Source organism: Pseudomonas sp. NFPP07 (assembly GCF_900115645.1).
Lineage (GTDB): Bacteria > Pseudomonadota > Gammaproteobacteria > Pseudomonadales > Pseudomonadaceae > Aquipseudomonas > Aquipseudomonas chlororaphis.
Genome location: NZ_FOXG01000010.1, coordinates 1 through 57,671, shown reverse-complemented (window position 1 = coordinate 57,671; position 57,671 = coordinate 1). Strand labels below are relative to the sequence as shown.

Here is a 57,671-nt window from a genome sequence, read left to right as displayed (position 1 = left end):
ATATGGTCGCGGGGTTGATCGAGGTGCTGCGCGCCCGTGCCAGCCTCAAGGGGGAGTTCCGCATGGCCCAGACCATGATCCGGCCGGTGGAGAACAACCCCCTCAAATTCGCCCCCAATGTCGATGAGGCGCTGCTGTTATTGCTGCGTTCCGGCAACCAGGCCTTCATGCCGGCCGACCAGGCGATCAAGGAAAGCTTCGACGACCTGAAAGCGCATCAACTGGCCGTCATGGCGGGCGTGCAAGCCTCGATCAAACACCTGCTCGAGCGTTTTCAGCCAGCGGTACTGGAAGCGCGTTTAACTCAACCTTCGGCTATTGGCGCTTTGCTGCCCGGGAGACGTCAAGCGCAATACTGGGAGTTGTTCACGGAACTCTATGCGAGCATTTCCAGGGAGGCTGAAGATGATTTCGAGGATTTGTTCGGGCGCGAATTCAGTCGTGCCTATGAAGAACAAAATACCAAGTTGCGAAAAGGCTGAGCGCCCTCGGTTAGTTGGATAAAGGCTAATGGCTATTAAATAGTGAGTTGATCTTGTTCGGCGATCGGTAGTTTCGATTTGGAATAACAAACGTCATGGAGGACGACATGCCAAAGTTCTTGTTGTTCGCAACAGTACTACTGCTGACTGCCTGTGCTTCGAGTCCGCCGCCGCCCGCTGCTCCTACTGTCGTTGTCATGCATATCCAGGCTGCTGCCGATCTGAATCTTTCGGCGGGCGGCCAGGCGACGCCGGTGCGGGTGCGTTTGTATGAGTTGAAGAGCGGTGGAGCTTTCAGTCGCGCCGACTATTTCTCCCTGGTGAATGCCAGCGGCGCGACCTTGTCCGCGGACCTGGTGACGCAGGACGAATTACTGATCCAGCCGGGTCAACAGCTGACCCTGGAGCGCACGCTCGACGAGCAGAGCCGTTTGCTCGGCCTGGTGGTGTCCTACCGTGAACTGGACAGCGCCGTGTGGCGCCAGATGGTCAATATCCCGAGCCATGAAACCACGCCATTGACGGTTTCCCTGAAGGCCAGGGCGATCAGCGCGGCAGCCACGAAACCTGCGAATTAGTCCTGTCGAGGAAGCCAGTCCATGTCCTGGAATAACCGTGTGGTGTGGTCCGAAGGAATGTTTCTGCGGCCGCAGCATCTCCAGCAACATGATCGCTACATGGAAGCCCTGATCGATGGCCGTTGCCGCCCGTTGAGCGCCGGGGGCTGGGGGTTCTCCGAGCTGCGCATCGACGAATCCCTGCTCGGCCAGGGCAAGGTGGCGATTGTCAGCGCGCGCGGGGTGCTACCCGATGGCACGCCTTTCGACATTCCCGGCGACGATCTGCCGCCGCCGCCACTGAACGTCAACGACAATTTGCGCGATGCGCAGGTCTTCCTGGGTTTGCCGCTCAAGCGGGCCGGCAGCCGCGACACCGTGGGGGAGGGCGAAGCTCCGGGTGGTGCGCGCTACATCAGCCAGGTGCGGGAAGTGCGCGATGACAACGCCGCCTTCGAGAGCCGGGCGTCGCTGGCGATCGGCGGCAAAGCCCTGCGCCTGCTGACCGAGCGCGACGGCCTCGGCGAATATGCCTGCCTCGGTTTGCTGCGGGTGCTGGAAATACGCGCGGACAATGCCGTGCAACTGGACGACGACTATATTGCGCCGCTGCTCGATGTGGCCGCCTCCAGCGTGCTGGCGGCCTTTCGCAGCGAGCTGCAAGGGTTGTTGCACCAGCGCGGCGAGGCCCTGGCCGGTCGGGTGGTGGCCTCGGGGGCCGGCGGCGCCTCGGAGATCGCCGACTTTCTGCTACTGCAACTGGTCAATCGCGCCGAGCCCCTGCTCAGCCACCTGGCCCGGTTGAGCCCCTTGCACCCGCAGGACTTCTATCGCGAGGCGGTCTGCCTGGCGGGAGAGTTCGCCACCTTTTCCGCTGCCGGGCGTCGCCCCAGCGACTACCCGGCCTATGCCCACGACGACCTGGCGAGCAGCTTCGCCCCGGTGATGCACGATCTGCGGCAAGCGTTGTCGATGGTCATCGATACCCGCGCCACGCCGATTCCGATCATCGAGAAATCCTACGGCGTGCATGTGGCGATGCTGGCCGACAAGAGCTTGCTGGAGATGGCCAGCTTCGTCCTGGTGGTGCGGGCCGAGGTGCCGGCCGAAACCCTGCGCACGCATTTCCCCCAGCAGGCCAAGATCGGCTCGGTGGAGCACATCCGCGACCTGGTCAATCTGCAGTTGCCGGGCATCGCCTTGCTGTCCATGCCCGTGGCGCCGCGGCAGATTCCCTATCACGCCGGTTCGAGCTATTTCGAACTGGACCGTGGCAGCGAACACTGGAAACAGTTGACCCACTCAGGGGGCTTCGCCTTTCACATTGCCGGCCAGTTCCCGGGCCTGAACCTGGCCTTCTGGGCCATCCGAGGATAGTTCGTCATGCACCCGATCGATGATCCCTTCGGCAACTCTGGCGCAGGTGGCACTTCAGGCGGCGTCTCGACGGGCGGCAACGACCGTACCCTGATCATGCCGCGGCCCGGCGGGCGCTCCGTCGATGCCTCTGCCCCCAGGACGGACGCGGCCAGCGCCGCCGATCCGCACATTGCGATGCCGGGCGCGCCGGTGGCGAGCAGCCTGGCCCAGGGCCTCAACCCGCTGGAGCGGGCGGCCGGCCCGATACTGGCGTTGCTGACCCGCTTGCGCAGCACCCTCGCTCACCCGCAACCGGCCAGCCTGCGCGCCCAGTTGCTGGCCTACCTGCGCCAGTTCGAGGAGCAGGCGCGCGCCGCCGGCGTCGCCCAGGATGAGGTGATGCTCAGCCGTTATGTGCTCTGTACCGCGCTGGACGAAGCGGTACTCAGCACCCCCTGGGGCAGTACCAGCGACTGGGGCAAGCAGAGCCTGCTGATCACCCTGCACAACGAAGCCTGGGGCGGCGAAAAAGTCTTCCAGCTGCTCGAACACTGTCTGCAGAACCCACAGCAGCGCCTGCACATTCTGGAGCTGCTGTACCTCTGTATCTGCCTGGGCTTCGAGGGCCGTTACCGGGTCATGAATGACGGCCGCAGCCAGCTGGAGGCCTTGCGCGAACGCACCAGCGCGACCATTCGCAGCGTGCGCGGCGAATTCGAGCGCGAGCTGTCGCCGCATTGGCGGGGCCTCAGCGTGGTACGCGATCGCTTGTCGCAGTTTCTGCCGCCCTGGGTTGGCGTAGCCATTTGCCTGGCCGTGCTGTTGTTGCTGCTGTTCGGCTTGCGCCTGAAGCTGGCGGCCGACGCCGAGCCGGTGTTTCGCAATATCCACGCCCTGGGCGAGATCCCGGTGCAAGCCATCGACCGTCCACCGCAGCAGCCCAGGTTGATCGAGCGCCCGCGCCTGGCGCGCTTCCTCGCCGAGGACATCAAGGCCCAGCGCGTTGCCGTGGAGGATGCGTTGGATCGCTCGGTGGTGACCATCCGTGGCGACGAGTTGTTCGCCTCGGGCAGCGCGAGCATTTCCGAACAGTTGCAGCCCTTGCTGCTGCGGGTCGCCGATGCCCTGCGCCAGATCAAGGGCACGGTGCAGGTCACCGGGCACAGCGACAACCGACCGATCGCCACCTTGCGCTACCCCTCGAACTGGAAGCTGTCGCAGGATCGGGCGCAGCAAGTGATGGAGATCCTCGCCGCCCGCAGCGGGCAACCCGAGCGCTTCACCGCCGAAGGGCGCAGCGACGCGGAACCGGTCGCCTCCAATGACAGCGCCGCCGGACGCGCCAGGAACAGGCGCGTGGAGATCACCGTGCTAGCGGAGGGCAACCAGTGAAGGCCTTTATCAATTTCCTGGTGCGCTGGGTAGTGCCGCTGCTCGGCCTGCTCGCCCTGAGCCTGGTGATCTGGTTCCTCGGTCCGCTGATCATCGTCGCGGCCTATGAACCCTTGGCCCCGGCGGCCGTACGCTGGGCCCTGATCGGCCTGTTGTTCCTGGCCTGGATCGGGGTGCGCGTATTGCGCATCGTCCAGGCCCGGCGCAACGCCGCCAAGGTCATGCAGGGCCTGGCGGCGGTAGCGCCGGATGCGGCCAGCGTCGCCACCGCCGAAGAGCTGGCGGCCCTGAAGCAACGCATGGACGAAGCACTGCTATTGCTCAAGCGCAGCAAGCTCGGCGGTAACGAGCGGCGCAACCTTTACGAGCTGCCCTGGTACGTGATCATCGGCCCGCCGGGCTCGGGCAAGACCACCGCGCTGGTCAATTCCGGGATGCACTTTCCGCTGGCCGAACAGATGGGCAGTGGGGCGATCCGCGGAGTCGGCGGTACGCGCAACTGCGACTGGTGGTTCACCGACGAAGCGGTGCTGCTGGACACCGCCGGGCGCTACACCACCCAGGACAGCCATGCGGCGGTGGACAAGGCGGCCTGGCTGGGCTTTCTCGACCTGTTGAAGAACCAGCGCAAGCGCCGGCCGATCGATGGCGTCTTCGTCGCCATCAGCCTGTCCGACCTGCTATTGGGCAGCGAGGCCGAGCGCAGCGCCCATGCCCGGGCCATCCGCACGCGGGTGCAGGAGTTGTATGGCCAGCTGGGTGTGCGCTTCCCGATCTACGTGATGCTCACCAAGTTCGACCTGGTGCCGGGGTTCATGGAGTTCTTCGACGCGCTGAGCAAGGAGGAGCGCGCCCAGGTCTGGGGCGTCACCTTTGCCCTGGACGATGGCAAGAGTCCCCAAGGCCCGCTGGCCCGTTTCGACGAGGAATTCACCGCCCTCGAGGCGCGTCTTACCGAGCGCTTGGTCGAGCGCCTGCAACAGGAGCGCGACCCCAACCGACGCGATCTGATCTACGCCTTCATCCAGCAGTTCGCGGCGTTGCGTCACAACCTGTCGTCCTTCCTCGAGGGGGTATTCAAGCCCAATCCCTATGAAGAGCGGGCGCTGTTGCGCGGGCTGTACTTCACCAGCGGCACCCAGGAAGGCAGCCCCATCGACCGTCTGATCGGTAGCATGGCGCAAAGCATGAACCTGGATCGCCAGCACCTGGCGCGCCAGACCGGCACGGGCCGCAGTTACTTCATCACCCGCTTGTTCCGCGATGTCGCCTTCGGCGAGCGCGGCCTGGTCGGCAGCAACCCCAAGGTCGAGCGCCGGCATCGCTGGATCAATCGTGGCGTACTCGCCGCCAGTGCCTTGGTCTTGCTGACGGTGACGGCCATCTGGGTCGCCAGCTACCGTGCCAACCAGGCCTATATCGCCGAGGTGGACGCACGCCTGGCGCCGCTCAAGGGGCAGGTCGAAGCGCTCAGCCCGGCGCAGCGCGAGGTCTTGGCCGTGCTGCCGATGCTCAACGCCGTTCGCCATGTCGCCGACAATTCGCTGTCCTGGGCCGAAGGCTATGGCCTGTTCCAGGGCGACATGCTCGGCGCCGAAGCCGCCAGCGTGTACCGCAAGCTGCTGATCGCGGTGCTCGCACCGCGTCTGCTGACCCGCATCGAGGAACAGTTGCGCAGCGGCGGCAACACCGAGTTTCTCTACGAAGGCCTCAAGGTCTACCTGATGCTGGCCAGCGCCGAGCACTATGACGCCGATGCCATCAAGACCTGGATCAACCTCGACTGGGACCACAGCCTGCCGCGCGACCTGGCCCCGGAACAGCGCCTGGCCCTGGCCGAGCATCTCAATGCGCTGTTCGCCCACAAGCCACCGCCGGCGAGGCTGGATGAAGCGCTGCTGGCCGACCTGCGTCGGCAGTTGCAACAGATGTCCGTGGCGCAGCGGGTCTACAGCCGGGTGAAACGCCAGAAACTGCCCGAGGGCGTAGCGGATTTTCGCCTCAGCGAAGCGGCCGGGCGCGACGCCGCCCTGGTGTTCACGCGCAAGAGCGGCAAGCCGCTGAGCGATCCGTTGTCCGGTTTCTATACCTACCGTGGCTACCGCCAGGCGTTCATGGTCGCCAGCCTCAGCCAGTCCGGCGCCCTGGCCGAGGAACAATGGGTACTCGGCCGGCCATTGAACGACAACCAGGATGTCGCCAGCCTGGCCCTGGAGGTGCGTGCCCTGTACTTCCAGGATTTCCTCAACCAATGGGAAACACTGCTCGGCGATCTCGACTTCGTCGCGATCAACGGCATCGCCCAGGCCGCCGATGTGCTGCGGGTGCTCTCCGGGCCAAACTCGCCACTGAAGAAACTGCTCGCTGCGGTGGCCAGGGAAACCAACCTGCAACAAGAGGATCGCCTGCTGGCCGAGAAGCTCAAGGCCGCCGACGGCACCGTGGACAAACTCAAGCAGCAACTCGGCTCGCTGGTCGGCCAAGCGGCCCAGGAAGATTCGTCGGCAACCTCGCAGGTCGATCCCATCAGCGCGCGCTTCGCCGAGCTCAATAGCCTGGTGACCCCCCATGGGGATGGGCCCGCGCCGATCGACGACCTGCTGGCCCAGCTCAATGAGCTTTATGTGCAGGTCAGCGCCATGAGCGGCGCCAGCGGCGAGGCCCTGCTGGGCGAGGCGAAGAACCAGGCGGTGGCCACGGCATCGCGGGTCAAGCTCGGCGCCGAGCGTCAGCCGCCACTGGTGCAGAAGCTGGTCAACTCGGTGGTCAGCGCCACCACCAGCAGCATGATGGGCAGCATCCGCACCCAGCTGAACGCGGCCTGGATCAGTGAGGTGGTGAATGTCTACCGCCAGTCCCTGGCTGGCCGTTATCCCATGGTCAACTCCAGTTCGCGGGAAGCCACCCTGGAGGACTTCGGCAATTTCTTCGGCGTGGGCGGGGTGATGGACAACTACTTTCGCAAGTACCTGCAAGCCTACGTCAACACCTCGACCAGCAACTGGCGCTGGCAGCCGGGCGCCGCGGAAAAACTCGGCATCGGCCCGGGCGTGCTGCAAACCTTCCAACGCGCCGCGGCCATTCGCGATGCCTACTTCCGGGCCGGAGGCACCCAGCCGGCGGTACGCTTCGAGCTCAAGCCCGTGGCCATGGACGCCTCCATCAGCCAGTTCCTGCTCGACCTGGACGGCCAGCAGCTCAGCTACGACCATGGCCCCAGCCGGCCGATGGCGATGCAATGGCCCAGCCCCAACAGCCTGGGGGTGGTGCGCCTGTCCGTCACGCCGCCCACCAGCGCTGGTCGTTCGGGATTGACCCTGGAGGGGCCTTGGGCCTGGTTTCGCTTGCTGGAACAGTCCGACCTGACCCAGGGCAACGCCCCGGACCGCTTCACCCTGCGCATGCGCGTCGACAGCGCCAGCATCTCCTGCGAGCTGCGCGCCAGCAGCGCGTTCAACCCGTTCAAGGGCCGGCTGTTGTCCGGCTTCAGCCTGCCGGAGCGCTTGTGAGCAGCCCGGGTTTCTACGGCAAGCTGGCCGGCCGCGGGGATTTCATCCACCGCGGCCTGTCGCCGACCTTTATCGAGCGTTGGGATGCCTGGCTCTCCGCCGGCATGGCCGCGAGCCAGGCGGCGCTGGGGGCGGCCTGGCTGGATGCCTACCTGGTCAGCCCGCTGTGGCGCTTTGCCGTGGCGCCGGGCCTGCTCGGCAGCGAGGCGGCGGTGGGGGTGATGATGCCCAGCGTCGACCGGGTCGGGCGCTACTTCCCGCTGACCATAGCGCTGCAGCTGGAGGCCGAGACCGATTTGGGCGCGCTGGTGGCCGGCCCGGATGACTGGTTCGAGGCCGCCGAGGCCCTGTTGCTCTCGACCCTGGAGCCCGAGGCCGCTGTCGAGGCCTTCGAGGCCGCGGTGCCGGCCCTCGGTCGCCCGGTCTGTAGCACGCAGGTGCCGGGAATGCCGGGGCTGGAGGGGCAGATGCGTTTCGCCGCCACGACTGCGGCGGCACGCGGGGCGGTGCTGATGCAGCACGCCTGCGAGGGCGCGAGCCTCTGGTGGGGCAAGGGCTCCGGACGGGTCGCCGCTGGCCTGCTGCGCTGCCAGGGGTTGCCGGCGGCGCAGGATTTCAGCGGTTTTCTGCTGGGCGAGGGCGGCTATGCGGCGCTTGCGCAAACCGCGCAGTTCGATTTCGGGAGCTAATTTCAGGAGCTGATTTTGGGAACTAATTTCAGGAGCTAGGGGCATGTCGTCAGCCGTAACGCATTACGAATCCGCCAGCCACAGCCATGTCGGCATGGTGCGTCAGGTCAACGAGGACGCCTGCCTGGATGCGGTGCAAGCCGGCCTCTGGGTGGTGGCCGACGGCATGGGCGGGTATACGGCGGGCGATTTCGTCAGCAGCCTGATCGTCGATACGCTGCGCGCCATCCCGCCCGAGCCCTCCTTGGCGGCCTATGTCCAGGCGTTGCGGGCGGGGCTGGAGCAGGCCAACGCGGCGGTTCGCCAGGAAACCGCGCAGCGCGGGGTCGGCATCATGGGCAGCACCCTGGTGCTGCTGGCCGCCCGAGGCGACAGCGCCACCTGCCTGTGGGCCGGCGACAGCCGCCTGTATCGCCTGCGCGAGGGCCAGCTGGAGGTCATCAGCCACGACCACAGTTATGTCCAGGAGTTGCTGGACAGCAGGCTGCTCAGCGAGGACGAGGCGCGGGAGCACCCCATGGCCAACATCGTCACCCGCGCCGTGGGCACCCAGGACCGGCTGGAACTCTCGGCCGTGGACCTGGAGGTGCGTCCCGGCGACAGCTTCCTGCTGTGCAGCGACGGGCTGACCAAGACCGTCGAGGACCCTGAACTGCGCGAGGTGCTGGGCAACGCGAGCCCCTATGAGGTGGTCCGCAGCCTGGTGCACCTGGGGCTGACCCGGGGCGCTCCCGACAACATCACGGCGGTAGTCGTCAATGCCCACTGAAAACGCATCAGCCGAAGAACGCTCGAGCATGGACATGGACATTCCCGGCTATGGGATCGAGCGCGAGCAGGGCGAGGGCGCCATGGCCACGGTCTACCTGGCGACCCAGCGCTCGCTGGAGCGCAAGGTGGCGCTCAAGGTCATGGCCGCCGCGCTGGCCGCCGACCGCAGCTTCTGCGAGCGCTTCCTGCGCGAGGGCAAGACCCTGGCGCGGCTTTCCCACCCGCACACCGTGACCATTTACGACATCGGCAATGTCGGCCACTTCTACTACATGGCCATGGAGTACCTGCCGAACGGGACGCTGAAGGAGCGGATTGCCGAGGGGCTCAGCCCGCAGCAGGGCCTGGTCTACCTGCGCCAGATCGCCCTGGCCCTGGGGTATGCCCATGCCCAGGGCTTGGTACACCGGGACGTCAAGCCGGCCAATATCCTGTTCCGCGCCAACGGTTCGGCGGTGCTCTCGGACTTCGGCATCGCCAAGTCCCTGGAGGACAGCACCCAGTTCACCCAGGCCGGTTTCGCCGTGGGCACGCCCAGCTACATGAGTCCCGAACAGGCCCGCGGCCAGCAGATCGACGGGCGCACCGACCTCTACGCCCTGGGGGTGGTGCTCTACGAGATACTCACCGGCAAGCTGCCCTATACCGGCAGCGACTCGCTGTCCACGGCCCTGGCCCACTTGACCGAGCCGCTGCCCGAACTGCCCATGACCCACGGCCGTTACCAGGGGATTCTGCGCAAGCTGCTGGCCAAGGATCCGGCCGAGCGTTTTGCCGATGCCGATGCCCTGATCGCCGCGCTGGACAACCTGCCGCCCGCCGGGCCGGCCGATGCCGAGGCGACGCAGTTGCGCCCATTGCCATTGCCCGCCGCGGCGGCCGCCGGCCAATCCGCGACGACCGGCCTGGGCGGGCTGACGCCGGTTTCCCTGGACATGCCGCCGCTCGCTGCGCCAGAGCCCGAGCCGGCCGCCACGGACAGACCCGAACGGGCCGCAAGTCTCGGCGCACAGCCGCCGGCCGGGTCGCGCGGGCCGTTGCTGGCGCTGCTCGGTGTGACCGTGGTCGGGGTACTGGCCCTGGCTGGCGGGGGCTACTGGTGGCTGCGCTCGGCGCCGCCGACGGAGCCGCAAAACGGCCAGGTCGAGGCCAAAAAAACGCCGGCTGGCGATGAGCAGGGCTCGTCCGCCAAGACGGCCAGCGCAGCGCAACCGCCGCTGGCGACGAACGCCGACGGCGGCGACCGGCCGCTGCTGATGCCGGGCAAGAAAACCCTGTTCCAGCGCGTGCTGAGCAAGCCCGGCGCGCAGGTGTCCGGCCAGCCCGGGGCGGCGCCCAGCGGTGCCGCGCTGCCGGCGTTCTCGGTGCTGTATGTCTATCAGCGCCAGGCGGTGGCGGGGGGCACCTGGCTGGAGGTTGGCGCCGCCAGCGATGGCCAGCGCGATGGCTGGTTGCCGGCCGAGCAGGTCAGCGACTGGAAGCAGAGCCTGGTGCTGAAATTCACCGAGCGCTCCGGTCGTTCGCCGGTCATGTTCCTGCGTGAAGCAAGCACCCTCGAACGGTTCCTGGCTGACACGGCGCAGGCCCGCGCGGCCCTGCACAAGGCGCAGAACGAAGGCAGCGTGGACCCGCAGATCGTCGCGCTGGAGCCTGTGGCCAGCGCCATCCCCCAGGACCAGTTCTACCTGCTGCCGATTTTCGAGGCCCGCGAGAGTTTCGATGCCGACGGTCAGCCGGTGCAACTGCTCAATGTGGCCTCCATCGACCCTGGCAATACGCCCCTGGGCAAGGCCGGGGGAGCGGCCAAGGTCGGCAGCGATGCCTTCCGCACGGCGATCGTGCTGGTGGTCGACACCTCGGTGTCGATGCAGCCCTACATCGACCGGGTGCGCCAGGTGGTGCAGGCGTTGCACCGGCAGATCGCCAGCCGTGGCGACCTGGACAGCGTCAGCTTCGGCCTGGTGGGGTTTCGCAGCAATGTCGAGAAAACCCCGGGCCTGGAATATGTGGCGCAAACCCTGGTGAGCCTGGAGGAGGGCCGCGATCCACAGCGCTTCCTCGAGCTGGCTGGCCAGGTCAAGGCTGCCCAGGTGTCCAGCCACGCCTTCAATGAGGATGCCTTCGCCGGTGTGATGGCGGCGGTCGAGGGTACGGACTGGAGTCCCTATGCCGGGCGGCTGATCCTGCTGGTCACCGATGCTGGCGCCCTGCGCAAGAACGATCCGCTGGGGCGCACCCAGATGAACGAAGCCGAGGTGCGCGAAGCCGCCCTCAGTAAACAGGTCAAGATCTATGCGCTGCACTTGCGCACCGAGGCGGGTCGGAAAAACCATGACTTCGCCGAGCAGCAGTACCGTAGCCTGACGGCCGACGCCAACCCGCAGATCGGCGACCTGTACATTCCGGTGGCGGGCGGCGATGTCGGTCGCTTCGGCGATACGGTCGCCGAGATCGGCTCGGTATTCGCCGAACAGGTGCATCAGGCGCGCAACAACCAGGCGCCGAGCCTGCCGCCGCCACAGGGGGCACCAAGCGTCGCGAGCAAGGCCACGGCCATCGGCTACGCCATGCAAATGGACTTTCTCGGTCGCCAGTCGGCGGTCCGTGCACCGCAGCTGATCACCGCCTGGACCTCCGACCACGACCTGACCAACCCCTCGCTGCCGGCGTTCCAGGTCTGCGTGCTGCTGACCAAGCTGCAGCTCAACGACCTGCAGCAGTCGCTGAAACTGATTGTCGATGCGGCCCGCCGTACCCAGACCTCGCCCAAGGATTTCTTCCAGGAAATCGCCAGCGCCAGCGCCCACATGAGCCGCGACCCGACGCGGTTGAAGCAGGGCGGCAACCTGGTCGAAGGCGGCATTCTCGGCGAGTACCTGGACGGCCTGCCGTATCGCAGCAAATCGCTGACCATGACCCAGGACCTCTGGCTGTCCCTGAGCGTGGCCGAGCAGCAGGACTTCATCGACGAACTGGAGTCGAAAATCCGCCTGTACGAGACCTTCCACAACGACAGCGCCAACTGGGTCCGCTTCGGCGAGGCCCAGCCGGGCGATGCACTGTATCGCGTGCCCCTGGCGACGCTGCCCTGATGCTCAAGCTCAGAGATATTCGCAAGACCCGTGGCGAGGGACCACAGCGCTACAGCCTGGTGGTGCCCCGGCTCGACCTGCGGCCGGGCCAGCGCCTGGCGCTGGTAGGCCCCAGCGGCAGCGGCAAGAGCACCCTGCTGGACCTGCTGGCCCTGGTGCTGTCCCCGGACCCGGGCGGCGTTTTCGAATGTCGCGCCGACGACCGTACGCTGGATGTCGCCGGGCTCTGGCGCAGCGGCCGCCAGGATGTGCTGGCCGGGCTGCGCAGCCGGGTCATGGGCTATGTGCTGCAGACGGGCGGGTTGCTGGGTTTTCTCGACGTGCAGCGCAATATCGGCTTGTCGCGGGCGCTGCTCGGCCTGCCGGCCGATGCCACGGTCAGGCGCCTGGCCGAGCAGCTGGAAATCGCCGACCAGTTGCACAAGCTGCCGGCGGCACTGTCCGTGGGCCAGCGCCAGCGGGTGAGCATCGCCCGGGCCCTGGCCCATGGGCCGAGCATCGTGCTGGCGGACGAGCCCACCGCCTCGCTGGACCCGCTGAACGCCGAACGGGTCATGCAGCTGCTGGTGGCCCAGGCCGAGGAGCGCGGCGTGTGCATCCTGGTCGCCACCCATGACGAGGCGCTGGCCCGGCGTGCCGGGCTGCAGCTGCATCCCTTGCAGGTGCAGCGCGGCGCGGATGGCGGGGTCACCGCGACCCTGGCGGGAGGTGGCTGATGCGGCTTGCCCTGATGGCCCTGCTGGCCTGGCACGACTACCGCGCCGAGGTGCGCCTGTCGGCTTGCGCGGTCCTGGCCCTGGTCGCCGTGCTCGCGCCTTTGCTGGTGCTGTTCGGCCTCAAGTTCGGCCTGGTCACCACCCTGACCGAACGCCTGGAGCGCGACCCCGCCGTGCGCGAAGTGGTGCCCATGGGCGGCGGGCGCTTCAGCGCCCAGGCCATCGCCGAGCTGGCCGATCGTCCCGAAGTGGCCTTCGTTGTGCCGCGTACCCGACAGATCGCCGCGACCGCCGACCTCTACCCGGACGCGGCCGGCCAGGCGCTGACGGTCGAGATGATCCCCACCGCCGCGGGCGACCCGTTGGTGGCGCCCGCGCTGCTGCCCCATGCGCCGGACCAGGTCCTGCTCAGCCAGCGGGCGGCGGAGAAACTCGGGGTCCAGGGCGGCGACGTGCTGAGCGCCGCGTTCGGCCGTCAGGTCGGCGGGCGCCAGGAATATCAGCGCACCCGCCTGCGGGTGCAGGGGGTCTTGCCACTCGCGGCCTTCCAGCGCGATGCGCTGTTCGCGCCCCTGGCCCTGCTGGAAGCCGCCGAAGACTACCGCGATGGTCTGGCCTGGCCTGGGTACCAGCCACAAACGAACACGGCGCGGGTGTATCCGGGGTTCCGTCTCTACGCCGCGGACCTGGACGGCGTGGAGCGCCTGCGTCTTTATTTCGCCAAGCGCGGGCTTGAGGTCGCGACCCAGGCCGACGTCATCGCCCAGGTGCGCTCCCTCAGCCACAACCTGACCCTGGTGTTCTGGATCATCGCCAGCCTGGCCCTGGCCGGGGCCTTCGCGGCCATGACCGCCAGCGCCCTGGCCGCCGTCGAGCGCAAGCGCAGGGCCTTGTCGGTGTTGCGCCTGCTGGGTTTTTCGACAGGCGCCCTGATCGCTTTCGTCGTGCTACAGGCGCTGTACACCGGGGTGTTCGGCCTGCTGCTGGCCTGGGGCTTGTACGGCATGGCCGAAACCGGGCTGAACCGGCTGTTCGCACCGGCGACGGGGGAATTCGCCTGCCGGCTGCTGCCGACTCACTACCTGCTGGCCCTGCTGCTGACGCTGCTCTGCTGTCTGCTGGCGGCTGCCTCCGGTGGCTGGCGCGCGGCGCGGATCGAAGCCTCGGAAGGACTGCGCGATGTGTAACTGGCCGAGGGTTCTGGTCTGGCTGAAGGCTCTGGTCATGCTGGCGCTGGCCGGCGCGGCGCAGGCGCAGGCGCAGGACGCCCCGGCGGATAATCCGAAACCGCTGCCCGATGACCTCAGCCTGCCGCTGCCCTGCGAAGGCGAATTGGTGTTCCGCTACGTCTATGTCCTCGCCAAGGGCACCCTGGACGACCGTGAGGTCAATCTCGGCTATCCCTTCAGCGATGACGATCCGGGCTACCGGCAATCCTTCATCTCCGGTTATCGGCGCGACTACATCAACGGTCAGTTCGTCCTCGATGATCTGCCGGCCGACTGGCAAGCCCGAATCGCCCCGACCCTGCCCAAGAGCGAGGCCGACAGCCTGCTCAAGCCGATGTTCTATTTCGTCGGCAAATACGAGGTCACCGAGCGCCAATACGCCCTGGTCATGGCCCAGGAGGCGGCCTTGGCGGGGCAGGGCGAGGCACCGGCCTGCGCCCCCATGAGCGACATGTCCGCGCGCTTGCCCAAGGTCAAGCTGTCGCGCCTCGAGGCCGAGCGCTTTGCCGCGGTGTACAGCGCCTGGTTGCTCAAGTACCACCGCGACCGGTTGCCGGTCAGCGGCCGCGGCAAAGCGGCCGAGGACGGCGGGATGGGCTTCGTCCGCCTGCCGACCGAAGTGGAGTGGGAATTCGCCGCCCGCGGTGGCCATGCGGTCAGCCGCCAGGCGTTGGAGGCGCGCTTGTTTCCGCGCAAGGTGCAAGGCAGCGACAGCGATGGCCCGCTAGGGGACTGGGCGGTGTTCAGCCAGGTCGCCGGGGGCACGGGGCAGGGCGCGCGGCTGTTGCCGGTCGGGCTGAAAAAGCCCAATCCGTTGGGACTGTTCGACGTGATCGGCAACGCCGCGGAGATGGTCCAGGAGTCCTTCCAACTGGTCCACGCCGGTCGCCGCCAGGGCAGTTACGGCGGCTTCGTGGTCAAGGGCGGCAACTACCTGGAAGGCGAGCTGACGCTGTTCACCGGCATGCGCCGGGAATACCCGCTGTTCGCCGCCGACGGCAGCGAACAGCGCAACGCCACCACCGGTTTCCGGGTGGCCCTGGGCGCGTTGTCGGCACCGCGCTCACGCTATGAGGAACTGTTCGAGCAGTGGCAGAAGGAGGGCCGTCTGGCGGGCCTGACCGATGAAATCGAGGCTGCCGAAGACCCGACCCAGTTACTGGACAGTCTCATCGCCAGCAGCACCGACCCGAACCTGCAGGCCCGCCTGGCGCGGGTGAACGAAGAGCTCAAGCGCAATGTGTCGCTGATCGCCCGGCAGCGCGAGGAGGCCGCGGGCAACCTGATCCAGTCGGCGGCCCTGGTGGCCGAGACGGTCAACAACTACAACATTCGCCTGACCAACCTGAAGAAGGATCGCGATCAGGCGCGGGCCGCCCAGGACGAAGCCACCGCCAAGCTCTATGAAACGGCCATCGCCAATGGGCGCAGTGCGCTCGAGGGCGCCCTGGCGATCTACATCGACAACCTCGCGACCGGAACGCGCTACACCGACGAGGTGATCCAGACGCAGTTCCAGCGGACCCGGGAGGAGCTCAATCACAAACCGGTGCTGGGAAAAAGCCTCATGGCCCGTGCCACGCTTTTCGTCAGGCACGTGGGGCAGTTTCGCCAGCAGCACCGAGCCGATCCGGAGACGATCCTGAAGGAGCTTCTTGGACCCTGAGCAGGGCGTCGGAAGTGCCGTCGGTGGCGGTGAAGACCCGCTAGGCTGGATGTAGCGTCGGCAGGCTTCGCTCACGTCGGACAGCGCTCACTCTGCGCGTAAGCCGAAACGCAATTGATACGCACAAAAAGGAGAGACATCACCATGGATACTTCACTCAAGAACTGCGCTTCGACCCTTGCTCGTACCCTGCCGTTGCCTACCGCGGTCTGCTGCGCAGTGCTGCTGGGCGGTTGCGCGGGCTTCGGGGCTCCAAGCTCGAAGGTCGCGGCCCAAACCAAGGTCGAGTACTACCCGCAATGCTATGAGCCGGTCAGCCAGCTGCGCAGTTCCGACAAGTCGATGACCAAGTCGGTGGCCACCGGCGCCATTGCCGGTGGCCTGCTCGGCGGCCTGACCGGGGCCCTGGTCGGCAATAGCGGCGATGCCGGCCGCAATGCCCTGATAGGCGCCGCCGCCGGGGCCCTGGTCGGGGGCGCGACCGGCTACTACAGCGAACGCCAGAAGCAGATCAGCGACGACCGTGCGCGCATTGCTTCCTACGCCAGCGACATCGGCCAGAGTACCGGCGAAATCGACCGCAGCATCAGCTACACCCGTACCGCGCAGAACTGCTACCAGCGTGAGTTCACCTCACTGCTCAATGCGCGCAAGGCGAAGAAGATCAGCGACAGCGAAGGGCGCCTGCGCTTGGCCGAGATCGTCAGCGGCCTGAAGGAAACCAACGAGCTGATGGCCGCCGTGGATGGGCGTGCCGGCGAGAGCATCGATGTCTACACCCAAGCCTATGAGAAAGACCTGCAGACGGTCGGTGTGCAACGCCAGGACGTTGCTCAGGTGGCCGCTGTGAAGCCTCCGGCCGCCACCGACAAGAAGGCGGCGACCCGCAAGAAGGCCGGCGCCAAGACAACGACGAAGACGGATGTGCCCAAGGAAGCCGTCACCACCGAGCGCACCTTGCAGCAAGCCACGGCCAAGCGTGCGGAAGGCCAGAAAATTGCTGCCCGTGGCCAGACCATGGTCAACGACGTGTGCAGCAACCCCGACATGGGGGACTGGGCACCGCCTGCCTGCTCGAAAGCCTGATGCGGGAAAGGGCCTCTTTCCAGGGTTTGGGTGAGCCGATTGGAAGCTCAATCTGTTTGACGACGGCGTCCTTGAGGTCGGCGCGGCCAGCCCAACAATGATTTTCTGGAGGTCGACGGGGTTGGGGGTAGAGGTGCCGTTTTTTTGATTGGGCGGCGGGTCACATCCACGGCGATGCTGGCTCCTGAGGGAATCGGGAGCACAGCATCCGGGATCAGATAGGTGCTTTGAATATGGGGGGCATGGGGCAGTCAGAATTTATCTGAAAACCATAAACCTCCACCCGCTTGGCACGCTAAAAGGAAGATGAAGGGTTCTTTTGAAAGTATCAGTCAGGGGCACTGGTGACGTCAGTGGTGATTATTGCTCGACAGGCATATCAAGTTCGTTGTGAGCTTTTAATAAGCGCCTGTTCGATTGACAGTGAATGCCGCAGGTGTATTCGATAAATGAATGCTCTGCATTTTCATGCCGGGCGATATTGTATTTCTGAAAAGGCAGCATGGCTCTTCGCATCGGTGACTGATCCAGTATGTTCTTGAATGTGGCGCTTGAGTCATCAGCAATCCAGAGTCGTCTTACTTTTCTTTTCTTGTTGCCATCGATGAATTTGTGACGAGCGTGCAGGACTCTCAGGTTATCCATGACCAGAATATCCCCAGGTTCAAGGCTGATAGGGGTGATGTAATTCTCGTTGCTGGAGTAGTGGTTCTGGATGTAGTTGAAAGCAGCGTTGGCCCATTCAGGAATGAAGGCGGTGCTGTCATACCTGTAGCGGATTCTTAATGTGTCGTCATCGATTTTTTCGAATACCGCGCAGTCTATGGACAACAAGTCGTCCCGGCAGTAGGTGACACTGCCGCTGGTCATCAATATCTTCAATGTGTCAGCGTGATTTGAAAGCAGGTCATTGTAGATTTTCTGCCCGTCAACCAGGAAGTTGTCTCCGCCAGACTCAGGCTTCGAAACACACTGGAGGATGACGAACTTGGGCGGCGTTATTTTTTTTGCCGTGCCATCTACATAGGCCATCCCATTCAAAAAAGACCCGTCGGTATGCGGGAAGAAATCGCTCGACAGTTCACCATGGTAATCATCCTTGAAGCTTTGCCAGTCCTTGTTTATTGGCTCGCCGCCGCCCACCACACCATGTTCATCGGATTTCGTATGGAACTGAATCAGTCCAAACTTGCCCGCCGTCTCTCTAAAGGCTTCGAGAGAGTGGTCTTGAGGCTTGATAACGCAATATCCATGTTCTTTAAGAAAAAGGGAGATTCCTTTGTGGTCAAAAAAATCAAACTTCTTGCTTATAGTCATTTCACACTCCTTGTCTTGATGGAAAACTTTTACATGCCATTAAAAAAATGATCGAAGATCATTTTCAAACCAAAAAACGTCACCCCTGCTTTCAAAAGCATGGCGCCTACACGCTGCGATATACGGTCTCTGAGAAACCCACCGAGGTACGAGCCGAGGGTGGATGCGGTAATCATGATTAATATGAGATTTGCGTAATCCATGAACGCAAAACCGGCAATAACAAAGGCCGCGACCTTCAACCCGTGCAGCACGCTCATTTGCATGGCGTGGGTTACGATCACTTCATTTTTATTAATATTCATCTTCATCAGGATGGGCTGTGATATCAAACCGGTTACAGCCACGAAAAGTGAAAGAAATGTTTGAAAGAAGCCCACGATCGCAAAGTTTTTAAATACAAAACCCAGGCGTGAGACGATCTTGGTCCAGGTGATTGCCAGAATAAAAAAACCGAGGATCAGTGACAGATATTGTTCGGGGAATTTCCCGATGAAGAAATAGCCTATGAATGCTCCGACAAGACAGCCGATAACATATCTAGGCAGGATCTCTACTTTTGCACTCTTGTAGTCAAAGACGAATCTGCTGCCATTGCTCACCATTTGAATCAAACCGTGAACCGGTACAACCGCAGAGATGGGGATGAATTGAGGCATCACCGCAAGCAATCCAATCCCGCCGCCAACACCAATGGCTGCCGTCATGAATGAAGTGATAAAGCTGACGCCCACCAACAGATATAAACCATCAGAGAGTTCGAGCATTATTGGTTCCTGTCCAGTTTTATTAAGGTTAAAATGTGCATCGCGATGCGTTGGCTTTTCACGGAGTTACTTATTCCTAGGCAAACGCCTATGAACGCTCTGGAGTCATCAGGCGCTTCAGCCATTACTTATTTGCAGGTAATGAAATGATCGGAAATGCGTAGTCCGTCTGTTTGTTTCAGATTCCTGGCCACGGCGAGCTTTTGCTCTGTGGATGTTGCTTTGTTGCCAGCCGGATACTTTTTTCAACGCGACAAGGTTTCCGCCCCCTGTTCAAACGGGGCGTAAGTCTTACTGATGCGTGAGTATGGGGTTGGTGTGACAGGCCGTAGCCCAATCACTCTGTTCATGTAGGGAAGTCAGAACGTCATCGATACAAAGTTGATGGCGTGTTGCATTGACTCACTTCCCTTGCGGGTGAAAATCTCCCTTATATCAATAGTCAACCCTTTCACCCGGGCACGGTCTGCCGAGTCAAATGGCGGGGCCATGTTGTCGGCGAAACGATAAGTGTGTGCTAGAGGCTATCGCTATTTAATAAACTGAGAGGCTCTATGCCATGACTAAAGTTTTCGTCGGTTGCAGGGGGTAGAACATTCATATGTTTTACATCCCTGTCCGACACTGTCATGGCGAGCCATCTCAGACAAAACGCGATTCACTTCTCGGGCAGGGCCCAGGCGATGATGCTGTCACCCAGCTTGGTTGGAATCCGGTCATGACCGCCGACCACGGCCACGACGTACTGTCGGCCTTGGCTCATGTAGGTCAAGGGTGAAGCCTGATTGCCTGCGGGGAGGCGTTCCTCCCACAGCAGTTCTCCACTTTCACTGTTATAAGCCCGCATGAAACGATCGATGGCGGCACCGATAAATGTCACGCCTCCGGCTGTCGTCACGCCCGTCGCATCGCTCGGCGTACCGATTTCGAAGCGCATCCGAGAGGCGATTCCCCAAGGCCCGCTGTCATACCCCGTACCGAATGGGCGGCTCCAGACGACATCGCGCGTGCGCAGGTCGATACCGGCAATGAAGCCCCAGGGTGGCGCAATGCACGGCTGGTCAAGGGAGGACATCCATGGATCTTTGATGGCGCCGTAAGGCAGCCCGGCCTGGACGCGGAAGCCTTGGCTGTTGCCCGGCGATTCCTGGAACGACTTGGCATTGATGGCGTCGAGTTGTTCGCGGGGAACCAGCCCCTGCATATAAGGGAGCCGCTGGTTGTTGATGATCAGCAGGCCTCGCTTGAGGTCGACCATCACGCCTCCCCAGTTCAATCCGCCGTGATGGCCAGGGAAAATCAGGCTTTGCTGGCCTACGACCGGCGGGGTGAAGATCCCTTCGTAGCGTGCCTGGCGAAACTCGAGGCGACATTGCATCTGATCGAAAGGCGTCAGCCCCCAGGCATCGGCCTCGGTCAGTACTTCCGGGGTTTTCGATGGGCGCCCCATGGTGCTCGGCATATCGGGCGAAAGTGGCTGGGTGGCCGCGGTGTAGTCTCCGGGCGCGGTTCCCTGGGGCACGGGAGATTGCACGACATCCACCAGCGGTTCGCCGGTGGCGCGGTCAAGCACGAACAACTGGCCGGATTTGGTGGCTTGAATGACGGCCGGGCGTGGCCCCGTAGCGGTAGGGAAGTCAATCAGACTGGGTTGTGGGCTCAGGTCGTAGTCCCACAGATCGTGGTGAACGGTCTGGAAATGCCATTTGACCTTGCCAGTGGCCGCATCCAGTGCGACCAGGGAGGAGCTGAACTTGTCCTCTTGTTCGGTGCGAGTACCGCCATAGAAGTCGCCGGCTGCGTTGCCGGTGGTGATATACACCAACCCGAGTTCATCGTCGGCGGAAAGCGGTGCCCAGGAGTTGGGCGTGCTGAGGGTGTAGGTTTCGTCGTCGCGAGCGGGAGCATGGGTGTCCGGGCGACCCAGGTCCCAGGCCCATTTCTGTTTGCCGGTGACAGCGTCGTAGCCGCGTACCACGCCCGAGGGGGCAGGGCGTACATCGGAGTCAAGGACTCGGCCTCCGGTGATCACCACTCCGCGAATAATGGTGGGGGCGGAGGTGATGCCCGTTGAGCCTTTCCTGAAGGTACCCAGGCCGTCTTTCAAATCCGCAAAACCAGCGTTGCCGAAGTCGGGGCACGCCTGGCCCGTCAAGGCGTCTACCGCGCCCAGGCGAATATCGTTGGTGCCCCAGATGATGCGTGAGGCGCACAGGCCGCTGGCATTGGGCACTTCGAAATAGGAGACGCCACGGCAGTAGGCACCGCCATTGGCGAAGTAATCCGGGTCGACTTTGGAGTCGAACCGCCAGTTCTCCTTCCCGGTGGTGGCATCCAGGGAAATGATGATTTGCTTCGGGGTGCAGGTGTAGAGCGAGTTGCCCACCTTGATCGGCGTGGCCTCGTTCAGGTACTTGGTCTTTTCGCCGGGTTGCTTCACATCGCCGTGGTGGTACTCCCAGGCCTTCACCAGGCCCGACACATTCGAGGGGGTGATTTGCGATGCGGCGGAATAGTGGTTGCCCAGGTTGGAGCCTGCATAGGCGGTCCAGTTGGTCTCGTCGTGTGACGCGGCAATATTGCCGTCCGGTGAGGTCACCGTATTGCGACTGAAGGCTTGTCCGGGGCGCGTCGTGGCGAGCGTCGAGTCGGCAAGGTGAACGGTGTCCGGGAAGAACAGCGGCACCAGGATCGTGCCGCCCATGAGGATCGGCAACAGGCCCATGATGGTGAAGTAATGACTTCTGCTGACGTTGGCAAAGTCACGCCGCACCACGGGCCAGAAAGCCAGGAACGGAACGCTGAGAACGGCCAGCCAGGCCAGGCGTGGAATGAAGGCCCAGCCGTTGTACCCGGACTCCCAGATCGCCCAGGCGTAGGTGGCCAGAGCCGCTGCGCCATACAGGTAGAGGCCGAGGGATTTTTTCAGGCCGATGAGGAGGGCCGATAGCAACAGGGCGGTGCCCATCATGGCGTAATAGGGTGATCCGCCAGCACTCACCAGGGCGCCGCCTTTATAGGCCAGTGTCACTCCAAGCAGGGCAACCAATACGGTGTACCCCCCGAACAGAAGGTTCGAGACTCCCGCCCCTCTACCCAACGTCCTTTCGTTCATTGCAATCATCCCTGTGTGATTCGATATGGCTACGTTTCCGAGCGGCGCGCATAATTGCTCATTGTGATAATGAAATACAATATGCGACGAAAAATTTAGCTGAATCGTCGGGATGAGCGGTATTTTTGTATTTTGTGTTGAGTTAAGACAATCGTGGTAAGCTGGCCGGCGGATGATTGGAGCGCTCCGACAAAGCCTCGATCAGTCATCGGGTGTCAGGGGTGCGCTCTATATCCCCTCATCTGGCATGACGTCCTGTTGAGTCTTGAGACGACCTACTTCGTCCAGATGCTTCCAGAGAAATTGCGCGGCTTCTTCGCGCCGATCGGATTCGATGAGGTCGAGCAAATGGATGTGTTCCTGGCATTGCGCCATAAGACGGGTGCGATCGACGTTGGCCTTGTAGCCGATGAAGCGCCTGAGCTGATTTTGCTGGCGTATGGCATCGATGAAAAAGACATTGCCGGAGCACTGCACGATCATTTCGTGAAACTGGGCGCCCACCTGGAACAGCTGGGCACGGGACAAGGTCTGGATATCCCCGTCGAGCATGGCCTGCTGTTGCTGCCTGGCCTGGGCGAACGCGGCGTGATTGACCTGATAACCAGGCTCGAGCAGGGCCGCCGGTTCGATGGCCATGCGGAAGCGGTAGCTCTGGATGTGTGCCTGGGCGTTATGCACGAAGTCCTTCAGACCCCATCCTTGCCCCGGCCTGCGTTCCACCATGGCTTCGCTGGCCAGCCTGTTCAAGACCTTGAGCAATTGCCCGCGCGGTACTTCGTAACGGCGCAGCAGCTGGGCTTCGAAAAAGTGCTCAGGAATTTCACCGCCAAGAATGTCGTCGACCACGCGAAGGTAAAAGTCTTCGAAAGGATCGCTGGCGAGCGGGAAGGTCGTTTCTTGAATCTGCCCGGCGTCCTGTTTCAGAAAGTAGCCTCGGTTGGGCTCCTGGATGGCGAGGTCCCATTCAGCGAGCAAGGCAAACACTCGCCGCACCGGCGAGCGCGAAACTCCTAGCGCTTGGGCAAACGTCTGCTCGCGCAACGGCTCACCGGCTTTCATCGAGCGCGCGCGAATCATCTCGATAACGCGGGGGGCCAACTGCAAGGCGAGGTCTTTCTTGATCACAGGCTCTCTCTCGGATGATTGATGTCAGTCCGTTTGCGCTGGGGCGGGTGCCCCCACCGGACTGGAGTTGGAAAATACCATACGAAGGTGTGGGGATCTGCACAAAGCGCACTGGCGGATGGGTCGAACAAACTGGTCGAGGTACATGAGCATGAAGGCTCCACGTATTTTCCTGATCCACGCGACTGCACTGGCGATCGATCCGATCGCGACGGCCTTTGCCCGGCATTGGCCGCAGGCACAGGTGATCAATCTGCTCGAAGACTCGTTGTCCCGGGACCGCGTGGAAGAGGGCGAATTGACCGCGAGCATGAAGGCGCGCTTTCTGACGCTGTCCCATTACGCCGTACAAAGCGCAGCGGACGCGATTCTGTTTACCTGCTCGGCTTTTGGCGATGCCATCGACCTGTGCAAGCCCGAGATTGCCATTCCACTACTCAAGCCGAACGAAGCCATGATCAACCTGGCTCTCACGCAAGCATCGCGTATTGCGGTGCTGGCGACGTTCGAGCCGACCATCCCCTCGATCATGGCCGAGTTCAGGCAAGCGGCTGAGCGCAGTGGCCGAGCGCCGGAGGTGGTGCCCTATTTTGTTCCAGGGGCAATGCAGGCGTTGAGTGAAGGGGACAAGGAAGGTCACGATAGCGCCATTGCACAAATGGCCGCTCAGGTCGACGCCTGCGACCTGATCTGTTTCGCCCAGTTTTCAATGACCAGTGCCGCAGGGCAGGCACAGGCCCGCTCGGGTCTGCCGGTACTGACCACGCCCGACAGTGCAGTGCTGGAGATGCGCAGGATGCTCCAGGCTGATGATTTCATTTCTTCCCAGGACGGATGTTTACCCCATGCTCAAGTTTAATGCTCATCTCGGTTTCCAATTCAATGAATGGCCTTTTCTGCAGCGCATCGAGGCCGCCGCCGCGGCGGGGTTTCGGGCGGTGGAGTTTCCGTCGCCCTATGAGTTCGATGCCAGTCTCTTGGCCGACCACTTGGCTCGGCACAGCCTGTCGCTGATTCAATTCGCCGCACCGGCTGGGGTGACCAAAGGCATTGCTGCCTTGCAGGGCAAGGAAGAAGAGTTTCGCGACGGCTTGCGCCAGGCTGTGAGCTACGCCAAGGCGTTGGCTTGTTCGGATGTCCACATCATGTCAGGAGTGACGACACAGGATGAGGCGGCGCTTACCTTCGGGAGCAACCTGGAGTACGCAGTCAAATACTTCGAAGACCAGGGGGTACGGCCGCTTATCGAAGTGATCAGTGCGCAGGCGATGCCGGACTACTACATGTCTGACTTCAACAAGGCGCAGCAGGTACTGGAGAGCTTTCCGAGTGTCGGGCTGATTCTCGATCTTTACCATGCCCAGCTTCTGACCGGAGATGCAGCCGAGGTTCTGGCCCGGTTTTATGACAGGACCGTCCATGTGCAAATCGCCGACTGCCCGGGCCGTCACGAGCCGGGAACGGGGAGCATGGACTTTGCTGCCTTGTTCGCGGCGCTGGAGCAGCGTGGCTACCCAGGATGGATCGGCTGTGAATACCGCCCCTCCGGCGCTACTGTCGCGAGCCTTGACTGGATCAAGCAGCTAAGTGCCTAGGTTCTGTACGAAACCCTTTGAAAAGCTGAATGGGTAGAATCGCCGCCATCTAAGGCAGAAGCCCCCGATGGCCGAGCGACACCGGTTGCGGTGCGTGCCTCGCTGCGGTGCCGATTGCACGCTGCGGAAAGTGTTCTGCATAACACTTGAATGCATTCTATAGGAGCATTGGCGACTCTTGATTGACTCCGTGGCGCAGCACCTGGGCGAGCATCGCGAACCCATCGTGGAGGGCCTGATCACCGCCAGAGGCATTACTGACGCTTGCGCGGACGAATTGTGGAACTGTGCCTTTACCGATGCTGAAGGCATCGGCGATCGAGATCAGGTGATTGCGCTGGCGTAGTGAGTGCTCGATTTCCGATGCGCGCCAGGGCGCCGGCACCTCGATCCAGAAGTGTGGGCTGTATTGATGCGTTCTGTAGGTCAGTCCTTGCAACAGCTTTTCGACCGCCTGTTTACGGCGCTCCATTTCCGCTATCTGCTGATGCAGCAGTGAGCGTGCAGTGCCATCTTCAATCCAGAGGCAGGCAATCTCATGGGGAAGTGGCGAAGCCATCCAGCAGGTGCTGCGAATCGCTGCGGCGTGGCGCCCTGCCAGTGCCTGCGGTACATGGACATATCCTGCCCGAAGTCCCGCGGCTACTCCTTTGCTCAAACTACTGATGATGATCCCGCGCTCAGGTGTGTACATGCTGATTGGCATTGGCCTGTCCTGCATCAGTACGCCATGGGTTTCGTCCTCGATGATCAGCACATTGTGTTCGCGGCATATCTGCGCAATTTCCTTACGGCGCTCGGGGCTGAGAATCGCGGTCGTCGGATTCTGTATCGTCGGCGTGCAGTACAAGGCGGAGACTCGATTGATGCTGCAAATCTCCGCAAGCGACGCAGGGATCAACCCTTCCTCATCCATTTCTACACCCAGTACCTTGATACCCAGAAATCGAGCGACGCTGATGAGGCCCGGATAGGTTAGGTGTTCTGTGACCAGCGTGTCTCCAGCACGCAGCATCGCAATGAGGACGGTCAGCAGGCCGTGCTGGCTGCCATTAACGCAGAGGATCTGCTCGGCCGATGACCTGAAGTCACCATGCGCCAGCCATTGGGCACCCGCTTGTCGATGGCGCTGAATACCCATATCTGGCGTGTAGAGCATCAATTCCTGCAGTCGCTCTACATCTCCTGACAGCTGCGCCATCGTGCGCGCCAGCAGCGTGGCTTCCATTCCGGGGATGTGCATGTTGCGACTCATATCGTGGCATTCATCCGGCGCCTCGATGAAATTGCGGAAGCCGACATCGCGAGGACGTTCCTGCTCGCATGCACGAACAAAGGTGCCATCGCCCACCCGCGCCATGACCAGCCCCATTCGCTCCAATTCTGAATAGGCTCGACTGACTGTTCCGGTAGTAACGCCAATCTTGTCGGCAAGGATGCGATGTGGTGGAAGTTTGAGGCCTTGTCCGATAGCGCCGTTGTTGATGGCCTGCTCTATGCCCTGAGCAAGCCGCATGTACTTAGGCCCAGGGCCATCTCGTAGGGCATTCTTGAAAATTGAAATGGTGTCAATAACGGGTTTGACAGGCATATTTTCCTCAAACTAACCTGATATTGAATCAATGTGTTGAGCGGATAAGATCATTTGTTATGAATGAATCGTATCAATTTTAAAGAATTCACCTTATGAGTCCAATAAAATCATGTCAATTAGTGTGGAAGTGCAGGGGCAGCCTGCAACAGGGAGATGGATGGCGGGCTTGGTCACCATATTGCTCTTTCTGGTGGTCTGTCTCAGTTGGGGGACCACATGGCTTGGCATCAAGATAGCGGTGGAGAGCGTGCCACCACTGACATCTGCAGGTTTGCGTTTTTTGATCGCCTTTCCGCTGTTCCTGGGGTTTGCGTGGGTACGGCGCGAATCGATATTTTTCCCCCGCAAGAACTTCGGTTTTTTCATCTTCGTCACCCTGTGTTACTTCAGCGTGCCGTATTACCTGCTGAACTATGGCGAGCAGTTTGTTGCTTCAGGACTGACAGCACTTCTGTTCAGCAGCATGCCGGTCTTCATCCTGATCTTTTCGTCCATCTTCCTGAGAGAAAAGATATTTTTTTCGCAAGTTGTCGGCATTGCCATTGGCTTCGGCAGCTTGTTCATGATTATCAAGACACAAGGGCTGCATCTCGATTACTCAGAGCTTTTCGGAGTGATCGCTATCCTGATCGCGGCGGTGATGCACGCCCTTTGCTATGTCATTACCAAGCAGAGAGGCGCCGAGATAGGGGTTATCACATTCAATACCCTGCCGATCGGTATTGCCGGGCTGGGACTGTTCATGACTGGCTTGGCGCTGGAGCATCCCGACCTTGCCAGCGTAACGCAGCGTTCCTGGCTGGCATTGACCTATCTCGGTTTGGTGGCCTCCGTGGGCGGCTTCATTGTCTACTTCTTCCTGCTCAAACGCTTGAGCCCAGTAATTCTGTCATTCGTATTCATCATCTTTCCAGTATTCGCCGTCCTTATCGGCGCCTGGTACGAAGGCACGCCCATCTCTCGCCAGTTGATCCTCTATTCGATGCTGCTGCTGGCAGGCTTTGCCATCACCAAATTGCCGGTAGAACGGCTTCTTGGATGGCGCAGATAACCAATCTCTGGCCCGCAGCCCTCCGATCGAAATCAGTCGCTTGCGCATAGAAACTCCTCCTCCCGCATGCCTGTTATCCGCTACGAATGCACCGCTGGTCATCGCAAGATCGGCCGGCCAATTCAGTAACTAGACTCATCGGGATACCCCGGCGCGGCGTGCACTGCAGCTGTCGCTACCGACAATCGGATTCTTCTGTGCGAAGCAGGTGTGCGGCGAACCTGTCGCGCGCCTGGAAGGCCTGTCCCGGCATTCCGCGGCGCCCCTGCAGCAGCCACCTCCCAGCCGCCCACTATGGCGTCAAAAGCCCGTGCCAGAGCCCTCTGGTTTCCAAGCCGCGAGGCTCTTGCGCGTGCTTGCGCGCCAGGCCGTTGCCGGGGGCATGCCGGTTGTCCGAGGCGATCCGGCCAATGGCCGCACGCAGCTGTCCGGCGTGATCTAAGCTCCACAAAGGCTGGCCTTTCGAGCAGAGGTTTCAATGCAAAGCACACCAGAAAACAGTCTGAAAAATGCGTTGAAGGTCTGTAGAGACAGCTTTGTTTTCGTCGGCTTTTTCAGTTTCTTCATCAATGCGCTGATGCTGGTCCCGACCTTCTACATGCTCCAGGTGTATGGGCGGGTGATGACCAGCGGCAGCCTGACCACCCTGGCCATGTTGACGCTGATCATGACCCTGCTGGTGATCACCCTAGGCTCCCTGGAATGGGTTCGTTCGCGCATCATGGTTCGGGTCAGTACCCGGCTGGATGTGCTGCTCAGTCGCCAGGTCTACAAGGCCAGTTTCAAACGGGCCCTGGACAGTGGCGGCATGGATGCCTCGGCCCAGTCGCTCAACGACCTGACGGGCTTGCGCCAGTTTCTTTCCAGCAGCGGTCTGTTCGCCTTTTTCGACGCGCCCTGGTTGCCGATCTATATCGCCGTGATGTTCCTGTTCCACCCCTGGTTCGGCTGGGTCGCGACAGGCAGCGCGCTGCTGTTGATAGTGCTCGCCTTCGTCAACGAGAAGCTCACGGGGCCGGTACTGGCCCAGGCCAACAAGGAGCATATCGGCGCGACCCTCCATACCACCAAGAACCTGCGCAACGCCGAAGTCATCGAGTCCATGGGCATGCTGGACACCCTGATGGATCGCTGGGGGCGCCGGCAGAGAAACGTTCTGCTGCTGCAATCCCTGGCGAGCGACCGGGGAGGCATGGTCACCACGCTTTCGCGGACTTTCCGCCTGCTGGTGCAATCGCTGGTGCTGGGCCTGGGGGCCTACCTGGCGGTGGACCATCAGGTGGGGGCCGGCCTGGTGTTCGCCGGGGCCGTGCTGCTGGGCCGGGCACTGGCGCCCATCGACCTGATGATCGGCAGCTGGAAAGGCTTTATCGCCGCCCGTTCGCAGTACAACCGCCTGAACGACATCCTCGGCAAGCAACAGGCGCAACCCGAGCGCCTGTCCTTGCCGGCGCCTGAGGGCCAGGTGCAGGTCGAGAACCTGATTGTCACGGCACCTGGCTCGAGTACCCCGATCCTCAAGAACATCAGTTTCAGCGTACCGGCCGGTTGCGTGGTGGGCATCATCGGCCCGAGCGCCTCGGGCAAGTCGACCCTGGCCAGGGCGCTGATCGGCGTCTGGCCGCCGCAGCATGGGGTGGTCCGGCTGGATGGCGCGGACATCAGCACCTGGGACAAGCATGAGCTTGGCCCGTATATCGGTTACCTGCCCCAGGACATCGAACTGTTCGAGGGCAGCATCGGCGAGAACATTGCCCGCTTCGCCGAGATCGATTCGGCGAAGGTCATCCAGGCCGCCAGGATCGCTGGCGTCCACGAAATGATCCTGCTGTTGCCCGATGGCTACGACACCGTCATCGGCAGCGAGGGCTTCATGCTCTCGGCAGGGCAGCGCCAGCGCATCGGGCTGGCCCGCGCGCTGTACGGCAACCCGCGGCTGATCATTCTCGACGAACCCAATTCCAATCTCGACGAGGTCGGCGATCGCGCCCTGGCGGCCGCCATCGGGCAGATCAAGCACACCGGCGCGACCCTGTTCGTGATTACCCACCGCACCAACATCGTGTCGCAACTCGACCGGCTGCTGGTGATGAAAGCCGGGATGGTCGGCCTCTACGGGCCGCGCGAGGAAGTGCTGGCCGAACTCAGCGGGCAGCAACCATCGGTGCCGAAACATGCCGGGCCGGTACCGGTGGTGACCAACGTGGCGTCGATCGATGCCCGCAAGGACGATGGCGGTGAATCCTATGCCTAGTCGTCAAATCGAAAGCTTTTCCGACCTGCCGGTGTCCGATCGCAAGGCCCACCGCCTGGGCATGGGCATTGTCGGTGTGACCTTCGGCCTGTTCGGCACCTGGGCGGCACTCGCGCCCCTGGACGGTGCCGCCTACGCGCCGGGGGTGGTCACCGTGCAGACTTACCGCAAGACGGTCCAGCACCTGGAAGGCGGCATCGTCAAATCGGTGCTGGCCCATGATGGCGACATCGTCAAGCGCGACGATCCGCTGATCATCCTCGACGATGCCCAGCTGCGCTCCGAGTACGAGGCGACCCAAAGCCTGCTGATCGCGGCCAGGGCCATGGAGTCGAGGCTGATTGCCGAGCGCGATGGCTTACCGGCGATCGATTTCGGGCCGGTGAGCGATCCGGCCAGCGTGCGGGGAGAGGAAGCGCGCCAGGGCGAGACCCAGGTATTCAACGCGCGGCGGGGCTCGCGGCTGGGCCAGATCGCGGTGCTGCGCGAGCGCATCGGCCAATTGCACCAGCAGATCAAGGGCCTGGAATCGATGATCGCGGTCAAGGTGCGCCTGGAGAAATCCTACAGCGGTGAAATCGGCGAATTGTCCGACCTGCTCAAGCAGGGGTTCGTCGACAAGCAACGCCTGCTCGAGCAGGACCGCAAGCTGGGGATGCTCAGGTCGGAGGTGGCCGATCACCGTTCCACCATCGACAAGACCCGCCTGCAGATCAACGAAACCCAGTTGCAGATCCTCCAGGTCGACAAGGATTTCGATTCCGACGTGGCCAAGCAGCTGGCCGAGGTGCAGACCAAGATCTACGACTTGCAAGAGAAGAACTCGGCCCTGGAAGACCGCCTCAGCCGTATCGTCATCCGCGCCCCCGACGCGGGCATGGTGATTGGCATGACGGTGCACACCATTGGCGGTGTCGTGCGTTCGGCGACGCCCTTGCTGGACATCGTGCCCTCGGTGTCCGAACTGGTCATAGAGGCCCAGGTGGCGCCGGTGGATATCGACCGGATCGCCATCGGCAAGCGCGCCGATATCCGTTTCGGCGCGTTCAATAGCTCGACCACGCCGGTGATCGAAGGCGAGGTCAGCAGCGTCTCGGGCGACCGCTTGACCAACGAAAAGACCGGGACCGCCTATTACCTGGCGCGGGTCCGGGTCACCGAGCACGGCGTGCGTACCTTGGGGGAGCGCAAGTTGTTGCCGGGGATGCCGGCGGACGTGCTGATCGTCACCGGGCAACGCACGCTGTTGCAGTACCTGATGCAGCCGGCCCGGGATGTGATGTCTCAATCAATGATCGAGGAGTGACCCGTGGGAGCGCCGTCAGTTCTGCTAGCGAGTGCATTCATGCTTGCAGCGGGGGCCGCCTTGGCGCAAACCGCTGCGGTAACGTCGACCGGGGTCAATGCCTCGACCTATTCCACCGACCTCATGCAGTTGTATCGCGAGGCACGGCTGGAAGATCCACAGGTCCTGGCCTCTTTTGCCCAAGCGCAGGCGGGCAAGGAGCATCAACGCGAGGCGCTGGGGGCGCTGTTGCCGCAACTGTCGCTGAATGCCGGGAGAAACCGGATCCACCAGGAAAACGACCTGATACAGGAGCGCAGCTACGATAGCGAAAGCTACAGCCTGGTGCTGCGCCAGTACCTCTACAACAAGGCCGCGTGGGAGAACTACCAGAAGTTCAAGAGCCTGGCCAAGCAGTCCGAGTCCGAAGCGCTGGACGCCCAGGCCGAGGCCACGGTGGAACTGGCGCGGCGCTACTTCACCGCGCTGGCGGCCGAGGATGAGCTGGAGCTGGTGAGGGCCGAGCGGCGGACCACGCAAAAGAGCCTGGACCGGGTCAACGCGTTGTACGAAAAGCAGATGGCGATGATTACCGACCAGCTCGACCTCAAGGCCCGGGTGGACCTGCTCGCGGCCCAGGAACTGGATGCCCGCAACCAGGCCCGCATCAGCCGCGAGGCGCTGGCGGAACTCGTCGGCCGGCCGGTCAAGGAGAGGCTCAACCGGATTCGCGATGGCGCGCAACTGCGGGTTTCGGCGCAGAGCCTGGAGTCCTGGGTGCGCGATGGCATGGAGCTGAACCCGACGCTCAAGGCCAGCGAAAGCGGCGCCGAAGCCGCGAACGCAGCGTTGCGCAGTGGCAAGGGCGGGCACTATCCGACGGTGAGCCTGAACCTCAGCGCGCAACAGACCAACGAGGGCTACAACAATACCCTGGCGCCACGCACCGACAGCTATGTCGCCGGCATCGGCGTCCAGGTGCCGCTGTACAGCGGCGGCTCGACCTCGGCGCGGGTCCGTGGGCTCTACCAGGACCAGCTGGTCGCCGAGCAGCAGCTGGAAGCGATCCGGCGCCGGGTGGTCAAGGAGATCACCAGCGCCTACCTGACCGCCAATTCGAACGGCGAAAAGATCGACGCCAGTCGTTCGGCCCTGGCCTCGGCACAGCTGTCCAGGGTGGCGGCGGAGAAGGGGCTGAGCTACGGCATGGTCAATGCCGTCGATGTACTGACCAGCGTGCGCAACGAGTTCCGTGCCCGGCGCGACCTGCTCAAGACGCAATACGAGTTCCTCAGCAACGTCTTCACCCTCAATCGCTGGGCGGGCAAACCGCCGGTGGAAAGTGTCGAGAATGTGAATGCCTGGCTCAGCCCCGGTAGCGCCGGCCAGGCCATGGGCGTTGGCATCGAGGACCAGGAGTAAGACACCGGGGCATTTCTGCCCCGGCTGAAGAATCGCTTGCGCAGAGGACCGGCGTTGAACCGGAGATTTCATGGCGCTGCCGGCCCCGTCGATAAATTGACGCTCTCATTGCCTACTGACTTATCTGCGCGCCATTCGTCTGTTACTTGACGAGCCTGGTGGGGTCCGGCTTTGCCCGCCGCTCGCTCGTGGCGAGCCTAAGAGCTTGATTTGCGGGGGGTAGGGCGCCCCAGGGGAACCTCGACCCAACGACCCGCACCCGGCTTGGGTCGAAGACCGACGGATGGGTTGGCAGGCAGCGCAGTGGGCTGGCCTAGACTCAGTTGAGGGCTCGCGGATGCCCTGCGACACGTGCAAACTATTGATAGTTATTCTTATTTATGCCGTTTCGATAACTTTGCCCGGCTGCGGGAAACCTCCGCAATTTCTGCCTGTACCCTGGGTCGCCAAGACCCGGGCGGGCACGTTTCAGAGCCTTTCGGCGCTCGCATCCGTCCTTCAAGAGCGAGTGGCCGATCAAGGAAGGCCAACGCGTATGAAGGTCATCGTTTTTCAAGGGGAGGCAGGAAGATCATGCCAGACCATACAAAAACGATACGCGTGATGCTGATCGACTGCCGCCCCCTCGTGCTCATGGGGCTCCATGATTTGATCAATGCGAGGAAGCCCCGGATGGAGGTGAGTGGCCAGGCCACCACCTACACCAATGCGCTGGACCTTGCCGATCAGCTGCGTCCCAATGTGATTTTTTTCAGTTTCTTTCCGGATGCGCTGAACCCCCTGGAGGTCGTCGCGGGGCTGACCCGCAGCCCGGAAATGAAATTGCTGGTGCTCAAGGGCCTGTACGAATCCGTTCCGGTTGCCCAGGCGATCGAGGCGGGCGCGCGCGGCATCGTGCTGGCGGAAGACCCGACGGACTCGATCATCCGGGCCATCATCAAGGTCCACCATCACGACGCCGGGCTGGACCGAGCCTGGTCTGGCGGGCTTTCCGGCTATGCCGCGACCCGGCATATACCCGTGCGATGCAACCTGGAGCAGGCGAAGCAGGCGCGGCTGACATTGCGCGAGCGGGAGCTGATTCGCGCCATCGTCGGCGACCCGTCCGCCAAATACATGAGCATCGCCGAGCGCCTGGGCATCAGTGAGCACACCGTGCACAACCACCTCAGCAACATTTATCAGAAGCTCAACCTGATCAACCGCATCGACTTGCTGATGTACGCCCTCAAGCACGGGCTCACCGACAACGAAGAGCCGCCCGACTCCACGTGGGTGGAGCTGGATTGAGCTGATCAAGACAAGGCAGCCCTGTGGCTGCCCTTGTCGCTGTCCAGGCTGCCCGGATCGAGGGTAATGCCGTTCTCGTCGTTTCCTGCCCCATGAATGCGCAGGCATGTCGCCGTGCTCTGTGAGCCTTGGGCTGCCTGGGCGTTTGTCGCGCGAGCGAGTGAGAGCGTTGCGGACGGTAGCGGCAAAAAAAAGCGAGGGTGGTTTCCAGGCCACCCTCGCTTTTATTCGCATGTGCGAGGTTTCAGACGCTGCCCATTACGATATCGGTATTGAGCAGATCGACCCCGACCAGGGTAATGGTGGTGATCTGTCCGCCCGTCTCGGCCACCGTCACGATGCTGTCGGCGCCGGCGTTGTCGATCGACTGCACAGTGGCGCCCGCGTCACCAATGAGCACCACTGCGTCGCGCTGGCCGGCTCCGGCATCGAAGCCTGTGACCTGGTACTGGTTCTCGGCGACCGACAGGTCGATGTTGAAGGCATCCCTTTCACCCGTGGTGCCCACCAGCCTGAAGTCGAAGAGCACGTCGGTCGTGTCGTTGGCGAACAGGTTGGCGTCGAACGCGCTGGTCGCCGTGTCGCCATCCTTGTCCGTCACCGTTGCGTTGAACGCCAGCTTGACGTCGCTGGCCAGGCTCTCGGTCTCGTGGGTGAACTCGATCGTCGGGATCTTGATCTCGCCCCGGGCCATCGTCAGCTGGACCGCATCGATCAACGATGTAGCCGATTGCTCGACGGTGAAGGACACCTGTCCACCGGCCTCTGGCGTCAGGGTGTTGACCTCGATCAGGTTGGAGAAGGTGCCATCTTCGTAGAAGACCCTGTAGTACAGGTCTTCGGTTGCCGTGTTGTAACCGCCCACGGAGTTGTCGATAAACACCTTCATGCTCGTCAGCAGGCTTTGCGGGTTGACCACGAAGCTTTCATCGGCCGCGCCGATCGCCGCCTGGTTGTCGCCCTGGAGCAGGTTGTTGGCGACGCCGATGCCAGCCGTACTGACGTTCAAGGCTGCCGAGCCGATGTAGGACGGCAGCGGGTTGGTTTGCAACTGCGCTTCGGTAGGGTCGGACGCTCCAAGCCCGATGCCGGTCTGAATGCTGTTCGCGCCGCTTGCCGGAGCCAGTGGGTTGGCGCCGAAGAACACGATGTCCTCGCTACCGATGGTCAGCGTGCGCACGGGGTCAGGGCCACCGGCATCCAGCGAGCCGTCGGCACTGCTGAGGACGATGGTCGAGCGGAAGCCTTCCTCCAGGTCCAGCGCATAAGTGCCGTTGGCGTAGGCGCTCAGGGTGTAGTGGACGGTGGTGTCCGCGGTCGCCGCGTTGTTGTCGAAGTCACCGGTCAAGGTGCCCGCGAACTGATACGCGCCATTGGCGTCCGGTGACGGCGACTGCTCGACCAGCGTACCGGTGCCGGTGGTGGTCGTATCGTCCGGCCGGACCAGGGTGAACTGGCCGTTCACCAGCGAGATGTCCAGCCCGGCCGCACCCAGCCCGTCGGCGCCGGCGGCCATGTTCCAGTAGCCTTGTTGCGCCTGGTCGGTCCCGGTGCCGATCAGGTTGCCGAACGCCAGGGTTGGCGTGTCGTCATCGACGGTGATCACCAGCTTGTCGGCCGCGGCGGTCACCGTGTCGCCGTCCTTGTCGGTGGCTTGCAGCAGGCTGCCCAGGTTGATCGTCAGGTCGTTCTCGTCGTTGCCGGCCGCGTGATCCAGGGGCTGGAGCAGGCTGAAGGTGTAGGCACCCGCTACCGTCAGGCTGAGGGTGAACACGTCAGTCGCGCCGGCCTTGGCGGTCAGGGTGCTGCCCAGGACGCTGTAGGTCAGTGCCACTCCACCGGAGCTCAGGGCTGGCAAGCCGCTGGTGTTACTCGACAAGGAGTAGCTCAGCGGTACGTCGGCCCCGGACTGGAAGATGCCGCTGACGTTGCCGCTGACCGTGGTGACCTCGCCCGGTACGTCGCCGATACCCCCGGCGATGCCATTGGCCAGGCCGTCCTCGTCGACGGTGCCGGCCTCGGCGCTGCCATTCGCCGTTGGCGTGTCGTCATCGACGGTGATCACCAGTTTCTCGGCGGCAGCGGTTACCGTGTCGCCGTCCCTGTCGGTGGCTTGCAGCAAGGTGCCCAGGTTAAGGGTGATGTCGTTTTCATCGTTGCCGGCCGGATGATCCAGCGGCTGGAGCAGGCTGAAGCTGTAGTCACCTGCGGCACTGAGGCTGAAGGTGAACACATCGACGGCACCTGCCTTGGCCGTCAGGGTATCTCCCGCCACGCTGTAGACCAGCGCCACCCCACCCGAGCTCAGGGCTGGCAGGCCGCTGGTATCACTCGACAAGGCGTAAGTCAGCGGTACGTCGGCACCCGACTGGAAGATACCGCTGATGCTGCCGCTGGTCGTGGTGGCTTCGCCAGGCACGTCACCGATACCCCCGGCAATGCCGTTGGCCAGGCCGTCCTCATCGACGGTGCCGGCCGCGGCGGTGCCATTCGCCGTTGGCGTGTCGTCATCGACGGTGATCACCAGTTTCTCGGCGGCGGCCGTTACCGTGTCGCCGTCCCTGTCGGTGGCCTGCAGCAGAGTCCCCAGGTTGAGGGTGATGTCGTTTTCATCGTTGCCGGCTGGGTGATCCAGCGGCTGCAGCAGGGTGAAGCTGTAGGCACCGGCGGCGCTGAGGCTGAAGGTGAATACATCGGTGGTACCGGCCTTGGCGGTGAGGGTATCGCCCGCCACGCTGTACACCAGTGCCACTCCGCCAGACGTCAGGGCTGGCAGGCCGCTGGTATCGCTCGACAAGGCGTAAGTCAGCGGTACGTCGGCACCCGACTGGAAGATACCGCTGACGCTGCCATTGGCCACGGTGGCCTCACCGGCCACGTCGCCGACGCCACCGGCAATGCCATTGGCCAGGCCGTCCTCATCGACGGTGCCGGCCGCAGCGGTTCCGCTTGCGGTGGGGGTGTCGTCATCGACGGTGATCACCAGTTTCTCGGCCGCAGCGGTCACGGTGTCGCCATCCTTGTCGGTGGCCTGCAGCATTGCGCCCAGATTAAGGGTGATGTCGTTTTCATCGTTACCGGCTGGATGATCCAGCGGTTGCAGCAGGGTGAAGCTGTAGTCACCCGCAGCATTGAGGCTGAAGGTAAACACATCGACTGCGCCAGCCTTGGCCGTCAGGGTATCGCCGGCAACGCTGTAGACCAGCGCCACGCCGCCCGAACTCAGGGCTGGCAGACCGCTGGTGTCGCTCGACAAGGCGTAAGTCAGCGGTACATCGGCGCCGGACTGGAAGATACCGGTCACGCTGCCGCTGGCCGTTGTCGCTTCGCCAGGTACGTCGCCAACGCCGCCGGCGATGCCGTTGGCCAGGCCGTCTTCGTCGACAGTGCCAGCCGCGGCAGTTCCAGTGGCGGTTGGCGTGTCGTCATCGACGGTGATCACCAGCTTGTCGGCGGCGGCGGTCACCGTATCGCCGTCCTTGTCGGTAGCTTGCAACATCGCGCCCAGGTTGAGCGTGATGTCGTTTTCATCGTTGCCCGCTGGATGATCCAGCGGTTGCAACAGGGTGAAGCTGTAGTCACCTGCAGCATTGAGGCTGAAGGTGAATACATCGGTTGCGCCCGCCTTGGCGGTCAGGGTGTCGCCGGCGACGCTATACACCAGCGCCACTCCGCCCGAACTCAGGGCTGGCAGACCGCTGGTATCACTCGACAAGGAGTAAGTCAGCGGTACGTCGGCACCGGACTGGAAGATACCCGTCACGCTGCCGCTGGCCGTTGTCGCTTCGCCAGGTACGTCACCGACACCACCGGCAATACCATTGGCCAGGCCATCCTCGTCAACGGTGCCAACTCCAGCGGTTCCATTCGCCGTTGGTGTGTCGTCATCGACGGTAATCACCAGCTTGTCGGCGGCGGCTGTCACCGTATCGCCGTCCTTGTCGGTGGCTTGCAGCATTGCACCCAGGTTGAGGCTGATGTCGTTTTCATCGTTGCCGGCTGGATGATCCAGCGGTTGCAGCAGGGTGAAGTTGTAGTCACCCGCAGCATTGAGGCTGAAGGTAAACACATCGACTGCGCCAGCCTTGGCCGTCAGGGTGTCGCCGGCAACGCTATAGACAAGGGCAACTCCGCCCGAACTCAGCGCTGGCAGGCCACTGGTATCACTCGACAAGGAGTAAGTCAGCGGCACATCGGCCCCGGACTGGAAGATCGCTGTGACGCTGCCGCTGGCTGTGGTGGCTTCGCCAGGTACGTCACCGACGCCACCAGCGATGCCATTGGCCAGGCCATCCTCGTCGACGGTTCCGGCCCCAGCGGTGCCATTTGCGGTGGGGGTGTCGTCATCGACGGTAATCACCAGTTTTTCGGCGGCAGCGGTTACCGTGTCGCCGTCCTTATCCGTGGCTTGCAGCATTGCACCCAGGTTAAGGGTGATGTCGTTCTCGTCATTTCCGGCCGGATGATCCAGCGGTTGCAACAAGGTGAAGCTGTAGTCACCCGCAGCGCTAAGGCTGAAGGTGAATACATCGACGGCACCCGCCTTGGCGGTCAGGGTATCGCCAGCGACGCTATAGACCAGCGCGACTCCACCCGAACTCAGGGCTGGCAAGCCACTGGTGTCGCTCGACAGGGAGTAAGTCAGCGGTACATCAGCGCCGGACTGGAAGATGCCCGTCACATTGCCGCTGGCGGTGGTGGCTTCGCCAGCCACGTCGCCGACGCCACCGGCAATACCGTTGGCCAGGCCGTCTTCATCGACGGTGCCAGCCTCGGCGGCTCCGGTTGCGGTGGGTGTGTCGTCATCGACGGTGATCACCAGCTTGTCGGCCGCGGCGGTCACGGTGTCACCGTCCTTGTCGGTGGCTTGCAGCATCGCGCCCAGGTTAAGGGTAATGTCGTTTTCATCGTTGCCGGCTGGATGGTCCAGCGGTTGCAGCAAGGTGAAGCTGTAGTCACCCGCGGCGCTGAGGCTGAAGGTGAACACATCGGTGGTACCGGCCTTGGCGGTCAGGGTATCGCCAGCGACGCTATAGACCAGCGCGACTCCACCCGAGCTCAGGGCTGGCAGACCGCTGGTGTCGCTCGACAAGGCGTAAGTCAGCGGTACGTCGGCGCCGGACTGGAAGATACCGGTCACGCTGCCGCTGGCCGTGGTGGCTTCGCCAGCCACGTCGCCGACACCACCGGCAATACCGTTGGCCAGGCCGTCCTCATCGACAGTGCCGGCCCCAGCGGTGCCATTCGCGGTTGGGGTGTCGTCATCGATGGTGATCACCAGTTTGTCGGCCGCGGCGGTCACCGTATCGCCATCCTTATCCGTTGCCTGCAGCATCGTGCCCAGGTTGATCGTGATGTCGTTTTCGTCATTGCCGGCCGGGTGATCCAGCGGCTGCAGCAGGGTAAAGCTGTAGGCACCGGCGGCACTGAAGCTGAAGGTGAATACCTCGGCGCCACCCACGCCTGCATTGGCGGTGAGAGTGTCGCCCGCGACGCTGTACACCAGCGCCACTCCGCCGGAAGTCAGGGCTGGCAGGCCACTGGTATCGCTCGACAGGGAGTAAGTCAGTGGCACGTCGGCACCGGACTGGAAGATTGCCGTCACATTGCCGCTGGCCGTGGTGGCTTCTCCGGGCACATCGCCGATACCGCCGGCGATGCCATTGGTCAGGCCGTCTTCATCGACGGTACCGGCCTCGGCGGTTCCGGTAGCGGTTGGCGTGTCGTCATCGACGGTAATCACCAGTTTCTCGGCGGCAGCCGTTACCGTATCGCCATCCTTGTCGGTGGCTTGCAGCATCGCGCCCAGGTTAAGGCTGATGTCGTTTTCATCGTTGCCGGCCGGATGATCCAGCGGCTGGAGCAGGCTGAAGCTGTAGTCACCTGCGGCATTGAGGCTGAAGGTGAACACATCGACTGCGCCGGCCTTGGCCGTCAGGGTATCGCCGGCGACGCTGTACACCAGCGCCACTCCGCCTGAACTCAGGGCTGGCAGGCCGCTGGTATCGCTCGACAGAGAGTAAGTCAGCGGTACATCGGCCCCGGACTGGAAGATCGCCGTGACGCTGCCGCTGGCTGTGGTGGCTTCGCCAGGCACATCGCCGACACCACCGGCAATACCGTTGGCCAGGCCGTCCTCATCGACAGTGCCGGCCCCAGCGGTGCCATTCGCGGTGGGGGTGTCGTCATCGACGGTAATCACCAGCTTGTCGGCCGCGGCGGTTACCGTATCGCCATCCTTGTCGGTGGCTTGCAGCATCGCGCCGAGGTTGATTGTGATGTCGTTTTCATCATCACCCGCTGGATGATCCAGCGGTTGCAGCAGGGTGAAGCTATACGCGCCCGCCGCGCTAAGGCTGAAGGTGAACACATCGACGGCGCCGGCCTTGGCGGTCAGGGTGTCGCCGGCGACGCTGTACACCAGCGCCACTCCGCCCGAACTCAGGGCTGGCAGGCCGCTGGTATCGCTCGACAGAGAGTAAGTCAACGGCACGTCGGCGCCGGACTGGAAGATGCCCGTGACGTTGCCGCTGGCCGTCGTTGCTTCGCCAGGCACATCGCCGACACCACCGGCAATACCGTTGGCCAGGCCGTCCTCATCGACGGTTCCAGCCTCGGCGGTTCCGGCGGCGGTTGGCGTATCGTCATCGACGGTAATCACCAGTTTCTCGGCCGCGGCCGTGACCGTATCGCCATCCTTGTCGGTGGCTTGCAGCATCGCGCCCAGGCTAAGGGTGATGTCGTTTTCATCGTCGCCCGCTGGATGATCCAGCGGTTGCAGCAGGGTGAAGCTATACGCGCCCGCCGCGCTAAGGCTGAAGGTGAACACATCGACTGCGCCGGCCTTGGCCGTCAGGGTATCGCCGGCGACGCTGTACACCAGCGCCACTCCGCCTGAACTCAGGGCTGGCAGGCCGCTGGTATCGCTCGACAAGGAGTAAGTCAGTGGTACGTCGGCCCCGGACTGGAAGATCCCGGTGACGTTGCCGCTGGCCGTGGTGACCTCGCCAGGTACGTCGCCGACACCGCCGGGGATGCCATTGGCCAAGCCATCCTCGTCGACGGTGCCGGCCGCGGCGACGCCGGTCGCGGTGGGCGTATCGTCGTCGACGGTGATCACCAGTTTCTCGGCCGCAGCCGTCACCGAATCGCCATCCTTGTCGGTGGCCTTCAGCAAGGTACCGAGGTTAAGGGTGATGTCGTTTTCGTCGTTGCCGGCTGGGTGGTCCAGGGGCTGGAGCAGGGTAAAGCTGTAGTCACCTGCGGCATTGAGGCTGAAGGTGAACACATCGACGGCGCCCGCCTTGGCGGTCAGGGTGTCGCCCACCACGCTATACACCAGTGCGACGCCGCCGGAAGTCAGGGCCGGCAGGCCGCTGGTATCACTCGACAAGGAGTAAGTCAGCGGCACATCGACGCCGGACTGGAAGATGGCGCTCACGTTGCCGCTGACGCTGGTGACCTCGCCAGGCACGTCGCCGACACCGCCGGGGATGCCATTGGCCAGGCCGTCCTCATCGACGGTGCCGGCTGCCGCGGTGCCGGCCGCTGACGGTCCATCGTCCTCGAAGATCATCTGCGAGCCGATTTCGGTGGTGATCGTGGAGGGGTGGCGCAGCGAGAAACCACCGATGTCGAAGTCGGCGTGGTTATCGCCCCTGGCGTTGACGGCTGCGCCATTCTCGATCAGCACGCGGTTGTGATCCGCGCTGGTGGTGTATTCGATCTGGTAGCCGGCCTTGACGCCGGTGATGGTGGCCACGCCGCCGGTAAAGCTGATGGCAATGTTCGGATCGTTCACCGACCCGTCGGAGTTCTCGATCACCAGCCCGGTGCTTTTATCGAAGATGCGCACATTGGTGATGGCCACCGACGTATCGTTCGCATAGCCGTTGACGAAGTTCACGCCGGTTTCAACCGCAGTGCTGTAGGCACTGATTCTGACCATCGCAGTCTTGCCGCCTTGCAATTGCACGACATCGAAACTGGCCGTCGTTGCATTAAACATCGCGGTGTAGTCGATGTTGGCTTCGACGTCGGCTTCGTTCTGGCTCAGGTTGGGAACAGTCACATCCAGCCGGGCGCCGGTGACGAAGGTCAGGCGGATGCCTTCCTGTTCCACGATCATCTGGTTGTTGGTACCGATGGTGGTCGGGCCACCGCCCTGGCTGGTGTTGATGGTGTCACCGGTGTTGATGTTGGCGCCCGATGACTGGTCCGCAGGGTCTTTACCGGTGGCGATGATCGTCGGATCGCTGACCCGCAATACACCGCCATCGTCGACCACCGTCGGGTTCGACCCGGTGAACATCAGGAACAGGTTCTGCCCGGAGGGGGCGTTGGTCAGGTCGAAGCCGTCCTTGAGGGTACTGACGAACACCTTGTCCAGCAGGCTGAGGGCATCGTCCGGGTTACTGGCGTCCGGGTGCTTGAGCGGTTGGTATTCCACGGTCCAGATCTTGCCGCCGCTGACCGGCGATCCGGTTTCCTCGATATAGGCGGCGAACACTATCGCGCCGTCAGGGCCTCCGGCCCGACCCAACAGGATGTTGTTGTTGGTATCGGTATACAGAAGGATGCTGGTGCCATCGAGGGTATCCAGCCCGCTGTCCAGGCCGTTGAGCGCCGCGCCCAGGCTGTCGGTGAACTTGATATCGAGGACGTTGGTACCGGGTGTCAGGTTGAGGGTGAAGGCATTGCTGCCGGTATCGCCCACGGCACCGGTATAGCCACTCAAGGCGGCGTCCATGGCGGTACCGGCGCCAAGGGCGCTCAGGCGGGTGGCGAAGGTCGAGGGCAGGGCGGACAACAGGATGTCATTGTCGTCGGCGTCTCCTGCCGGGCTCGGCGTGGTGGTGGCATTCTGCAACCCGGTGGTTTCGTCCAGGGTCACGCTCGAGCCGATCACCACGGGCGCGGTGCCGTTGGCCTGGGCGGTGCTGAGGGTCAGCGTGTCGTCACTGGGGAAGACGGGGTAGAGAGTGGTACTGGTGTCAGCGGTCAGGTCGTTCGTGGGAGATGTGGTTGTTTTAGAAGTGATCATGACGTTCTCCTGTGCAATACCAGTCGTTGAGGCCGCAGATGGGCCCTCTGTTGGCAGATGCAACCACTATGGAGATGCCATGCAGGTTGCGCATTGGCCGATACTCCCAGGCAGGATGGGAGTTTCAGCCTATTCAGGACGGGACGCGGGATAAGGCGCAGCAGCGCTCGTAAACAGGACCCTGAGGGGGCTTCAGGGATAGCCCGCGATGGCGGCCACAGGCCGTCGTCGAGCGGCTCGACGGGCTGCTCGAGCGTTCGCCGCGGTTCTCAATATGGGCGCGCAAAAAAGCGAGGGTGGTTTCCAGGCCACCCTCGCTTGGGTTTGACACGCGAGGTTTCAGACGCTGCCCATCACAATGTCGGTATTGAGCAGATCGACCCCGACCAGGGTAATGGTGGTGATCTGTCCGCCGGTCTCGGCCACCGTCACGATGCTGTCGCTGCCGGCATTGTCGACCGACTGCACAACGGCCCCCGCGTCACCAATGAGCACCAGCGCATCGCGCTGGCCGGCGCCCGCATCGAAGCCTGTGACCTGGTACTGGTTCTCGGTGGCTGCCAGGTCGATGTTGAAGGCATCGCGCTCACCGGTGGTGCCCATCAGCCTGAAGTCGAACAGGGCGTTGGCCGGGTCGTTGGCGAACAGGTTGGCGTCGAATGCGCTGGTCGCCGTGTCGCCATCCTTGTCCGTCACCGTCGCGTTGAACGCCAGCTGGATATCGCTGGCCAGGCTCTGGACCTCGTGAATGAACTCGATGGTCGGCACCTTGATCGTGCCCTTGCCCATGGTGAGCTGGACGGCGTCGATCAGGTGGGTGCCGTCCCACTCTACGGTGAAGGAGGTCTGGCCTCCGGCCTCCGCCTGCAGGTCGGCGGCCTGGACCTTGATGGGCGCGCCCGAGGTCGTGCCGTTGTCGTAGTAGATCGTGTAGTACAGCTCTTCCGTGGCCGGGTTGTAGCCCTGCACCGAGTTGTCGATATAGACCTTCATGGCCGTCAGCAGCGTCTCGGGGTTGACCACGAAACTCTCGTCACCGGCATTGATGCCCGCCGTGTTGTTGCCCTCCAGGTTGTTGTTGGCAATGCCGATGCCCGAGGTGCTGACGTTCATGGCCGCTGTGCCTATGAACGACGGCAAGGGGTTGGTCTGCAACTGCGCTTCGGTAGGGTCGGGTGCTCCGAGCCCGATACCGGTGAGGATGCTGTTATCGCCGGTTTGCGGCGCCAGCGGATTCGCGCCGAAGAACACCACATCCTCGGTGCCGATCGTCAACGTGCGCACAGGGTCCGGGCCACCGGCATCCAGTGAGCCATCGGCACTGCTGAGGACCACGGTCGAGCGGAAGCCTTCTTCCAGGTCCAGCGCATAAGTGCCGTTGGCATAGGCGCTCAGGGTGTAGTGGATGGTGGTGTCGGCGGTTGCCGCGTTGTTGTCGAAGTCACCGGTCAAGGTGCCGGCGAATTGGTAGGCGCCATTGACGTCCGGTGAAGGCGACTGCTCGACCAGCGTGCCGGTCCCGGTGGTGGTCGTATCGTCCGGCCGGACCAGGGTGAACTGGTCGTTCACCAGCGAGATGTCCAGGCCGTTGGCATCCAGCCCGTCGGCGCCAGAACCCAGGTTCCAGTAGCCTTGTTGCGCCAGCTGGGTTCCGGTGCCGATCAGGTTGCCGAAGGCCAGGGTCGGGGTGTCGTCATCGACGGTGATCACCAGCTTGTCGGCCGCAGCGGTCACCGTGTCGCCGTCCTTGTCGGTGGCTTGCAGCAGGCTACCCAGGTTAATGGTGATGTCGTTCTCATCGTTGCCCGCCGCGTGATCCAGGGGCTGCAGCAGAGTGAAGGCATAGGCCCCCACGGCATTGAGGCTGAAGGTGAACACATTGACCGCGCCGGCCTTGGCGGTGAGGGTATCGCCGGTAACGCTGTAGGTCAGCGCCACACCGCCCGAACTCAGGGCCGGCAGGCCGCTGGTATCGCTCGACAAGGCGTAAGTCAGCGGTACGTCGGCACCGGACTGGAAGACCCCGGTCACGCTGCCATTGGCGGTGGTGGACTCGCCCGCCACATCCCCGACACCTCCGGCGATGCCATTGGCCAGGCCGTCCTCATCGACGGTTCCGGCTTCGGCGGTGCCGTTGGCGGTGGGCGTGTCGTCATCGACGGTGATCACCAGTTTGTCGGCCGCGGCGGTTACCGTGTCGCCGTCCTTGTCGGTGGCTTGCAACATCGCGCCCAGGTTGAGGGTGATGTCGTTTTCATCGTTGCCCGCTGGATGATCCAGCGGTTGTAGCAGGGTGAAGCTGTAGTCACCGGCGGCGCTGAGGCTGAAGGTGAATACATCGACGGCGCCCGCCTTGGCCGTCAGGGTATCGCCGGCGACGCTATAGACCAGCGCCACCCCGCCCGAACTGAGGGCCGGCAGGCCACTGGTGTCACTCGACAGGGAATAGCTCAGCGGTACATCGGCACCCGACTGGAAGATCCCCGTGACGCTGCCGATGGCGGTGGTGGCTTCGCCCGCCACATCACCGACACCACCGGCAATACCGTTGGCCAGGCCGTCTTCATCGACGGTTCCAGCCGCGGCGGTTCCGGTTGCGGTGGGTGTGTCGTCATCGACGGTAATCACCAGTTTCTCGGCGGCGGCCGTTACCGTGTCGCCGTCCTTGTCGGTGGCTTGCAGCAAGGTGCCCAGGTTGATCGTGATGTCGTTCTCGTCGTTGCCCGCTGGATGATCCAGCGGCTGGAGCAGGGTGAAGTTGTAGTCACCCGCGGCATTGAGGCTGAAGGTAAACACATCGACGGCGCCGGCCTTGGCGGTGAGGGTGTCACCCGCGACGCTGTAGACCAGCGCCACTGCGCCCGAACTCAGGGCCGGCAGGCCGCTGGTGTCACTCGACAAGGCGTAAGTCAGCGGCACGTCGGCACCGGACTGGAAGATGCCCGTGACGTTGCCGCTGGCAGTAGTGAGTTCACCCGGCACATCGCCGACACCACCGGCGATGCCATTGGCCAGGCCATCCTCGTCGACGGTGCCGGCCCCAGCGGTGCCATTCGCGGTGGGCGTGTCGTCATCGACGGTGATCACCAGTTTTTCGGCGGCAGCGGTTACCGTATCGCCGTCCTTGTCGGTGGCCTGCAGCAGGCTACCCAGGTTGATGGTGATGTCGTTCTCGTCATTGCCGGCTGGATGATCCAGCGGCTGCAGCAAGGTGAAGCTGTAGGCACCCGCTGCGCTGAGGCTGAAGGTGAACACATCGACCGCGCCGGCCTTGGCGGTGAGGGTGTCGCCGACCACGCTGTAGACCAGCGCCACGCCACCGGATGTCAGGGCCGGCAGGCCGCTGGTGTCGCTCGACAAGGAGTACGTCAGTGGCACATCGACGCCGGACTGGAAGATGCCCGTCACGTTGCCGCTGGCATTGGTGGATTCGCCAGGTACGTCGCCGACGCCGCCGGCGATGCCATTGGCCAGGCCGTCTTCGTCGACGGTACCGGCCTCAGCGGTTCCGGCCGCGGCCGGCCCATCGTCCTCGAAGATCATCTTCGAGCCGATTTCGGCGGTCGCGGTGGTGGCTTGGCGCAGGGTGAAGCCACCGATGTCGAAGTCGGCGTGGTCATTGCCCTTGGCGTCCACGGCTGCGCCATTCTCGACCAGCACGCGGTTGTGGTTTGCACTGGTGGTGTATTCGATCTGGTAGCCGGCCTTGACGCCGGTGATGGTGGCCACGCCGCCATCGAAGCTGATGAGGATGCTCGTATCGTTCACCGAGCCGTCGGAGTTCTCGATCACCAGCCCGGTGGCGTTGTCGATGACTTGAACATTGGTAATGGCCACCGACGTATCGTCCGCATAGCCGTTGACGAAGTCCGCGCCGGTTTCAACCGCGGTGCTGAAGGCACTGATCCTGACCACGGCACTCTTGCCGCTTTGCAGCTGCACCACATCGAAGCTGGCCGTCGTCGCATTAAACACTGCGGTGTAGTCGATATTGGCTTCGACGTCCGCTTCGTTCTGATCCAGGTTGGGCACGGTCACGTCCTGCCGGGCGCCGGTGACGAAGGTAAAACGGATGCCTTCCTGTTCCACGATCATCTGGTTGTTGGTGCCGAAGGTGGTCGGGCCACCGGCCTGGCTGGTGTTGATGGTGTCACCGGTATTGATATTGACCCCCGTCGATTCGTCGGCGGGGTCCTTGCCGGTGGCGATGATCGTCGGGTCGCTGATCCGCAGGACACCGCCATCGTCGACCACCGTCGGGTTGGCCTTGGTGAACATCAGGAACAGGTTCTGCCCGGAAGGCGCATTGGCCAGGCTGAACGTCAGGTCCTGGCTGGCGCCGATAAACACCTTGTCCAGCAGGTTGAGGGCATCGTCCGGGTTACTGCCGTCCGGGTGCTTGAGCGGTTGGTATTCCACGGTCCAGATCTTGCCGCCCGACAGCGGCGAGCCGGTTTCCTCGATATAGGCGGCGAATACGATCGCCCCGTCAGGGCCTCCGGCCCGGCCCAGCAGGATGTTGTTGTCGGTATCGGTATACAGAAGGATGTCGATGCCATCGAGGGTGTCCAGGCCGCTGTCCAGGCCGTCGAGCGGTGCGCCCAGGCTGTCGGTGAAGCCGACATCGACATTGATCGCATCGGGCGCCAGGTTGAGGGTGAAGGCATTGCTGCCGGTGTCGCCCAGGGCGCCGGTATAGCCGCTCAAGGCGGCGTCCGTCGCGGTGCCGGCGCCGAGGGCGGTCAGCCGGGTGGCGAAGGCCGAGGGCAGGGCGGCCAGCAGGATGTCATTGTCGTCGGCGTCTCCCGCAGGGGCTGGCGTGGCGGTGGCGTTCTGCAGCCCGGTGGTTTCGTCCAGCGCAACGTTGACGCCGGTCGCTACCACGAGCGGGTCGCTCGTGAGGGATAGGTTTTCTTGCAGGGTAGTCATGACAATTCTCCTAGGCAGTTCCAGCCATTGGGGCCGCACTGGGCCCTCTGCTGGCAGATTTCACAACTATGGGGATGCACAGGAGGTTGCGCATTGGCCGATACTCCTGGGCGGCCTGGGAGTTTCAGCCTATCTGGGAGGGAAACGGGGGGAGGCGAAGGTGCCGGTCCAGGACGAGCTCTTCAGACCTTGCGCCGCTTGAGCGTGCGGCGCGGCAAAAAAAAGCGAGGGTGGTTTCCAGGCCACCCTCGCACGGGTTTGATGCGCCAGGTTTCAGACGCTGGCCATCACAATGTCGGTATTGAGCAGATCGACCCCGAGCAGGGTGATGGTCGTCAGTTGTCCGCCGGTCTCGGCAATCGTCACGATGCTGTCGTTGCTGGCATTGTCGATCGACTGCACAGTAGCGCCCGCGTCACCAATGAGCACCACCGCATCCCGTTGGCCCGGGCCGGCATCGAAGCCAGTGACCTGGTACTGGTTCTCGGCCACCGACAGGTCGATGTTGAAGGCATCCCGTTCACCGGTGGTACCGACCAGCCTGAAATCGAAGGTCTGGTCGCTCGGGTCGTTGGCGAACAGGTTGGCGTCGAACGCGCTGGTTGCGGTATCCCCATCCTTGTCCGTCGTCGTGGCGTTGAACGACAGCTGGATATCGTTGGCCAGGCTCTGGGTCTCCTTGATGAACTGGATCACCGGGATCTTGACCGTGCCCAGTCCCATCGTCAGCTGGACGGCATCGATCAGATGGCTGCCATCCCACTGGACGGTGAAGGATTTCTGGCCACCCGTCTCTGTGTGCAGGTCGGCGGCTTGCACCTTGATGGGCGTGCCCGAGGTCGTGCCGTTGTCGTAGTAGATCGTGTAGTACAGCTCTTCGGTGGCCGGGTTGTAGCCCTGCACCGAGTTGTCGATAAAGATCTTCATGCTGGTCAACAAAGTCTCGGGGTTGATCACGAAACTTTCGTCGCCGGCATTGATGCCGGCGGTGGTGTTGCCCTCCAGGTTGTTGTTGGCGACACCGATGCCGGAGGTGCTGACGTTCATGGTCGATGAGCCGATGAACGACGGCAGGGGGTTGGTCTGCAACTGCGCTTCGGTAGGGTCGGGCGCCCCGAGCCCGATACCGGTCAGGATGCTGTTATCGCCGGTCTGCGGTGCCAGCGGATTGGCGGCGAAGAACACCACATCCTCGCTGCCGATCATCAGTGTGCGCACCGGGTCCGGACCGCCGGCAGCCAGCGAGCCGTCGGCACTGCTGAGGACGATGGTCGAACGGAAGCCTTCCTCCAGGTCCAGGGCATAGGTGCCGTTGGCGTAGGCGCTCAGGGTGTAATGGACGGTGGTATCGGCGGTTGCCGCGTTGTTGTCGAAGTCACCGGTCAGGGTGCCGGCGAACTGGTAGGCGCCATTGCCATCCGGTGAAGGCGACTGCTCGACCAGGGTGCCGGTGCCGGTGGTGGTGGTGTTATCCGGCCGGACCAGGGTGAACTGGTCGTTCACCAGCGAGATGTCCAGGCCGTTGGCATCCAGCCCGTCGGCGCCAGACCCCATGTTCCAGTAGCCTTGTTGCGCCAGTTGGGTCCCGGTGCCGATCAGGTTGCCGAAGGCGAGGGTCGGTCCATCGTCCTCGAAGATCATCTGCGAGCCGATTTCGGCGGTCGTGGTGGAGGCCTGGCGCAAGGTGAAGCCACCGATATCGAAGTCGGCGTGGGTATTGCCCTTGGCGTCGAGCGCCGCGCCGTTCTCGATCAGGACGCGGTTGTGGTCCGCGGCCGTGGTGTATTCGATCTGGTAGCCGGCCTTGACGCCGGTGATGGTGGCCACGCCGCCATCGAAGCTGATGAGGATGCTCGTGTCATCCACCGAGCCGTCGGAGTTTTCGATCACTTGTCCCGTGGCGATGTTGATCACGCGAACATTGGTAATGGCCACCGACGTATCGTTGGCATAGCCATTGACGAAACTCGCGCCACCTTCAACCGCGGTGTTGAAGGCACTGATCCTGACCACCGCACTCTTGCCACTTTGCAACTGCACGATATCGAAATTGGCCGCCTTGGCATTGAACATCGCGGTGAAATCGATGTTGGCTTCGAGATCGGCTTCGTTCTGATCCAGGTTGGGAATGGTCATGTCCTGCCGGGCGCCGGTGACGAAGGTAAAACGAATGCCTTCCTGTTCCGTGATCATCTGGCTGTTGGTGCCGAAGGTGGTCGGGCCACCGGCCTGGCTGGTGTTGATGGTGTCGCCGGTGTTGATGCTGGCGCCCGATGACTGGTCGGCGGGGTCCTTGCCGGTGGCGATGATCGCCGGGTCGCTGATCCGCAATACACCACCGTCGTCGACTACCGTCGGGTTGGCCTTGGTGAACATCAGGAACAGGTTCTGCCCGGAAGGCGCGTCGGCCAGGCTGAACGTCAGGTCCTGGCTGGCGCCGATAAACACCTTGTCCAGCAGGTTGAGGGCATCGTCCGGGTTACTGCCGTCCGGATGCTTGAGCGGCTGGTATTCCACGGTCCAGATCTTGCCGCCCGACAGCGGCGAGCCGGTTTCCTCGATATAGGCGGCGAACACGATCGCCCCGTCAGGGCCTCCGGCCCGGCCCAGCAGGATGTTGTTGTCGGTATCGGTATACAGAAGGATGTCGGTGCCATCGAGGGTATCCAGCCCGCTGTCCAGGCCATTGAGCGCCGCGCCAAAGCTGTCGGTGAAGCTGATATCGACATTGATCGCGCCGGGCGCCAGGTTGAGGGTGAAGGCATTGCTGCCGGTGTCGCCCACGGCGCCGGTGTAGCCACTCAGGGCGGCGTCCGTTGCGGTACCCGCGCCAAGGGCGGTCAGCCGGGTGGCGAAGGCCGAGGGCAGGGCGGCCAGCAGGATGTCATTGTCGTCGGCGTCCCCCGTTGGGTCTGGCGTGGCCGTGGCGTTCTGCAACCCGCTGGTTTCATCCAGCGCAACGTTGGTTCCGGTCGCTACCACGAGCGGAGCACCATCCGCCAGGGCGGTGATGGTCAGTGTGTCGTCGCTGGGGAAGACGGGGTACAGATCGGGAGGGGTATCGGCGGTCAGGTCGGTGGTGGGGGATTGGGGTGTGGTCATGGCAGGCTCCTCGGCGCTTCTAGTTGTGGGGGCCGCACCTGGGCCCCTCTGCTGGCAGATGTCACAACTATGGGGATGCGCAGGAGGTTGCGCATTGGCCGATACTCCCAGGCCGTCTGGGAGTTTCAGCCTATGCGGCAGGGGGGAGTGCTGGCGCCTGTCGCCTTACCTGTCCTCGGCGAATGCGTTCTCGATGAAGGCCTCCAGCTCCGCCTCTTCAAGCAGCTCTATGGAGAAATGCCCAAAGCGTTTCGGCAGCCAGAGGATGCGCGTGCCGCTGGGAGACTGGAGATTGTCGCGCGACAGGGGGTTGCCGTTCTCGTCTTCCGGCTGCACTCCCGCGGCCAGCAACTCGTCGTAGGCGGCCTCGATGTCCGGCGTGCTATAGCAGTGACGGTAGATCGTGCCTTCGCCGTTGCTGTCCATCAGCGCCTTGAGATTGCCGGCAAAGGGTTGCACCAGCATCAGGCGCTCGGTGCCGAACCTGACGATCGCATAACGCACATGCAGGCCGTCGCGCTGCCAATCCAGGGTCCTGGAAATCCTTGCGCTGAAGACCCGGGCGTAATACGCACACGCTTGCTCGAGGTCTTTGACGAGCACATCCACGTGGCTGAACTTTAATTTCAATGGTTTCTCCTGACGAAAAAGGCAGCAGGGCGCTGCACCGATTTTGAGAATCCTCTGATTCAACCCCAGCAATTGTCGAGCCTAGACTGCCGCCCTCACGCCTGTTCCCACCAAAGGGAGTCAGCAACGCCACTCTGAGCTCTGAGCTCTGGGCTCTGGGCTCTGGGCTCTGAACGAGGGGAAATGTTTTGAAAACACTACGACAAGCGGGGCTGTTTGCATTGGCTCTGGGGGGCATGATGGGAACTTCTGCCTACGCAGCAGATTACTGCGGCAGGCCTGAGGCTGGCGAACCGCTCAATCCGTCGATCATTGCCAGTCTTCCCGCCATTACAACCTTGAGGTACGCCCCCATTGGCGGGGTAATGGCGTCCCACCAAGTAGACGCCGGACGCCGTTCTGGAGGATGGTCAAATTGCGATAAGTCTGAACGTGGAATGACCGAAGTTGTTACCAGCCTTGTATCGAGAGGCACTAAAGGGCTTTACGACTCTGGTGTTCCTGGGGTCGGCATTCGCATTGGGCACATTAGCAATGAAGGGTGGTACACCCCTGGTTTTCCGCCTTTTAGTTCAATCGGCCTTGGTTTGTCCATATCCTATTTTCCCAGGACAGTGACAATAGATTTTGTGCGTACGGACATCGGTGTCGGAAAGGGGGATATGCCTTCCTTCAACTACAAGACCAGTTACTTTATTGACACCAGCTATACCAATCCGAGGCGAGCGGTTTATGCCATCGAAGGCTCGGGCCTTACAACCAAGTTCGAACATAATGCCTTCTTCACCACTTGCTACACCCCCAAGAGCAGTACCGAGGTCAATATGGGGCGTCCCGCGGTAGAGCAACTGAAACGCGGATCGGTCATGGAGCAGCCCTTCGCCCTGGATGTCGTTTGCGAAGGCCTCAATCCCACGGTCAAGCCACCGGTGAAGGTTTATTTCGAGGGCAACTCCGTTCGTGATGGATTGTTGAATCTGAACGGTGTCGGACAACCTGGCATCGCCAAAGGCGTTGCCATCTCGCTGCTGAGCGATAAGAACGTGGCACTGCCCTTCAGTAAAGCCAGGGCGGCGACCCTGGCTTGGCAAGACAGCGGCCCTGGCAACGAGAGGTACCGCTTTGCCGCAAAGGCACGCTACGTCACCACAGGCGCGGAAGTCGCCGCCGGCAAAGCCGATGCCACGCTGACCTATGTACTGGAATACAACTGATCGCGTTCCCGCCCCGGGATGCACAAAAAAAGCCACTCGATCAGTGGCTTTTTTTGTGCCTGTCAGCCGCGTTGCCGCAGCGCATCGGCTCAGAGTTTCGGCAGCTGGCCGATGCGGCCGAACATCTCGGTGACAATCTGCAGGTCCAGCTGGAACTGCTCGACGGTCTTGAACTCGTTGTCGTTGTGGCCGGTGTACTTGACCTCGGGACGGGCCAGGCCGAATTGCACGCCGTTGGGCAGTTCATGCACCGAGGTGGCGCCGGCGGAGGTGCCGAACTCGTGCTTCATGCCGAGGTTTTCGCTGGCCACCGCCAGCAGCGCCTTGACCCATTCACCCTCGGGGTTGCGGTACATCGGCTCGGCGATCGAATAGTCGAAGTTCACCGCGACCTGGTTCTGCTTGCTCCAGGCGTCCAGCTTGTCGGCGATCTGCTTTTTCAGCACTTCCGGGGTTTTGCCCTTGGGCACGCGCAGGTTGACTGCCAGCTTGAAGGCTTTTTCGTCCTGGCCGACGTAGGTCAGGGAGGTGGTCAGCGGGCCCATGAAGTCATCGGCGAAACCGACCCCCAGCGTGTTGCCCAGGTAGTCCAGGCCCCAGTTGTCGGCGGCGTAGCGGGCGGCGTCGGTGATCGGGTTGTGCTTGAGCGCGACCTTGCCGTCGAGGCCGTTGATGAAGTCGAGCATGCGCGCCACCGGGTTGACCCCGGACTCGGGCTCGGAGGAGTGGGCGGACACGCCGGTGACCGTCAGCTTGACGTCCTTGCCTGCGACCTTGGCGGCCACGCTGAAGTCGCCGCCATGGGCCTTGGCGTATTCGGCGCCGGCCTTCTGCAGGCTGGCGGCCAGCTCGGCGGGCTGGTCGGTCACCAGGGTGGCGACCGAGGCGCCCGGGATCTGGTTAGTGGCCAGGCCGCCGGTCATCGAGACAATTTCCGCTCCCTTGCCCTCGGCGGCACGCAGCGGGAAGCTGGCCATGACGGTGCCGTAGCCTTTCTCGGCGATCACCACCGGGTAGCCGCCGTCCAGCGCCAGGTTGTAGTTGGGCGTCGGGTTGCGTTCGAAGTAGTAGGGAATCGCGTCGCCGCTGGTTTCCTCGGTGGTGTCCACCAGCAGCTTGAAGTTGCGCGCCAGGGGCAGCTTCTCTTCCTTGATGATCTTCATCGCGTACAGGGCCACGACTATGCCGTTCTTGTCGTCCTCGGTGCCGCGGCCGTACATGCGGTCGCCGACCAGGGTGACCTTGAACGGGTCGAGCCTGGTGCCGTCCTGCAGCACCCAGTTCTCCGGCGTCACCGGCACCACGTCGGCATGGGCGTGGATGCCCACCACTTCATCGCCGCTGCCTTGCAGGGAGATCTCGTAGACGCGGTTGTCGATGTTGCGAAAGTTCAGGTCGAAGGCCTGGGCCAGGCCCTTGATCTTGTCGGCGATCTTGATGAACTCGGGGTTCTCGTGCTGGGGCACGCCGTCGACGCGCACGGTGGGGATAGCCACCAGTTCGCGCAGGGTTTCGGTGGCGGCCTTGCCGTACTTCACCCGCGCATACAGGCCCAGCAGGCGATGGATCTCGTTCTGCTGCTCGGCGGAAAGCGTCTTGTTGTCGAGGAAGGCATTGATGGCCGGGCCGAGGTTGGCTTCTTTGACCACCTCGCTCTTGGCCGCCTCATTTTTGCTCAAGGTGCCGAGGAACTGGCGGAAATCCGTGACCGAGGCATCGGCGAAGCTCTTGAGAATCGCCGCGTTCTGCTGCGGGGTGATATTGGCGTGGGCGGCGGAGGTGAAGGCTGACAGGCTGGCCAGCATCAGGGTGGCCGCGGCCAGTTGCTTGAGGGAGAAATCCATTGTGCAGGGCATTCCTTGCTGATTGTTGAAAGGTGTCTGATCGACAAAAACCTCTGCAACCTAACACCACGGGGGACTGGTACGGGAGTCCCCGAAGTGGGATCTGTCGCACAGAAATGCAAAAGCGGCGCAGAAATGAAAAGCTCCGGTAGGCCAATGCCGATCAGTTAAGGCCGATAGTGGGGCTACTGTAGGAGCGAGCTTGCTCGCGATGGACCATCAGGCGCTACACGTTAGAAAAAGCTCCAGATTCCTGGGTAGCTCCAGCGAACAGAGCTTTTCGATAGCGCTAATTTGCTCAGGGGTCAGCCGATAATCGTAAACACAATCATCATCCGCTGCCCAACCCATAATTGGCTTGAGGTCCGCGACAGAAACCGGAAGAACCTTTTCAAAGGATGCGAAGTCCTCGCCTTCAGGAACTCCCATAATCGTGTGCTTCATGGTTCTACCTTCCTTGTTGGGTCTGCTGGTTTATTCTGAGCGCCTGTCTCGTGGTTGTACTCACCAAGGTGCTTACCGCGCCTGTTGTACACCTCGACCGCTCCATGCTGAAAATCCCATTCGTAGATCGTGCCGTCTCTGCTCTTCCAGCGTGGCCGCCTAGCTCTTTCATTGCTCACTTTTGACGGTTCTGCGCGGGTGGGATGCAGCCTTTAGCGTGCGTCAGCCTGGATAACCGAGCTGCAACAGCAGTCGTCCAGGCTGGCGTGTGAGTGTGCGTCAGGGTTTGGGGGCGGCCGGGTTCGCCGCTGCCAACCCGGGTTCGACCTGCGACGCCGGGCGGGCGATCACGCTGATGATGCTCAAGGCGGCGATCACCAGGCCCGGCGAGGTGGCCAGCAAGACCCCGCTGGTGCCGGCGCCGGCCGCGAGGATCTGCCCGGCGGCGAGGGGACCGGCCACCGATCCCAGGCGGCCGATGGCCACCGCGGCACCGACTCCGGTGGCGCGCACCAGGGTCGGGTACGAGGGTGGGGCCAGGGCGTACAGCACCAGTTGCGCGGCCATCACGAACAGCCCTGCGGCGAACCCGGCGCAGGCCATGGGCAGCAGGCCCGCCGACAGGCCGACCCCGGCCAGCGCCGCGAGCAACCCGGCGTAGACGAACAGCACGACCTTGATGCCGTTGCAGCGATCCAGCAGCAGGCCGCCGAGCAGCGAACCGAGGGCGCCGCCGATGTTGAACAGCATCTGCACCAGCCCGGCCTGGGGTTTGCTGAAGCCTTGCTCCAGCAGCAACGACGGCAGCCAGTTGAGCAGCATGTACATCACCGTCAGGGTGAAGAAATAGCTCAGCCACAAGGCCAGGGTGGTGCGCGCCCGACCTTCGCCGAACAGCGCCTGGCCGGTGGAGATGCGGGTCAGGCCGGGGGTGCCTTGTTGCTGGCGAAAGGCGCTGGACTCGGGCAGCAGCAGGAGCATCAGCGGCACCACCAACAGCGGCGCCAGGCCGCCGACGATAAAGGTCGCCTGCAACAGGCCCGAGAGGCTGGCGACACAGGCGGTGACGAGGGAGAACAGGCCGAACAGCAGCACGGCGCCGATGAGGATTTTCTTGCGGCCGATGCGATCGGCGATCCAGCCGCCGAAGAAGGCCCCGGGCAGCAGGCCGGCGATTCCGGCGCTGAACACCCAGCCCAGCATTCTCGGGTCCAGGGCGAAGCTCTGGCGCAGGCCCGCGGCGGCGGTGCCGGCGGCTTGCAGGTCGAAGCCTTCGATCAGGGCAACGATAAAACACAGGGCAATGGTCAGCGTCGTGCGACGCGATGGAGTGTCCATGGCAAACCTCATTGTTGTTTTTGTTGGGGCGGACGCAGCAGAAGTACCTGCTCGTTCAAGCGTTGGCAGGTGAAATTAAGATTAACAAAGATAACTAAAAATTGAAGGGTGGACGGATCAGCCTGAAATATCGATTTAGTTTTTTGTAAATCAATGAGTTATCAGTCTTGTTCAGTGCTATCTGTTGAATAGTTAATAATATTAACGTTCGATTATCGGTCATTGTGGATTGACGCCGGCCCTCGGCTGTTTCCATTCTCTGGCCGTGGACGCCTGCCATGGCCGGGCGATCCCGTTCCGCAAAACAACAACAATAAGTGGACTCGAACATGCCGAACCTCTCACGCAACGCCCTTGCGGCGACGCTGGCGCTACCTGTCCGTCTGTGCTGCCTGGCCCTCTCGGGGCTGGGTGTGGTGGCCGCTCCGGCGCAGGCCGCAGGCTTTATCGACGACAGCCACGGCACCCTGACCCTGCGCAATTACTACCTCGACCGTGACTACAAGGACGACGGCGCGAAAACCGCGGCCCGGGAATGGGCCCAGGGGGCGATCCTGAACCTGGAGTCGGGCTTTACCCCGGGGACCGTCGGCTTCGGCCTGGACGCTCGCGGGCTGATGGGGATCAAGCTCGACTCGGCGCCGGACCGCAGCGGCACCGAACTGCTGCCGGTGTCGGCCAGCGACAAGCGCGCGGCGGACGAATACTCGCGCCTGGCGATGACCGCCAAGCTGCGCCTGGCCCAGACCAGCGTGAAGACCGGCGATGTGTCGATCTTCCTGCCGTTCGCCTTTGCCAGCCCGTCGCGGCTGCTGCCGCAGACCTTTCGCGGCACCACCCTCAGCTCCAGGGACATCGACGGCCTGACCTTTAACACCGGTTATATAGATCGCATCAACAAGCGCGATTCCACCGACTACCAGGCGCTGAGCATCGCCTCGCCGAACCGGCGCTTCAAAGGCACGGCCACCTCGTCGCACATGGCTTACCTGGGGGGCGACTACCAGGTCAATCCGGACCTCAGCCTGCGCGCCTACCACGCCGAAGTGGCGGACCTCTACCAGCAGGACACCCTGGCCCTGCTGCATAACCTCAAGCTCGGGGACGGGGTGCTGAGCAGCGACCTGCGCAGTTTCTTCAGCCGCGAAGATGGCAGCGCCAAGGCCGGCAAGGTGGACAACCGCAACCTCTCGGCGCTGTTCGCCTATCGCTGGGGCGGGCATCGATTGAGCCTGGGCTACATGCACGCCAGCGGCGACACGGCGACGCCTTATCTGTCGGGCACCGAATTGATGGGCATGAGCGAACTGACCATGAGTTCCGATTTTCTCAATGCCCGGGAACGCACCTGGCAGGCCATCTACGACTACGATTTCGCCGCTGCCGGGTTGCCGGGGCTGAAGAGCCGCCTGCGCTACGTGCGTGGTGACCATATCGAACTGGCGGCGCTGAATGCCGACGACCGCAAGGAGCGGGAGTTCCAGCTGGAGCTGGGGTACGTGATCCAGAGCGGACCGTTGAAGAACCTCGGGCTGCTGGCGCGCAAGTCGATCTACCGCAACGATTTCCCCGCCGGCGCGGCGTTCCGCGATGAAAACCAGACCCGCTTCCTGGTGCTCTACACGTTGCCGATCTGGTGACACATCTGCCGGCCCCTGCATCCGCGATCTGCCTGGAAAACCGCGTTGGCCGGTTTGCGACGGCTGCGCCGTCGATCGCAGCCTGCGGCAGCGGCTACAGGGATCGCGGTGTCGGGGTAGC

General features: G+C 62.8%; 33 protein-coding genes and 1 pseudogene (1 of these 34 running past the window's edge). 21 read left to right on the top strand and 13 right to left on the bottom strand.

The features are described from left to right. From tagH to tagQ, 12 genes are all read left to right on the top strand, one after another. A protein-coding gene (gene tagH / locus BM019_RS24460) for a type VI secretion system-associated FHA domain protein TagH (protein ID WP_092420938.1) crosses the window boundary here: on the top strand, positions 1-482 show its 3' portion. The gene continues 931 nt to the left of window position 1, outside the view; the window shows 482 of its 1,413 coding nt (coding positions 932-1,413); the start codon falls outside the window, past its left edge; it ends in the stop codon at positions 480-482. Between the two features lie 107 nt (positions 483-589). Then, the gene (tssJ, locus tag BM019_RS24455) at positions 590-1,060 is read left to right on the top strand and encodes a type VI secretion system lipoprotein TssJ (protein WP_092421275.1); all 471 of its coding nucleotides are present in this window, start codon (positions 590-592) and stop codon (positions 1,058-1,060) included. A gap of 21 nt (positions 1,061-1,081) precedes the next feature. Further along, positions 1,082-2,416, top strand: a complete 1,335-nt coding sequence (gene tssK, locus BM019_RS24450; protein WP_092420935.1) for a type VI secretion system baseplate subunit TssK — start codon at positions 1,082-1,084, stop codon at positions 2,414-2,416. A gap of 6 nt (positions 2,417-2,422) precedes the next feature. After that, a complete protein-coding gene (locus BM019_RS24445; RefSeq protein ID WP_085530542.1) occupies positions 2,423-3,790 on the top strand; it encodes a DotU family type VI secretion system protein in 1,368 nt (455 codons plus the stop codon). Next, positions 3,787-7,299, top strand: coding sequence for a type VI secretion system membrane subunit TssM (gene tssM, locus BM019_RS24440; protein WP_092420932.1), 3,513 nt, complete (start codon positions 3,787-3,789; stop codon positions 7,297-7,299). Before BM019_RS24445 ends, tssM begins: the two co-directional genes overlap by 4 nt. Further along, a complete protein-coding gene (gene tagF / locus BM019_RS24435; RefSeq protein WP_092420929.1) occupies positions 7,296-7,988 on the top strand; it encodes a type VI secretion system-associated protein TagF in 693 nt (230 codons plus the stop codon). Before tssM ends, tagF begins: the two co-directional genes overlap by 4 nt. Positions 7,989-8,031: 43 nt before the next feature. Further along, positions 8,032-8,757: a PP2C family protein-serine/threonine phosphatase gene (locus BM019_RS24430; protein ID WP_092420926.1), complete on the top strand. Its 726-nt coding sequence runs from the start codon at positions 8,032-8,034 to the stop codon at positions 8,755-8,757. A 28-nt stretch (positions 8,758-8,785) separates the two neighbouring features. Further along, positions 8,786-11,851 (top strand): serine/threonine-protein kinase, encoded by a 3,066-nt coding sequence (locus tag BM019_RS24425; protein ID WP_092420923.1) that lies wholly within the window; start codon positions 8,786-8,788, stop codon positions 11,849-11,851. Further along, complete coding sequence (locus BM019_RS24420; protein ID WP_085530547.1) at positions 11,851-12,567, top strand: ABC transporter ATP-binding protein; 717 nt, start codon at positions 11,851-11,853, stop codon at positions 12,565-12,567. Before BM019_RS24425 ends, BM019_RS24420 begins: the two co-directional genes overlap by 1 nt. Beyond that, positions 12,567-13,754: an ABC transporter permease gene (locus BM019_RS24415; protein WP_092420920.1), complete on the top strand. Its 1,188-nt coding sequence runs from the start codon at positions 12,567-12,569 to the stop codon at positions 13,752-13,754. Before BM019_RS24420 ends, BM019_RS24415 begins: the two co-directional genes overlap by 1 nt. Beyond that, positions 13,747-15,462, top strand: coding sequence for a formylglycine-generating enzyme family protein (locus tag BM019_RS24410; protein WP_092420917.1), 1,716 nt, complete (start codon positions 13,747-13,749; stop codon positions 15,460-15,462). The genes BM019_RS24415 and BM019_RS24410 overlap by 8 nt, the downstream gene beginning before the upstream one ends. Before the next feature lie 144 nt (positions 15,463-15,606). Beyond that, a complete protein-coding gene (gene tagQ / locus BM019_RS24405) occupies positions 15,607-16,548 on the top strand; it encodes a type VI secretion system-associated lipoprotein TagQ (protein ID WP_062822721.1) in 942 nt (313 codons plus the stop codon). Positions 16,549-16,908: 360 nt separating this feature from the next. Here tagQ and BM019_RS24400 read toward each other — a convergent pair whose 3' ends face one another. From BM019_RS24400 to BM019_RS24385, 4 genes are all read right to left on the bottom strand, one after another. Then, the gene (locus BM019_RS24400; RefSeq protein ID WP_085530550.1) at positions 16,909-17,865 is read right to left on the bottom strand and encodes a TauD/TfdA family dioxygenase; all 957 of its coding nucleotides are present in this window, start codon (positions 17,863-17,865) and stop codon (positions 16,909-16,911) included. A 29-nt stretch (positions 17,866-17,894) separates the two neighbouring features. Further along, positions 17,895-18,632 carry a TSUP family transporter gene (locus tag BM019_RS24395; protein ID WP_085530551.1) on the bottom strand — a complete coding sequence of 246 codons (738 nt, stop codon included), beginning with the start codon at positions 18,630-18,632 and terminating at the stop codon, positions 17,895-17,897. A 658-nt stretch (positions 18,633-19,290) separates the two neighbouring features. After that, positions 19,291-21,747, bottom strand: coding sequence for a membrane-bound PQQ-dependent dehydrogenase, glucose/quinate/shikimate family (locus tag BM019_RS24390; RefSeq protein ID WP_092420914.1), 2,457 nt, complete (start codon positions 21,745-21,747; stop codon positions 19,291-19,293). A 228-nt stretch (positions 21,748-21,975) separates the two neighbouring features. Then, positions 21,976-22,875, bottom strand: a complete 900-nt coding sequence (locus tag BM019_RS24385) for a GntR family transcriptional regulator (RefSeq protein WP_092420911.1) — start codon at positions 22,873-22,875, stop codon at positions 21,976-21,978. A gap of 151 nt (positions 22,876-23,026) precedes the next feature. Here BM019_RS24385 and BM019_RS24380 point away from each other — a divergent pair, with 151 nt between their 5' ends. After that, on the top strand, positions 23,027-23,734 hold the full coding sequence (locus tag BM019_RS24380) for an aspartate/glutamate racemase family protein (protein WP_092420908.1): 708 nt from the start codon (positions 23,027-23,029) through the stop codon (positions 23,732-23,734). Then, positions 23,721-24,470 (top strand): hydroxypyruvate isomerase family protein, encoded by a 750-nt coding sequence (locus BM019_RS24375; protein ID WP_009044319.1) that lies wholly within the window; start codon positions 23,721-23,723, stop codon positions 24,468-24,470. Before BM019_RS24380 ends, BM019_RS24375 begins: the two co-directional genes overlap by 14 nt. A gap of 157 nt (positions 24,471-24,627) precedes the next feature. Here the strand turns inward: BM019_RS24375 and BM019_RS24370 are convergent, their stop codons facing one another. Continuing rightward, positions 24,628-26,061: an aminotransferase-like domain-containing protein gene (locus BM019_RS24370; protein ID WP_092420905.1), complete on the bottom strand. Its 1,434-nt coding sequence runs from the start codon at positions 26,059-26,061 to the stop codon at positions 24,628-24,630. A 160-nt stretch (positions 26,062-26,221) separates the two neighbouring features. Here BM019_RS24370 and BM019_RS24365 point away from each other — a divergent pair, with 160 nt between their 5' ends. From BM019_RS24365 to BM019_RS24345, 5 genes are all read left to right on the top strand, one after another. Then, positions 26,222-27,115: a DMT family transporter gene (locus BM019_RS24365; protein ID WP_092420902.1), complete on the top strand. Its 894-nt coding sequence runs from the start codon at positions 26,222-26,224 to the stop codon at positions 27,113-27,115. A gap of 478 nt (positions 27,116-27,593) precedes the next feature. Next, the gene (locus BM019_RS24360) at positions 27,594-29,369 is read left to right on the top strand and encodes a type I secretion system permease/ATPase (protein ID WP_092420899.1); all 1,776 of its coding nucleotides are present in this window, start codon (positions 27,594-27,596) and stop codon (positions 29,367-29,369) included. Continuing rightward, entirely contained in the window at positions 29,362-30,675 is a 1,314-nt protein-coding gene (locus tag BM019_RS24355) for an HlyD family type I secretion periplasmic adaptor subunit (protein ID WP_092420896.1), read from the top strand. The genes BM019_RS24360 and BM019_RS24355 overlap by 8 nt, the downstream gene beginning before the upstream one ends. Positions 30,676-30,678: 3 nt before the next feature. Then, complete coding sequence (locus tag BM019_RS24350) at positions 30,679-32,076, top strand: TolC family outer membrane protein (protein WP_175510726.1); 1,398 nt, start codon at positions 30,679-30,681, stop codon at positions 32,074-32,076. Positions 32,077-32,649: 573 nt separating this feature from the next. After that, positions 32,650-33,366 carry a response regulator transcription factor gene (locus tag BM019_RS24345; protein WP_092420890.1) on the top strand — a complete coding sequence of 239 codons (717 nt, stop codon included), beginning with the start codon at positions 32,650-32,652 and terminating at the stop codon, positions 33,364-33,366. 244 nt (positions 33,367-33,610) lie between these two features. On the opposite strand, the gene BM019_RS24340 is transcribed toward BM019_RS24345, so the two are convergent. The 4 genes from BM019_RS24340 to BM019_RS24325 form a co-directional block, all read right to left on the bottom strand. Beyond that, entirely contained in the window at positions 33,611-42,409 is an 8,799-nt protein-coding gene (locus tag BM019_RS24340; protein ID WP_092420888.1) for a T1SS-143 repeat domain-containing protein, read from the bottom strand. Positions 42,410-42,748: 339 nt separating this feature from the next. Continuing rightward, entirely contained in the window at positions 42,749-47,338 is a 4,590-nt protein-coding gene (locus BM019_RS24335; RefSeq protein ID WP_092420885.1) for a T1SS-143 repeat domain-containing protein, read from the bottom strand. Between the two features lie 273 nt (positions 47,339-47,611). Then, entirely contained in the window at positions 47,612-50,440 is a 2,829-nt protein-coding gene (locus tag BM019_RS24330; protein WP_092420882.1) for a DUF5801 repeats-in-toxin domain-containing protein, read from the bottom strand. Positions 50,441-50,605: 165 nt separating this feature from the next. Continuing rightward, the gene (locus tag BM019_RS24325) at positions 50,606-51,070 is read right to left on the bottom strand and encodes a VOC family protein (RefSeq protein WP_092420879.1); all 465 of its coding nucleotides are present in this window, start codon (positions 51,068-51,070) and stop codon (positions 50,606-50,608) included. A gap of 188 nt (positions 51,071-51,258) precedes the next feature. On the opposite strand from BM019_RS24325, the gene BM019_RS24320 reads away from it, so the two are divergent. Next, positions 51,259-52,284, top strand: coding sequence for a fimbrial protein (locus BM019_RS24320; RefSeq protein WP_092420876.1), 1,026 nt, complete (start codon positions 51,259-51,261; stop codon positions 52,282-52,284). A gap of 89 nt (positions 52,285-52,373) precedes the next feature. Here BM019_RS24320 and BM019_RS24315 read toward each other — a convergent pair whose 3' ends face one another. From BM019_RS24315 to BM019_RS24300, 4 genes and pseudogenes are all read right to left on the bottom strand, one after another. Continuing rightward, entirely contained in the window at positions 52,374-54,128 is a 1,755-nt protein-coding gene (locus tag BM019_RS24315; RefSeq protein WP_092420873.1) for a dipeptidase, read from the bottom strand. A gap of 219 nt (positions 54,129-54,347) precedes the next feature. Continuing rightward, the gene (locus tag BM019_RS24310) at positions 54,348-54,572 is read right to left on the bottom strand and encodes a DUF7683 domain-containing protein (protein ID WP_092420869.1); all 225 of its coding nucleotides are present in this window, start codon (positions 54,570-54,572) and stop codon (positions 54,348-54,350) included. Then, positions 54,569-54,730, bottom strand: a pseudogene (locus BM019_RS24305) (colicin E3/pyocin S6 family cytotoxin); the annotation flags it as partial. The gene BM019_RS24310 and the pseudogene BM019_RS24305, both read right to left, overlap by 4 nt. A gap of 121 nt (positions 54,731-54,851) precedes the next feature. Beyond that, positions 54,852-55,910, bottom strand: coding sequence for an MFS transporter (locus BM019_RS24300; RefSeq protein ID WP_092420863.1), 1,059 nt, complete (start codon positions 55,908-55,910; stop codon positions 54,852-54,854). 329 nt (positions 55,911-56,239) lie between these two features. On the opposite strand from BM019_RS24300, the gene BM019_RS24295 reads away from it, so the two are divergent. Next, entirely contained in the window at positions 56,240-57,550 is a 1,311-nt protein-coding gene (locus tag BM019_RS24295) for an OprD family porin (RefSeq protein ID WP_092420860.1), read from the top strand. Positions 57,551-57,671: the final 121 nt, after the last annotated feature.

Bases quoted from the DNA above. Each gene is read 5' to 3' on its own strand.
- tssJ (WP_092421275.1), top strand. From the start codon at position 590: ATGCCAAAGTTCTTGTTGTTCGCAACAGTACTACTGCTGACTGCCTGT.
- tssK (WP_092420935.1), top strand. From the start codon at position 1,082: ATGTCCTGGAATAACCGTGTGGTGTGGTCCGAAGGAATGTTTCTGCGG.
- BM019_RS24445 (WP_085530542.1), top strand. From the start codon at position 2,423: ATGCACCCGATCGATGATCCCTTCGGCAACTCTGGCGCAGGTGGCACT.
- BM019_RS24430 (WP_092420926.1), top strand. From the start codon at position 8,032: ATGTCGTCAGCCGTAACGCATTACGAATCCGCCAGCCACAGCCATGTC.
- BM019_RS24425 (WP_092420923.1), top strand. From the start codon at position 8,786: ATGGACATGGACATTCCCGGCTATGGGATCGAGCGCGAGCAGGGCGAG.
- BM019_RS24420 (WP_085530547.1), top strand. From the start codon at position 11,851: ATGCTCAAGCTCAGAGATATTCGCAAGACCCGTGGCGAGGGACCACAG.
- BM019_RS24415 (WP_092420920.1), top strand. From the start codon at position 12,567: ATGCGGCTTGCCCTGATGGCCCTGCTGGCCTGGCACGACTACCGCGCC.
- BM019_RS24410 (WP_092420917.1), top strand. From the start codon at position 13,747: ATGTGTAACTGGCCGAGGGTTCTGGTCTGGCTGAAGGCTCTGGTCATG.
- tagQ (WP_062822721.1), top strand. From the start codon at position 15,607: ATGGATACTTCACTCAAGAACTGCGCTTCGACCCTTGCTCGTACCCTG.
- BM019_RS24400 (WP_085530550.1), bottom strand. From the start codon at position 17,865: ATGACTATAAGCAAGAAGTTTGATTTTTTTGACCACAAAGGAATCTCC.
- BM019_RS24395 (WP_085530551.1), bottom strand. From the start codon at position 18,632: ATGCTCGAACTCTCTGATGGTTTATATCTGTTGGTGGGCGTCAGCTTT.
- BM019_RS24390 (WP_092420914.1), bottom strand. From the start codon at position 21,747: ATGAACGAAAGGACGTTGGGTAGAGGGGCGGGAGTCTCGAACCTTCTG.
- BM019_RS24380 (WP_092420908.1), top strand. From the start codon at position 23,027: ATGAAGGCTCCACGTATTTTCCTGATCCACGCGACTGCACTGGCGATC.
- BM019_RS24375 (WP_009044319.1), top strand. From the start codon at position 23,721: ATGCTCAAGTTTAATGCTCATCTCGGTTTCCAATTCAATGAATGGCCT.
- BM019_RS24370 (WP_092420905.1), bottom strand. From the start codon at position 26,061: ATGCCTGTCAAACCCGTTATTGACACCATTTCAATTTTCAAGAATGCC.
- BM019_RS24365 (WP_092420902.1), top strand. From the start codon at position 26,222: ATGGCGGGCTTGGTCACCATATTGCTCTTTCTGGTGGTCTGTCTCAGT.
- BM019_RS24360 (WP_092420899.1), top strand. From the start codon at position 27,594: ATGCAAAGCACACCAGAAAACAGTCTGAAAAATGCGTTGAAGGTCTGT.
- BM019_RS24355 (WP_092420896.1), top strand. From the start codon at position 29,362: ATGCCTAGTCGTCAAATCGAAAGCTTTTCCGACCTGCCGGTGTCCGAT.
- BM019_RS24345 (WP_092420890.1), top strand. From the start codon at position 32,650: ATGCCAGACCATACAAAAACGATACGCGTGATGCTGATCGACTGCCGC.
- BM019_RS24340 (WP_092420888.1), bottom strand. From the start codon at position 42,409: ATGATCACTTCTAAAACAACCACATCTCCCACGAACGACCTGACCGCT.
- BM019_RS24335 (WP_092420885.1), bottom strand. From the start codon at position 47,338: ATGACTACCCTGCAAGAAAACCTATCCCTCACGAGCGACCCGCTCGTG.
- BM019_RS24330 (WP_092420882.1), bottom strand. From the start codon at position 50,440: ATGACCACACCCCAATCCCCCACCACCGACCTGACCGCCGATACCCCT.
- BM019_RS24315 (WP_092420873.1), bottom strand. From the start codon at position 54,128: ATGGATTTCTCCCTCAAGCAACTGGCCGCGGCCACCCTGATGCTGGCC.
- BM019_RS24310 (WP_092420869.1), bottom strand. From the start codon at position 54,572: ATGAAGCACACGATTATGGGAGTTCCTGAAGGCGAGGACTTCGCATCC.
- BM019_RS24300 (WP_092420863.1), bottom strand. From the start codon at position 55,910: ATGGACACTCCATCGCGTCGCACGACGCTGACCATTGCCCTGTGTTTT.
- BM019_RS24295 (WP_092420860.1), top strand. From the start codon at position 56,240: ATGCCGAACCTCTCACGCAACGCCCTTGCGGCGACGCTGGCGCTACCT.